The organism is Streptomyces sp. 6N223, assembly GCF_052246635.1.
GTDB lineage: Bacteria > Actinomycetota > Actinomycetes > Streptomycetales > Streptomycetaceae > Streptomyces.
The window spans coordinates 55,705-101,083 of sequence record NZ_JBQQCA010000023.1 but is presented as its reverse complement, the minus strand read 5'-3'; the positions used below and the strand labels follow the sequence as shown (position 1 = coordinate 101,083).

Genomic DNA, 45,379 nt, shown 5'->3' with positions numbered 1-45,379 from the left:
GGGCGGGTGGGCGGGAGAAAAGCGCACGCGGACCGGGGGCCAGTGCGTGGGCCCCCGGGCCGCGTGGCTGGTCCGCCGTCAGCCGCAGTGCGGTGCCGCCGCCCCCGCCCGGAGGGCCGTCTGCAGCGCGAACGGCGCCGCCGCCGCCCACGCCTGCGGCGAGCATGCGTGGGGGTAGGGCACGGGCTCGGCGTGCTCCTCGCGCCCGTACCCGGCGATCACCTCCGGCAGGTGGAACTCCCCGCTCGCCGCCAGGTCCAGCAGCCCGCGGCAGACGGCGCGCGCCTGCTCGTGCAGCCCGTACCGCGCCAGCCCCAACGCCGCGATCGCGCTGTCGTGCGGCCAGACGCACCCCTGGTGGTAGGACAGCGGGTGGTACGCCTCCTGGCCCGCCGCCAGGGTGCGGATGCCCCAGCCGGAGAAGAACTCCGGCGCCAGCAGCCGCCGCCCGACCGCCTCGCCGTGCTCCTGGTCGAGGATGCCGGTCCACAGCAGGTGCCCGGCGTCCGAGGCCAGCGCGTCCACCCGCCGCCCCTCGCCGTCCAGCGCCAGTGCCGGGAAGTCCTGCCCGGGTCCGTCCAGCCAGAAGTCGGCCAGGAAGCGGTCCCGCAGCCGCTGCGCCTCCTCCTCCATGCGGTCGGCGTACGCCGCGTCGTCCCAGCAGCCGCGGGCCAGCCGCGCGGCCTGCCGCAGCGCCTCGTAGGCGTACCCCTGGGCGGCCGCCGCCGTGATGAGGCCCTTGGCGGGCGTGCCGTCGGCGAAGCAGATCGCGCCGGGGGAGTCCTTCCAGCTCTGGTTGGCCAGGCCGCCCTGGTCGGCGCGGTACCGCAGGTACCCGGAGTCGGCGAGCCCGCCGTGGGCGAACATCCACTCCACGGCCGCGCGGGCGTGCCGCTCCAGCCGGTGCGCCAGCTTCACCTCGCCCGTGGCGGCGGCGTGCGCGCCGAGCAGCGCGACGAAGAGCGGGGTCGAGTCGACCGAGCCGAAGTACCGCCCGTAGGGCACCTGGTCGAAGTACGCCAGCTCGCCGTGGCGCAGCTCGTGAACGATCTTGCCGGGCTGGGCGATCCGCGCCGGGTCCTCGGCGGTGGCCTGCGAGGCGGCCAGGGCCAGCAGCGTGGCGGTGGCCAGCTCGGGGCGGCTGGGCAGCGTGAAGAGGGAGGTGATCACCGCGTGCCGGGCCAGCAGCGTGAGGAACCAGGGAACGCCGGCGGCCGGGACGCGCAGCGCCTCGCCGTCGGGCCCGGTGGCCGCCACCCGCAGCGACGCCAGCTCGGCCAGGCCCTGCGCGCAGGCGTGGGACAGCTCCGGCCAGTGCCCGTCGTGCCCGTCGGCGGGCGAGACCGGGGCCACCCGCAGGAAGGGGTCGGGCCCGGCGTCGGCGCCGGCCTCGGGCGCGCCGTGCGGGTGGGCCTCGACGCGCAGCGTCACCTCGGCCGCGCCGTGCGGCTCCAGCTCCAGCACCCACACCAGGCGCCGCGCCCCGCTGCCGGTCTCCTCCACCGCATCGGGCGCGGGCGCGGCCGTCACCACGGTCCGCGAGTGCCACTCCCGCCGCCGGTACCCGAACTCGACGCCGTTGGGCAGCGCCGCCCGGGTGCGTACGGCGTGCGGCTTCTCGTACCAGCGGTGGTCGGAGCGCAGCTCGAACTGGTCGGCGAAGTCGGCGTCCACGGTGAGCGCCAGCAGCGTGCTGGTGGCCTCGCCCCGGTTGCTGCTGAGCCGGACCCGTTCTACCAGCCTGCCCTCGGAGACCGTCTGCTCGCGGAAGACGGTGTGCGCGGGGGCCTCGGCGCGGCTGCCGGGCGGGGTCAGCACGGAGAACGCGGTGGCGGGCGCGGCGGGCCCGACCGCGCATGAGCCGGCCGAGGCGGGCACGAGCACGGTGGGCGTGCCGCCGTCCACCGTGAGCTGCCAGCGGCTGAGATGCCGGGCGTCCCGGGCGAAAAGCCCGTACGGCTGGGCGCCGCGCTCGCCGGTGATGTCGCCGGAGGGGGCCACGGCGGCGAAGGTGCCGTCGCGGACGAGCAGGCAGTGGTGCGTCAGGTTCACCGCGTCTCCGTCTCCTCCATGCGCCCCATGCGCCCCACAAGCCCCACGCGCTCCTCGGTCTCCTCGGGCTCGTGGCTCCCCACGCCCGCCTCGTGGAGCCAGTCGAGGGCGAGCGCGGCGGTCCAGCTGAAGTCGCGGGAGCCGCGCGCCCGCCCGCTGAACGGGTCGACGTACTCGGCGAAGCCGGACTCCGCCGCCGCCCGGACCGCGCTCGCACGCAGGTCGTCGGCCCGCCGCCCCTCGCCGTGCCGCCGAAGTCCGTGCGTCAGCAGCCAGTTGACGTTGAACCACGCGGGGCCGCGCCAGTACCGGGCCGGGTCGAAGGCGCGGCCGGTCAGGTCGTAGCTGGGCACCAGCCGGGCGGGCCCGCCGAGGCCGAAGTGCGGTCCGCGCGCGGCCCGCAGCAGCGCGGCGGCGATCTCCTCCGGCAGGCCGGGCACGATCAGCGGCAGCAGCCCGGCCGCGCTGCGCTCGGCGATCGCCTCGCCGGTCAGCACGTCGTGGCTGAGGAAGAGGCCCTCGTCCTGGTGCCACAGCCGCTTGACGAGCGTGATGGTGCGCTCCTCGGCGCGGACCTGGTGGTCGGTGGGGTCGTCGCCGAGCGCGGCGGCGATCTCGGCCAGCGCGTGCTCGGCGGCGATGAGGAGGGCGTTGAACCCCGGGTCCTCCACGGCGAACGGGCGCGGGGTGTCCTCCTCGTCCACGTACCCGTGGGCGCGGTAGTGCTCGGCGAGCCGGACGTACCGCCCGTAGTCGAGGTCGGTCGGGCGGTCGGCGGGGCAGCCGTGGTCGAGGTCGGCGCGGCGGAAGCTGCTGGAGCTGGCCGGCTCCACCCGGGACAGCGGCCCGTCCCAGCACGGGCTGTTGTCCATGCCGGACTCCCAGGGGTGCACGATCGAGGCCAGCCCGCGCCCGCCGATGTCGCGGCGCTCGGTGAGGTACCGCTGCCAGGCGACCAGGCGCGGGTAGACGCGGCCGAGGAAACCCCGCCGCGCGGAGGCGGCGGGGTCGGCCTGGTGCACCAGCCAGGCGGCCAGCGCGTGGACCGGCGGCTGCACGATGCCGGAGGTCTCGACGCCGGCCGGGGCCCCGGCCTTGTCCCCGGAGGCGGAGGAACGCCAGAAGTCGGGGCTCGGGAAATACGCCGACTGGGGGACGGCGGGATTGAAGACGATGTGGGGGACGCGGCCGTCGCCCCACTGGGCGGCGAGGAGGGTCTCCAGCTCGCGCTGGGCGCGGTAGGGCGCGAGGTGACGCAGCCCGATGGCGATGAACCCGGAGTCCCAGCTCCACTGGTGCGGGTACAGCGCACGCGAGGGCACGGTGGAGGAGCCGGTCCAGTTGCGTCCGAGCACGCGGCGGGCGCTGTCGTATGCGCTGACGAAGAGGTGTGCGTTCGTTGAGTTGTATGCGATTGAGGAGAGAGGGGCGGGTTGGTCAGCGCGATCCACGTGCACTCCGAAGGAACCTTGGGGTCTCCGCAGCGTCACCGCTTCCTCACGGCGGCGCCGTCTTGTTTTGTCGAAGGTACCGCAGGGTTACGTCTACTTAACACGCAAAAGTAGCCCTGTAATATCAAGTTGACAAGCTAAAGGGGGTGTGAGGAACGCGACCCGACCGGTCGAGGGAGAGCGGGAAGGCAGGCGCCGATGACGCAGGCGATGACGCAGGCGAGCGCGGGCCACCTGCTGCGGCTGATCCGCAGCGGGCGGGCGACGACGCGGGGCGAGATCCAGCGGATCACCGGACTGTCCAGGTCCACGGTCGGGCACCGGCTCGACCAGCTCTTCCGGGCGGGGTGGGTGCGCGAGACGGCCGGCGGCCCGGTGGAGGCGCCCACCGGCGGGCGCCCGGCCGTGCGGCTGGAGTTCGACGCCGGCCACGCCGTGGTGCTGGCCGCCGACCTGGAGACCCGGCACGGCCGCGCCGCCGTGCTCGACCTCGCGGGATCGGTGCTGGCCGAGCACACCGGCTCGCTGCTCATCGACGAAGGCCCCGACCAGGCGCTGGACCGCATCGGCCAGTGGTTCGCCACGCTGCTGGAGAAGACGGGCGCCGACCCGGCCTCGGTCTGCGGCGTCGGCCTCGCGGTGCCCGGGCCGGTGGACTTCGCCTCCGGCCGGATCGTCGAGCCGCCGATGATGCCCGGCTGGGACGACTACCCGGTGCGCGAGCGGCTACGGCGCGCCCTCGCGCGGCACCTCGGCGCCTCGGAGGCGCTCGAAGCATCCGAGGGCGCACGGAAGCACGCAGGCGGCGCGAAACCGGCGCCCGGTCCCGCCCGCCTCACGGACCTCCCCGTCCTCGTCGAGAACGACGCCAACCTCATGGCGTTCGCCGAGCAGCGCGACGGCTACCCGGACTGTTCGGCGTTCCTGCTGGTCAAGGTCTCCACCGGCATCGGCGCCGGCGTCGTGGTCGACGGCGAGATGTACCGGGGCATAGACGGCGGCGCCGGTGACATAGGTCACATACGCCTGCTGGACCACCCCGACGCCCTCTGCCGCTGCGGCTCCTACGGCTGCCTGGCCGCCGTCGCCAGCGGCCGGGCCCTCGCCGAACGCCTCACCGCCTCCGGCATCCCCACCGCCTCCGGCTCCGGGGTGCGTGACCAGCTCTCGATCGGCCACCCCGAGGCCGTGCGCCTCGCGCGCGAGGCGGGCCGTCTCGTCGGCGAGGTGCTCGCCACCGTCGTCACCCTCCTGAACCCCGGCGTTCTGATGATCGCGGGCGACCTGGCCGGGCCGCCCTTCCTCACCGGCGTCCGCGAACTCCTCTACCAGCGGGCCATGCACCGCACCACCGCGTACCTGCAGGTGGTCACCTCCCGCCTCGGCGAGCGCGCGGGCCTGACCGGCGCCGCCGCCATGGTCGTCGAGCACCTCTACGCGCCGGAGCGCGCCGACGCCCGCCTCGCCGCCGCGGGGCTCTGACGGCCGAAGGCACGGGCCGGGCCGTCCCCCTGCCGCCCGGGCTGTGCCCGCACTCCGCCCTGCGGAGACTGCCCACACCCGAGGAGTCAAGCGGTGACTTTATGCCCGCCTATGCGGGCTTTGTTCGCGTGATGACCGCCACGTATGATGAAAGGGACGCTCAGATGAGCGGTTAGCGGGGTAGCCTCCCCGCGTCAGGGCAACCGTTCACGAGGAGTCGAGTCCCGTGCCGGAAACACAAATCCCAATCCACCCCGAACCCCCCACCCTCATCAGCCCGCCCACCCCCATCGCCAAGCTGGTCTACGCCTTCGACGAGGGCAACAAGGACATGAAGGACCTGCTCGGCGGCAAGGGCGCGAACCTCGCCGAGATGACACGCCTCGGCCTCCCCGTGCCACCGGGCTTCACCATCACCACGGAGGCCTGCCGCGCGTACCTGCGCTCCGGCACCGAACCCGGCGCCCTGCGCGGCGAGGTGAGTGCGCACCTCGCCGAGCTGGAGCGCCGGACCGGCAAGCGCCTGGGCATCGGCGCCGACCCGCTGCTGGTCTCCGTCCGCTCCGGCGCGAAGTTCTCCATGCCCGGGATGATGGACACCGTCCTCAACATCGGCCTCAACGACGCCTCCGTGCGCACCCTCGCCGCCCGCTCCGGCGACGATCGCTTCGCCTGGGACTCCTACCGGCGCCTCATCCAGATGTTCGGCAAGACCGTCCTCGGCATCGACGGTGAGCGGTTCGAGGAACGCCTCGAACTGGCCGTGCGCGCCACGGGCGTCGCCACCGACGCCGAGCTGAACGCCCGCCACGTGCGCGGCCTCGTCCGGCAGTTCAAGGACATCGTCCGCGACCACACCGGCCAGGACTTCCCCCAGGACCCGCGCCGGCAGCTGGACCTCGCCATCCGCGCCGTCTTCGACTCCTGGAACGGCGAACGCGCGCGCCGCTACCGCCGCCAGGAGCACATACCCGAGAACCTCGGCACCGCCGTCAACGTCGTCGCGATGGTCTTCGGCAACCTCGGCCCGGACTCCGGCACCGGCGTCGCGTTCACCCGCGACCCCGCCACCGGCCACCAGGGCGTCTACGGCGACTACCTCCCCGCCGCGCAGGGCGAGGACGTCGTCTCGGGCACGCGCAACACCGTCCCCCTCGCCGACCTGGCCCGCCTCGACCGCCGCTCCTACGACGAACTCCTGCGCATCATCGCCATCCTGGAGAACCACTACCGCGACCTGTGCGACATCGAGTTCACCATCGAGCGCGGCACGCTGTGGATGCTCCAGACCCGCGTCGGCAAGCGCACCCCCGCCGCGGCGTTCCGCATCGCCGTGCAGCTCCTCGACCAGGGGCTCATCGACGCCGACGAGGCGCTGCGCCGCGTCAGCGGCGCGCAGCTCACCCAGCTGATGTTCCCCCGCTTCGCCGTCGACGAGCGGGCGGAGCGCGTGGCCACCGGCATCCCCGCCTCCCCCGGGGCGGCCGTCGGCGTCGCCGTCTTCGACTCCGCCACCGCCGCCGCCCGCGCCCGGGCCGGCGAGCGGGTCATCCTCGTCCGCCGCGAGACCAACCCCGACGACCTCGACGGCATGATCGCCGCCGAGGGCATCCTCACCTCACGCGGCGGCAAGACCTCCCACGCGGCCGTCGTCGCGCGCGGCATGGGCAAGACCTGCGTCTGCGGCGCCGAGTCCCTGACCGTCGACCCGGCCAACGGCCACCTCACACTCCCCGACGGCACGGTCCTGGCGGAGGGCGAGGTGCTGTCCATCGACGGCACCACCGGCCACGTCCACCGGGGCGAACTCCCCGTCGTGCCCTCCGAGGTCATGGAGTACTTCGAGAGCGGGGAGGTGGGGGACGACGACCTGGTCCAGGCCGTCCACCGCCTCATCACCCACGCCGACGCCGTCCGCCGCCTCGGCGTACGCGCCAACGCCGACACCGCCGAGGACGCCGCCCGCGCCCGCCGCTTCGGCGCCGAGGGCATCGGGCTGACCCGCACCGAGCACATGTTCCTCGGCGAACGCCGCGAGCTCGTCGAACGCCTCATCCTCGCCGAGACCGACGCCGAACGCGACGCGGCGCTCGACGCCCTGCTGCCCCTGCAGACGGCGGACTTCCGCGAACTCTTCGCCGCCATGGACGGCCTCCCCCTGACGATCCGCCTCCTCGACCCGCCGCTGCACGAGTTCCTCCCCGACCTCACGGACCTCTCCGTCAAGGCCGCCCTCGGCGAGTCCGACGACGACCGCCTGCTGACCGCCGTCCGCCGCCTCCACGAGCAGAACCCCATGCTCGGCCTGCGCGGCGTACGCCTCGGCCTCGTCGTCCCCGGCCTGTTCACCATGCAGGTCCGCGCCATCGCCGAGGCCGCCGCCGCCCACCGCGCCGAGGGCGGCGACCCGCGCCCGGAGATCATGATCCCGCTGGTCGGCACCGTCCGCGAGCTGGAACTCGTCCGCGCCGACGCCGACCGCGTCGTCGCCGAGGCCGGCGCCCCGCCGATCCCCGTCGGCACCATGATCGAGCTCCCCCGCGCCGCCCTGACCGCGGGGGAGATCGCCCGGGCCGCCGACTTCTTCTCCTTCGGCACCAACGACCTCACCCAGACGGTGTGGGGCTTCTCCCGCGACGACGTCGAGGCCAGCTTCTTCGCCGCCTACCTGGAGAAGGGCATCTTCCCCGCCTCCCCCTTCGAAACGATCGACACCGAGGGCGTCGGAACCCTGATCAACACCGCCGTCACGGCGGGCCGTTCCACCCGCCCCGACCTCAAACTCGGCATCTGCGGCGAACACGGCGGCGACCCGACGTCCGTCCACTTCTTCCACAACGCCGGCCTGGACTACGTCTCCTGCTCCCCCTTCCGCATCCCCATCGCCCGCCTGGAGGCCGGCCGAGCGGCGGCGACGCCGTAACGCCACAGACCAGCCGGGGCCCGCGCCGCTTCCTCTCCCCACCCTCACCGGCGTAGGGGCCCCGGCTCCCCCCGGGGGCGGCGCCTGTGCGGAGGCGCCGCCCCCTACGCTTGCGCCCCATGGACTGGACGACGCCCGTAAGCACGCTGATCGGCGCACTGGTCGGGGTCGGATCAACGCTGCTGGGCGAGACCGTTCGCTCCAGACGCGATCGGGGGCACCAGCTGTACCAGCTCAGGCGTGAGCTGTACGCCCGCTACCTCGAAGCTCTCACCAGCACCGACAGCGAGCTGCAGCTGCTCGCCGTGCGTCAGCGGACCCCCGTGGACGAGGCCGACCTCCGGGCCGCCTGGCGCAGTCACTCCCTTCTCGCCCTGAAGTACGAGATCGAGCTCGTCGCTCCGCCGCCGGTCGCGGCCGCCTCCGACACGGCGTACCGCGCGCTGCGGGCGATGCGGAACGTCATGGGCACGACCGAGGTCACCGTGGCGGCCAGCCACCGCGGCTCCGCCGAGTGGGAAGAGGTCCACCGTCCCTACAGCGACGCGATGGCCGCCCTGCGCTCGGCCATGCGCGCCGACGTGGGGAGCGGCCAAGGCCGTTGACCGAAAATCCGTGGACGCGGCGCCCGGGCCCTGCCTAGCGTCTCGCGCATGACGTCGCTGCGACTGCGTGAGGCCGGGCCCGAGGACGCGGAGGGGGTGGCGGGGCTGCACGCCGCGAGCTGGCGCCGGCACTACCGGGGGGCGTACGCGGATTCGTTCCTCGACGGGGATCTCGTCGCCGAACGGCGGGCCGTGTGGTCGGCGCGGCTCGCCGCACCGGAGGGGACGGCGACGGTCGTCGCCGAGGAGGACGGCGGGAACGGGGAGATGCTGGGGTTCGCGCACGTCGCCTTCGACCGGGACGAGCGGTGGGGGAGCCTGGTCGACAACCTGCACGTGGCGTACGGGCGTCAGCGCGGCGGGATCGGGACCGCGCTCCTCGCGCGGGCCGGGGAGGCCGTCGTCGAGCGGGCGGCGGGGCAGGCCGTCTACCTGTGGGTACTGGAGCAGAACGCCGCGGCCCAGCGTTTCTACAAGGCGCTGGGCGGCGACCAGGTCGAGCGGGCGCCGGTGACCGGCGGCGGCGATCCGTCCAGGCTCAACGGGTCCCCGGCCAAGCTCCGCATCGCCTGGCCCGACGCCCGCCAACTCGCCAACTCGCCAGGCGGTAGGCCCAGGCGGTAGGCCCGGGGCGCGAAGCGCGGGGCCGGCACCGGGTCGGGGGCCGTGCCGGGGAGGTAGAGGGGTCCCGCGTCACAACCGTCCCCGGTTGGCGTTGGTCAACAGCGTGCGCCTGGACGCCCCACTGATCCCCCCGTCCCGACCGGTGCCGGACAGGTCCCAACAGTGCAGGACAACCGGGATGCGGGGCCAACCATTTCGGCGTACGCCAAAACACCGCCGTCAGGCGGGCAGCGGCGCGGGGAGCGTGAGCGGTCGTTGACGCCGATCGGCCGGTGAAACATTTCGGCGTAGGCTGAACCATTCCGCGTGTCGCGTTCGTCGGAGAGAGGGAGGCAAGGAGGAGCGAGTGCTGCGCATCCATATCTCGGGGGAGGATCTGGCCCGGATCCGCATCGCGGAGCGGCCCGATCCGATGTGGGAAACCGTGCTCAGCGCCCACCGGTTCCGGGACCGGCGAGGGCCGCACGTCTTCGGCGAGTGGCGCGAGAGGGCCAGGCGGCGGCTCGGAGCCTTGCCCACGACACTGCGTGCGCTGGTACCGACGCGGGGATACTTCCCCGACTTCCTCACGCCGATCGAGGGCTCCGACGGGCTGGAGGCGGGCGTCGACGCGCTGCGCTCCACGTCCCGCGGGCGGCTGACGGCCGAGCTCTCGCTCGTCGAGGCCGGGCAGCGGCGGGCGTTGCCGGGCTGGGCGCGGGCCCTGGCGGCCGGGGAGCGGGAGATGGTCGAGCGGCTCGCCGCCGACCTGCTGCGCTACCACCGGGAGGCGGTGGCCGACGCCGCCGTCTGGCCGAGGGTGCAGGCCGAGGTGGACGCCGACCGGGCGGTGCGGGTGCGGAATCTGCTGTCCGGCGGCGCCGAGGGGCTGCTGCGCGGGCTGCGCCCGGTGCTGCGGTGGAACCCTCCGGTGCTGGAGGCGGACTACCCGGTCGAGCGCGACGTGTGGCCGGGCGGGCGCGGACTGCTGCTGATTCCTTCCTTCTTCTGCTGGCGCAACCCCGTGGCGTACGCCGACCCCTCGCTGCCGCCCGTGCTCGTCTACCCGGTCGAGCACGCCCACCGGCCCGCCTGCGAGGACCACGCCGCGCTGGGGCGGCTGCTGGGCAGCACCCGCGCCCGGGTGCTGCGCTGCATCGAGCAGGGCACGACCACGGGCGAACTGGCCCGCCGCGCCCGGGTCTCGCCCGCCTCGGCGAGCCAGCACGCCAGCGTGCTGCGGGACGCGGGTCTTGTGATGTCGGTGCGGCGCGGGAACGAGGTGGTGCACACGCTCACGCCGCTGGGCTCCGGCCTGCTGCCACGCATGCCGCACGTCATCGCGCCCACGCCCGAGATCGCGAGGCCCCCGGAGATGACGGCGGGGTGCGTCACGCGTCAGGGGTAGCGCACGCCGGTGAGGTCCTCCGAGGCGCGCCAGAGGCGTTCGGAGATGCGGTCGTCGCGCGTCCACGGGGCGCGCCAGGAGCCGCCGGGGCCGCCGCGCAGGCGGCGGGCGCCGAGCACGCTGGGGCCGGTGAAGGAGTCGGGGCGAACGCCGGGTGCGGTGGCGGCGTAGAGGGAGGGCGTGGCGCCGGCCTCGGGCGGGGCGGCGGCCAGGCGGTTGGCCAGCCGGGCCAGGTGCTCACGGACGCGGCTGCCCGTGAGGCGGGGGCCCCTGGCCTGCAGCTCGGTGGCGGCGTAGCCGGGGTGGACGGCGGCGGCCAGCAGGTCGTGGTGGCGCTGGGCGGCGCGGCGGGCCAGCTCGTGGGTGAAGAGGAGGTTGGCGGTCTTGGAGCGGCCGTAGGCGAGCCAGGGCCGGTAGCGGCGTTCGCAGTTGAGGTCGTGGATGTCGATGTTGCCCAGGGTGTGCAGCAGGCTGGAGACGGTGACCACCCGGGCGCCGGGGGTGGCCAGCAGCCGGTCGTAGAGCAGGCCGGTGAGGGCGAAGTGGCCGAGGTGGTTGACGCCGAACTGCATCTCGAAGCCGTCGGCCGTGCGCGCCTTGGGCACGGCCATCAGCCCGGCGTTGTTGACCAGCACGTCGAGCCGCCGGCGGCCGTAGTCGGCGGCGAAGGCGCGCACGGAGGCCAGGTCCGCGAGGTCCAGCAGCCGCAGCTCGGCGCGGGCCTCCGGGACCTGGCCCAGCAGGCGGTCCATCGCCGCCTGCCCGCGCCGCTGGCTGCGGCAGCCCAGCACCACGTGGGCGCCGCAGCGGGCCAGCTCGCGGGCCGTGACATAGCCGAGGCCGCTGCTGGCGCCCGTCACCACGACGATACGACCCTTGAGGTCGGGAATGTCACGAACCGTCCAGCTCATGTCTCCCAGCGTAGAACCGGCCGCAGGGCGCCCGCACGGCCCTACGGGCGGACCACCTCCGTCCGGCAGCGCAGCGCGCGGTCGTGGCCGACGACGCGCTCCGCGCCGGTCAGGGTCAGCGGCAGCGCGTGGCGGATGTCGCCGCTGGAGGCGGCGAGCCGCAGCTCCAGGTCGCCGGGCTCCACGATCCGCCGCCCGGGGGCGAGGGTGTACGCCGCGAGCTCGGCGTGGAAGGCGAACCGCACCTGCGCGGAGGCCCCCGGTTCCAGTTCGACCCGTGCGTAGCCGATCAGCCGGTTGACGGGGCGGGCGGTCCGCGCGACCGGGTCGTGGAGGTAGAGCTGCACCACCTCGGTGCCCGCCCGCGCGCCGGTGTTGGTGACGGTCAGCCGCAGGGTGGTGGCGCCGTCGGTCGGCACGCTCTCGGCGTCGGCCGACGCGTCCTCCCAGGCGAAGCTGGTGTAGGACAGGCCGTGGCCGAAGGGGTACAGCGGGGAGGGGTCGATGTTGCTGGCGCCGTCGTCCAGTCCCAGCGGCGGCGCGAGGTAGGTGTACGGCTGCGCGCCCGTGTGACGCGGGACTCCGATCGGCAGCCGTCCCGAGGGGTTGACGCGCCCGGACAGCACGCCCGCGACGGCGCCGCCGCCCTCCTCGCCGGGGAAGAACGCCTGGACCGCGGCGGCCAGCCGGCCCTCCCAGCGGCCCAGGGCGTAGGGCCGCCCGGTCAGCAGCACGAGCACCACCGGCAGGCCGGTGGCCAGCGCCGCGTCGACCAGGTCGCCCTGTCCGTCGGGGAGTTCGAGGTCGAGGGCGTCGCAGCCCTCGCCGGAGGTGCCGCGCCCGAAGAGGCCGGAGCGGTCGGCGGCGACCACGACAACGACGTCGGCGCCGTCGGCGGCCTGCCGCGGCAGTTCGTCCTTGTCCTTGACGTGCGTGATGCCGGCGGCGGGCAGTTCGGCGCGCAGCGAGGACAGCAGGGTGGGTATCCCGACGCCGAGGGGCAGCTCGGGGTGGCTGATGCCGACGTGGCGGGGGAAGGTGTAGCAGCCGAGCATGGCGGCCGGGTCGTCGGCGAGCGGGCCGACGACGGCGATGCGGGCCGTGGGGGGCAGGGGGAGCGCGGGACCGGAGCCGGAGCCGGAGCCGGAGCCGTCGCCGTCCTCGGCCGTGCCGTTGGCGAGGAGCACCACGGACTCCTCGGCCAGCAGCCGGGCCACCTCCCGCATCGGCGCCGGGTCCAGCTCGACCGTCGCGCCGTCCGCCAGCGCCGAGGGGGCGGGCGACCAGTCGGCGTCCAGCAGCCCCAGCTCGGCCTTCTGCGTGAGCACCCGCAGCACGGCCCGGTCCACCCGCTCCTCGGGAACCTCGCCGGACTGCACGGCCTTCAGCAGCGGCGTTCCGAAGCAGCGCTGGGCGGGCAGCTCCACGTCCAGGCCGGCGGCCAGCGCCAGCCCGGCGGCCTCGCCCGGGGAGCCGGCGGCGTTGTGGTTGAGCTCCAGGAAGGAGACGGCGTAGTAGTCGGAGACGACGGTGCCGGTGAAGCCCCACTCGTCGCGCAGCAGCGTGGTCAGCAGCCACTCGTCGGCGCTCGCGGGCATGCCGTCGATGTCGTGGTAGGCGCTCATCACCGAGCGGGCGCCGCCGTCGCGCAGCGCCATCTCGAACGGCGTCAGCATCACGTCGGCCAGCTCGCGCGGCCCGATGGAGACCGGGCCGTGGTTGCGGGCGGCGCGCGAAGCGCTGTGCCCGGCGAAGTGCTTGAGGGTGGCGACGAGCCCGGCGGCCTCCAGGCCGCGCACGTAGCCGGTGCCGATGGTGGCGACCAGGTACGGGTCCTCGCCGATGGTCTCCTCGGTACGCCCCCAGCGCGGGTCGCGCGCCACGTCCAGCACGGGCGCCAGGCCCTGGTGGATGCCGACGGAGCGCATGGAGGCACCGATGAGGCGGGCGGCGTGCTCGACCAGCTCGGGGTCGAAGGCGGCGCCCCAGGCGAGGGGGGTGGGGAAGATCGTGGCCTGCCAGGCGGTGAAGCCGGTCAGGCACTCCTCGTGGACCAGCGCCGGGATGCCGAACCGGTTCGCCGACGCGATGCGGCGCTGGTCCTCGGCGAGGACGCGCGCCTTCTCGGTGGGATCGACCGGGGCGGTGCCGAAGGGGCGGGTGAGCTGACCCAGGCCGGCGCGCAGCAGCGCGTCCTCGTCCGGCGGCATGTCGTTCAGGAAGCTCTGCATGGGGGCTACGTCGTCGGCGGTGCCGGCGTCCTGGCTGTCGTCCTGCTGCAGGTGCTCGCCGGATGTGGATCCAGGCCAGATGCTGACGAGCTGGGCCAGCTTCTCTTCCAGGGTCATCTGGGACAGCAGTTCCGCGGCGCGGGTGGCGGCCGGAGTGGCGGGGTCCTGCCAGGGGTGGTGCATGAGGCTCCTTGTCTCAGCGGGTCAGCGGGTCAGCGGGTCGGCGGATCAGCGGGTCGGCGGGCGTTCACTTTCCGCCGACGCCCATCAGGCCGTTGATCAGCTGGCGGCGGGCGAGGAGATAGGCGGTGAAGATCGGCACGATCGAGAGCACCACGGCGGCGAGCAGGGCCGGGATGTCCGTGCGGTACTCGCTGACGTAGTCGTACAGGCCGAGGGTGAGCACCTTCGTCTCCTGGGACTGGGTGAGGATCAGCGGGAAGAGGAAGCCGTTCCAGCCGTGCAGGGCGGCGAACACCCCCACGGTCGAGATGCCGGCCCGGGACATGGGCACGACCAGCTGGAGCAGCATCCGGGTCGGGCTCGCGCCGTCGAGAGCCATGGACTCGTACAGCTCCTCGTCGATGTCACGCATGGTGCCGACGAGGACCAGCACGCTGACAGGGAGGGAGAACGCGGCGGTCGGGAGGATGACCGCCAGCAGGGTGTCGTACATCTGGATCTCGGTGATGATCCAGTAGACGGGGATGATCGTCGCCTGAGCGGGGATGGCCAGGCCCAGCAGGAAGAGCTGGAAGAACCGCTGGGAGAGCCGGGACCGGGTCCGGACGACGCTGTAGGCCACGGTGACCGACAGCACGATCGCGATGGCCGAGCAGGAGGCCGTGACGATCACCGTGTTGAGCAGGTAGCGGAGGAAGTTGCCCTCCAGAACGGTCTGGTAGCTGTCGAACGAGATCTCGCTGGGCAGCGCCAGCGGGCCGTTCTCCAGGTAGTCGGCTCGGTCCTGGAAGGTGGAGATCAGCAGCGAGTACAGCGGCACCAGCACGATGACCAGCCAGATCGTCGCGGCGATGCCTGCGGGCCAGTTGGCGCGCCGCAGCCGGCGCAGGCGGCGGGTGGCCGCGCCGGCCGGGGCTCCGCCGCCGGGCCGCGCGGGGGCGCCCGGGGCGGTGGCGGCGCCGGCGGGCCCGCCATCCTTGCGGACGGTCTGTCGAAGCTGGCTCACATTCCCTCCCGGGTGCTGCGCATCCTGGTGAAGCCGGTCAGCCGGACCAGCAGCAGGGAGACGGCGGTGGCGGCGATGACCAGGGCGCAGGCGACCGTGCTGGCGTAGCCGAAGTCGGCGGCGCCGAAGCCCTCGTCGTACATGAGGAAGGGCACGATCGTGGTGGCGTCGCCCGGGCCGCCGTCGGTGAGGACGAGGACCGTGTCGAAGTACGTCAGCGCGCCGACCACCATGATCACCGTGGAGGTGACGATGGTGTTGCGGAGCTGGGGGAGGGTGATGACGAAGAACTGCCGGACCGTGCTGGCGCCGTCGATGGAGGCGGCGTCGTAGAGCGACTGCGGGATCTGCCGGGCGCCGCCCTGGTAGATGAGGGTGTGGAACGGCATGAACTGCCAGCCGGTGACGAAGAGCACGGCCACGAGGGCGCCGCGCTCGTCGCCGAGGAGGTCGGTGCCCTCGACGCCGAACCAGCCGATGAAGGTCTCGTACCACCCGTAGCGGGCGAACCCGAAGTTGGGGTCGAACAGGGTGCTCCACAGCAGGGCCAGCGCGACGGAGGAGGCCAGTAGCGGGAGGAAGAAGATCGAGGACAGGACGGCCCGGTTGCGCTGGTGGCCGGCCGCCCACACGCCCAGCAGCAGGGCGACGGGGGTCTGGAACAGCCAGGTGAAGACGGTCAGCAGCATGCTGAGCCAGATGGCGTTGCGCATGCCGTCGTCCTCGATCAGCCGGGACCAGTTGTCCATGCCGACCCACGTGGGTGAGGCGATGCCGTCCCAGTCGGTGAACGACAGGTAGGCGACGACGACCATGGGCGCGGCGGCGAAGCACAGGAAGAACAGCACGCCGGGGATCGCCCAGGCGATGCCTGGGCGACCGGCGCGCGGGGGCGCGGAGGTGATGTCTGTCTTCACGGCTAGAGGGTCTGCATTTCGTCGACGAATTCCTGCGGGCTCAGCTGACCTCCGAACAACTCCTGGATGGCGTTGAGCATCGGGGTGGACTGCCGGGCGGGCAGGGCCTGGTCCCAGGAGAGCTGGAAGCTGGTGGCGTTCGTGATCAGGTCGTACTGCCAGTTCGCGAAGTCGGGGTTGGGGTGGCTGGCCAGCAGGTCCCCGGCGTTGACGGTGGCGGGGATGTCGCCGTTGTCGATCAGCGCCTGGGCGTAGTCCTCGCTCGCCATCAGCTTCAGGAACTCCACGGCGGCGTCCAGCCGGTCGTCCTTCACGGTGGAGTTGACGGACCAGTAGTTGGTCGGGTTGCCGACGACGCCGTTGGGGTCGCCCTCGCCGCCGTCGATCACGGGGAAGGAGGTGTAGGCGAGGTCGCTCTCGGCGAACTCGGGCTGGTTGGCGAGCTGGTTGGAGTACTCCCAGCTGCCCATCAGGTGCATCGCGGCGTCGCCCTGGGCGAAGAGGGTGGAGGCGGCGTCGTTGCCGTACTGGACGGAGCGGAAGCTGTCGCCGAACGCCCCGGCGTCCACCAGCTCCCTGACGTTCTCGGCCGTCTGGAGCATTCCGGGGTCGCCCCAGGCGCTCATGTCGCCGCCCTGGATGTTCTGGAAGACCTCCGGGCCGGCCTGCCGGTCCAGCAGGTATTCCAGCCACATCAGTTCGGTCCACGCGTCGGCCCCGGCCAGGGCGAAGGGGGTGATGCCCTCCTGCTGGAAGGCGTCCACCAGGTCGAGCAGGTCGTCCAGCGACTGCGGAGGCTCGGCGCCGATCTCGTCGAAGAGCGTCTGGTTGTAGTAGAGGATCACGGGCTGGACGCCCCGCATCGGGATGCCGTAGTAGCGGTCGTCGATCGCACCGGCGTCGAGGATCGTCTGCACGAAGCCGTCCCGCAGCTCGGGCTCCCGCTCGATGATGGGGGTGAGGTCCACCAGCATGTCCTGGTCGACGTACGGACTGATGCTGCCGCCGCCCCAGTTGAAGAACATGTCGGGCGCGTTGTCGCCGCCCATGGCGGTTCTCAGGCGGTCCGAGTAGTTGTCGTTGGCGACCTCGGTGATGTTGATGTCGATGTCGGATTCCTCGTTGAACCGCTCGACGAACTCCTGCTGCACGGCGGTGGCGGGGTCCTGGAGGGTCCAGACCTCGAGGGTGTCGCCTCCTCCGCCCGGGCCGGAACTGCCGCACGCCGCCAGTGCCGTGGCCGCGAGCGCCGTTACCCCGGCTGCGGCGAGGGTACGTATGTGCCAGGGCTTGCCCCGGCGAAGAGCAGTAGGCATCGTCCACACCTTCCGGAAACTCACCGAAAATTATCGGACCAGGTGCGGAAGAAAGTTACGGGGGTGTGCCCGGCGCGTCAACGGTGCGGGACATATCAAGATGGTCAAGAAACGCCCTGGGGCCGTCCGTCGGGACGGCCCCAGGGCGTGCGGGTGCGCTGCGGGGTGCGCTCGGGTGGCCTATTCGTTGCGCAGCATCTCGTCGATGAACTCGTCGGGGCCGAGCTGCCCGCCGAACAGCTTCTCGATCGCGTTGATCATGGTTTCGGACTCGGACGCCGGCACCGCCTGGTCCCAGGAGAGCTGGAAGCTGGGCGCCTGCGTCACCATGTCGTACTGGAAGTGGGCGTACTCCGGCTCCCTGTGGCTGTCCAGCAGCTGCTCGGCGTTGTTCGTCGCCGGCACGTCGCCGTTGTCGATCAGCGCCTGCGCGTAGTCCGGCGTGGCGCACAGCTTCAGGAACTCGACCGCCGCCGCCAGGCGGTCCTCCTCGCCCTCCTCGCCCAGACGGGCGTTGAGAGACCAGTAGTTGGAGGTGTTGCCGACCACCCCCCGCGGGTCGCCCTCGCCCTCCTCGATCACCGGGAAGGTGGTGTAGGCGAGGTCGTTCTCGGCGAACTTGGGCTGGTTGACGAGCTGGTTGGGATACTCCCAGCTGCCCATCAGGTGCATGGCCGCGCCGCCCTCGGCGAAGAACGTCGAGACGGCGTCGTCGGCGTAGGTGACCGAGCCGAAGTCGTCGCCGAAGGCGCCGGCGTCCACGAGATCGGCGGCGGCCTCCGCCGCCCACCGCATCGCCGGGTCGCCCCACGCCTCGGTCTCGCCGTCCTGGATGCGCCGGAAGACGTCCGGGCCGCCGTACCGGTCCAGGAGGTATTCCAGCCACATCAGCTCGGTCCAGGGGTCGCCGCCGCCCAGCGCCACCGGCGTGATGTCCTCCGCCAGGAAGGTGTCGATCAGCTCCAGGAGATCGTCGAAGGTCTCCGGCGGCTCGGCGCCCACCTCGTCGAAGAGGGTCCGGTTGTAGAAGAGGATCACCGGTTGCACCCCGCGCATCGGGATGCCGTAATAGTGCCCCTCGATCATCGCCCCGTCCAGGATGTTGGGGACGAAGGAGTTCTTGAACGCCAGGTCGCCCTCGAGCGTGTCCGTGAGATCGAGCAACGTGCCATCGGCGACGAAGTCGCCGATGCTGCCGGCGCCCCAGTTGTAGAGGAGGTCGGGCGAACTGGACCCGTTCATGACCTCGCGCATGCGGTCCGAATACGTCGCGGCCGGCACCTGGACCAGTTTGATGTCGATCTCGGAGGTCTCGTTGAACCGCTCGACGAACTCCGCCTGCACCGCCGCCGAGTTGTCCTCGGGGATCCACACCTTCAGCCGCTCGCCGCCGCCGCTGGACTCCGAGCTGCCGCAGGCCGCCAGGCTCGCCGCGGTGATCGCGCAGACCGCCGCCCCCGTCGCCGCGCGCATCCCCCGGGACGCTCGGCGTGACAATCGTTGCATCAAGGCACCTTCCGGAACTGCCGAAGAACTTTCGGCTTACTTTGAGTGCCGATGGAAGCTACGGGCGTCTCGCGGGGGCGTCAACCGGAGGGAACGTCTCAAGATGGTCACGTCCGATCCAGCCGAACTCCCTGGCGCAGCCGGCGCGGACGGTGTGAACGGTGAACGGCGTGAATGGCGTGACCGGCGTGAACGGCGCGCCGGCTCAGTCGCGCAGGCGGGGCGGCGGCGCCGTGGAGGCCCGCACCACCAGCTCGGTGGCCAGCTCCACCCGGGGTGAGTCGATCTCCTTCCCCCGCGCCTGCCGCAGCACCGTGCGCGCGGCCACCTTGCCCATCTCGGCCAGCGGCTGGCGCACCGTGGTCAGCGGCGGCGCCGACCAGCGCATCTCCGGCAGGTCGTCGAACCCCACCACGCTCACCTCCTGCGGCACCCGCAGCCCCCGGCGGCGCAGCGCCTCGATCGCGCCCAGCGCCATCTGGTCGCTGGCGGCGAACACCGCCGTCGGCGGGTCGGGCAGCCGCATCAGCTTGTCGCAGCCGGTGAAGCCGGACTCGTGGTAGAAGTCGCCGGGCACGGTCAGCGTCTCGTCGACCGGCAGGCCCGCCGACTCCAGCGCCGCCCGGTACCCGTCAAGCCGGGCCCGGCTGCACAGCAGCCGCGGCGGGCCCGCGATGAAGCCGATCCGGCGGTGCCCCAGCTCCAGCAGGTGCTCGGTGGCGGCCAGGCCGCCGGCCCAGTTCGTGGCGCCTATGGTCGGGGCGTTCAACGCCGGCGCTCCGGCCGGGTCCACCACCACGATCGGCACGCCCAGCCGGTGCAGCTCCTTGTGCAGCACCGGCTCCAGCACGGAGGTCACCAGGATCACGCCGTCGGAGGCGCGCGCCCGCAGGTTGGTCATCCACTGCCGCGCGGCGCCCGCCCGGTCGTGGATGGCCGAGACCACCGTGCCGACCCCGGCGGCGTGGGCCACGTCCTCCACGCCACGGATGATCTCCACGGCCCACGGGCTGTCCAGATCGTTGAAGACAAGGTCGAGCAGGGCGGCCCGCTCGCCGGGGGCGCTGGTGCGCCGCCGGTAGCCGTACTGCCGCAGCAGCTCCTCGACCCTCGCCCGCGTCTCGGGCGCGACATCCGACCGACCGTTGACCACCCGGGAGACGGTGGGCACCGAGACGCCCGCCTCTCTGGCGATGGCCGTGATGGTCACCTTGCGTTCCCCTGTCATGGCACCTCTTCTGTCGGTCCTCTCTCGGGAGTATCACCCCGGGCATCCGATCGCCGTTCCGCCGGTCCGGAAAACGTGGAACCATGCGGTGCTCGCAGTGCCGAGATCCAGTGAACCACCCTCCGGAAGTTTTTCAATATTATTCCGGAAGGGTTGACGACCCCAAGAGGGCCTCATACAACGGACGAGTCAAGCCAGCGGGGGCATGACAACGAAAGAAAGGGGAACCTCCGAATGTCTCCCCACGTGCGCAGATCCACCGTCGCCGCCGCGGTCGGCGCCCTGGTCGCCGGCCTCGCGCTCTACGGCAGCGCACAGGCACAGGAGGAACCGGTCCAGGCGCCGGGTGCGCAGCAGAGCACGCTGCGCGCCGCGGCCGAGGCCGCCGGAAAGTTCGTCGGCACGGCCGTCAGCGACGGCCGGCTGAACGACGCGTCCTACAGCGAGATCGTCTCGTCGGAGTTCAGCAGCGTCACAGCCGAGAACGTCATGAAGTGGGACACCACCGAGCCCAACCGGGGCAGCTTCAACTTCGGGCCCGGCGACCGGCTGGTGGAGTTCGCGAACGCCAACGACCAGCAGGTCTACGGCCACACGCTGGTCTGGCACAACCAGCTCCCGGGCTGGGTGTCGAACGGCGGCTTCGGCGCCGCGGAACTGACCCAGGTCATGAACGACCACATCACGGAGGTGGCCGGGCACTACGCTGGACAGGTCGCGTACTGGGACGTGGTCAACGAGGCGTTCAACGAGGACGGCACCATGCGCCCGTCGGTCTTCCAGACGACCATCGGCGACGGGTGGATCGCCGAGGCCTTCCGCGCGGCGGACGCGGCCGACCCCGACGCCAAGCTGTGCATCAACGACTACAACGTCGAGGGCATCAACGCCAAGAGCGACGGCCTCTACAACCTCGTCAGCGGCATGCTCGAGCAGGGCGTGCCGGTCGACTGCGTCGGCCTCCAGTCGCACCTCATCCTCGGCCAGGTGCCGGGCGACCTCCAGGAGAACATCCAGCGCTTCGCCGACCTCGGTCTCGAGGTGATCATCACCGAGCTCGACATCCGCATGACCACCCCGTCCGACCCCAACAGGCTGCAGCAGCAGGCGCAGGACTACGAAACGGTCGTCTCCGCCTGCACCGCCGTCCCCGGCTGCGCCGGCGTCACCGTCTGGGGCATCTCGGACGCCGACTCCTGGATCCCCGGCGTCTTCCCGGGCGAGGGCGCGGCGTGCGTGTGGGACGAGAACCTCCAGCGCAAGCCCGCCTACGACGGCATCCTCGCCGGCTTCGGCAGCTAGCGGTCCACCCCTCGTGCCAGGTCAGGGTCACGGCTGACCTGTGCGCTTTCCGGACCCGGCGGCGTTCCTCCCTCCCCCGCCGGGCCCGGAACTTTTCCAGAATCCTTCCGGAAGCATTGACGGCCTCCCCGGGTGCCCTTACAACTGTCCCGTCGATCTGCGGGGGCATGACAAGAAGGGACATCCGACGTGTTTCTCCTGGTACGAAGAGCCGCGGCCGTCATCGCGGCCGGAGTGATGGTCTCCGGCTTCGCGGTGAACGGCGGTGCATCCGCACAGACGTCAGCGCCCGGCGAGGCGGGCGCGCTCCAGGCCGCCACGCTGCGTGAGGCGGCCGAGGCGAAGGGCGTGTTCGTGGGCGCGGCCGTCAACAACGGCCGCCTCGGCGACGGCACCTACTCCTCCATCGCCTCGACGCAGTTCAGCAGCGTCACCGCCGAGAACGCGATGAAGTGGGACGCCACCGAGCCCAGCCGCGGCAGCTTCAACTACTCGGGCGGCGACCGGCTGGTGGAGTTCGCACGCGCCAACGACCAGCAGGTCTACGGACACACGCTGGTGTGGCACAGCCAGCTCCCGAGCTGGGTCAGCAACGGCGGCCTCAGCGCCGGCGACCTGCGCAACGCGATGAACAACCACATCACCAACCTCGCCAACCACTACGAGGGCAGCGTCGCCTACTGGGACGTGGTGAACGAGGCGTTCGACGAAGACGGCTCGCGGCGGGACAACTCGGTCTTCCAGCGGACGCTCGGCGACGGGTACATCGCCGAGGCCTTCCGCACGGCGGACGCGGCCGACCCGAACGCCAAGCTGTGCATCAACGACTACAACATCGAGGGCATCAACGCCAAGAGCGACGGCCTGTACAACCTCGTCAGGTCGCTGCTCAGCCAGGGCGTGCCGATCGACTGCGTCGGCTTCCAGTCCCACCTGATCCTCGACCAGATCCCCAGCAGCTTCCAGGCCAACCTCCAGCGCTTCGCCGACCTCGGCCTCGAGCTGATCATCACCGAGCTCGACATCCGCATGCGCCTGCCGGCCGACGCCGCCAAGCTGGAGCGCCAGGGCCAGCAGTTCGCCAGCGTCACCCGGACCTGCCTGGCCGTCTCCGCCTGCGCCGGAATCACCGTCTGGGGCGTCAGCGACCGCGACTCCTGGGTGCCCGGCACCTTCCCGGGCGAGGGCGCTGCCACCCTGTACGACGAAAACCTCCGGCCCAAGCCCGCCTTCAACGGCATGCTGACGGCCCTCGGCGGCACCACCGGCCCCGGGCCCGACCCCGACCCGGCTTCCTGCACCGCGAACTACACCGTCACCGACCGCTGGAACTCCGGCTCGGTCGTGCGGGTCACCGTCACCACCGGCGCGTCCCTCAGCGGCTGGACGGTCACCTTCGCGCTGCCCGCCGGGAGCGTGACCGGCTCCTGGAACGCCCAGGTCGGCCAGTCCGGCACCGCGGTGACCGCCACCAACGCCTCCCACAACTCCACCGTCGCGGTCGGCGGGTCGTTCAGCTTCGGCTTCCAGACCAACAGCGGCGCCACCTACACCCCGCCCACCGTCTCCCTCAACGGCACGGCCTGCGCCCCGGCCTAGCCCGAACGACACCCGGCGGCGGAGCATGCCTCCAGCTCCTGCCCCAGCTCCGCCGCCGGGATCACGCTCCAGTCCTCCCCGCCGCGCCCTCCAGCCCCACCCCTTCGGCGAGCCGCCCGGCGGCGTGCGCGAAGAACGCCTCCCGCTCCTCCTCGGCGACGACCCCGGTCAGCTGCCCGTAGACCTCGAAGGCGACCAGGCCCACCAGCTGGGCCCAGGCCGCGACCAGCGCCGCCATCGCCGCCGGCGGCAGCTCGGGGGCGTACTCCTCCGCCACCTCCGCCACCCCGGCGCGCGCCCCCTCCGGCAGCGGGCCGCCGCCCGGCTCGCCCAGCGCGCCGTCGCGGTGCGCGTCCCGCACCACGGCCAGCAGCGCCAGCGGAACGCGCGCCCCGGGGCCGACCGTGTCCTGCGGCGCGGCGTAGCCCGGCACGGGCGTGCCGTGGACCAGCGCGAACTCGTGCGGGTGGGTCAGGGCCCAGCCGCGCACGGCCAGGCAGACGCCCCGCCAGCGGCGCGCGGCGTCCGCGCGGCCCGGGCTGCCGGAGCCGCCGGCCAGCGCGCGCTCCGCCGCCTCGCCCATCGCGTCGTAGGCGTCGATGATCAGCGCGGTCAGCAGCTCGTCGCGGCTGGGGAAGTACCGGTAGAGCGCGGAGGAGGCCATGCCCAGCTCGCGCGCCACGGCCCGCAGCGACAGCTTCGCCGCGCCCTCGGCGGCCAGTCGCCGCCGTGCCTCCTCCTTGATCGCCGCGGTGACCTCGCGCCGGGCCCGCTCCCGTGCTCCTTGGATCGCAGTCATGGGTGCCAGTCTGCCCTCGTTTGGAGCAGCGCCCAAGAATGAGAGCGGTGCTCTTGCAATTCCTCCCCATGTCTGTCAGCATCGCTCTCAAGCGAGAGCACTGCTCACAAAAGGGAGCGTCCCACATGTCCGACAACGCCGCCTCCGCCGGCCGCCCGCACGTGAAGAAGCCCGGCTGGCTCACCGTCCACGTGCTCAACAGGTTCGTGGCCTTCCTCACCCGGCGCGGCCTCAGCGTCTGGGGCTCGCGCGTCCTGGCCGTGCGCGGCCGCAAGAGCGGGGAGTGGCGCCGCACCCCCGTCAACCTCCTCACCCTCGACGGCCGCCACTACCTCGTCGCCCCGCGCGGCCACGTCCAGTGGACCCACAACATGCGCGCCGCCGGCGGCGGCGAGCTGCACCTCGGCAGGAAGCGGGAGACCTTCACCGCCGAGGAGGTCGCCGACGACGACAAGCCCGAGGTGCTGCGCGCCTACCTCAAGCGCTGGAAGGCCGAGGTCGGCGTCTTCTTCGGCGGCGTCGGCCCCGACTCCCCCGAGGAGGAGCTGCGCCGCATCGCCCCCGACCACCCGGTCTTCCGGATCGCCATCGACTGACCCGTCCGTCCGCCCCATGGGTCGCGTGCGGCGCCACCGGCGGCGATGCTGGGAGGGAAGGAGACAGAGGGGAGGCGAGAGGGGGGAGGAGAGGAGGTGGAGGCCATGCCAGGAGCACCAGGAGCGGCGGCGGGGCCGAACCACCGCAGCGACGTGGGTCGGCGGGTCGCGCTGCGGCGCGAGCAACTCGGCCTCAGCCGCGAGGACGTGGCCGAGCGCGCCGGCGTCGCCCCGGAGTATCTGCGGTACCTGGAGGAGCAGCCCGCCTCCCCGAGCCTGCCGTCCCTGACCCGGGTGGCCCGGGCGTTGCAGTGCACCGTGGCCGAGCTGAGCGGCGTGGAGACCACGAGCGCCGTTTCCCAGCCCCCGGTGGAGCCGGGCGAGCCGGCCGAGCTGTCCGCCGAGGAGTGCCACGAGCTGCTCGCCGCCCACACCGTGGGCAGGGTCGCGGTCGACACGCCCGACGGCCCGGCGATCGTGCCCGTCAACTACACCTACGCGGAGGACGAGGACGCCGTCGTCTTCCGGACCGCGCCGGGCGCCGCCCCGTCGTTCGCCGAGGGCGCGGACGTCGCCTTCGAGGTCGACCGGCTGGACGAGGCGCAGCGCGTCGGCTGGAGCGTGATGGTCGCGGGCGCGGCGCAGCGGATCACCGACCCCGCCGCGATCGAGCGGCTGGCGGCCCGGGCCCACACCGAGCCGTGGGGCGGGGAGCGCCCGCTGTGGGTACGGGTGGCGGCCGAGCGCGTCTCGGGCCGCCGCGTCCCGCTGGGCTGAGGCCTCGGGGCCTCCACCCCCGGACCCCCGGCCGGGGGGACCCCCGCCGTTTGCCAGCGCAGCGTCTCCGCGTTCCCATAGAAGAATGCGCCAGCTGTCCGCGTGCCGGGCGGTGGTTTTCGACACCGACGGCGTGATCATCGACTCCGCCCGGGTGCACGCCGCCGCGTGGAAGGGGGCCTTCGACGCGATCTCCGGGCTGTGGCCGCCCTTCGACGAGGACGCCGACTACCGCCGCCACGTGGACGGGAGGTCCCGCCTCGACGGCGCCGCCGCGTTCCTCGACGCCCGGGGCATCGACCTGCCCTTCGGCGACCCCGACGACCCGCCGGGCACCGGCACCGTCTGCGCCATCGCCGCCCGCAAGGAGGAGCTCTTCAACGAGCTGCTGCGGGAGCGCGGCGTCGACGCCTGGAAGGGCACGATCCGGCTGCTGCTCGCCCTCCACGAGGCCGGCGTACGCTGCGCCGCCGTCTCCGCCTCCCGCCACGCCCGCGAGCTGCTGGCCCGCGCGGGCATCCGCTCGCTGCTGCCCGCCGTGGTCGACGGCAACGACGCGGCCCGGCTCCACCTCCCCGGCAAGCCCGACCCCGCGCTCTTCCTCGAGGCGGCGCACCGGCTGAGCACCGAGCCGGACGAGACCGCCGTCGTGGAGGACGCCCTGCCCGGGGTCGAGGCCGGGCGGCGCGGCGGCTTCGGGCTGGTCGTCGGCGTCGACCGGGCGACCGCCCCCGGCAGCGCCGACGAGCTGCGCCGGCACGGCGCGGACGTGGTGGTCGGCGACCCGGGGGAACTGCTGGGCGAGGTGAGATAGGTGACCGACGCGACCAAGGTGACCAACGTGACCGACGTGACCGACGTGAGCGAGCTCATCGACAGCGCCGAACCGACCGACTCCGCCGACACCCTGGGCCCGCTGGGCTGGACGTGGACCTACGAGGGCTACGACCCGCGCGAGGAGCGGCTGCGCGAGGCGCTGTGCACCCTCGGCAACGGCTACCTCGCCACGCGCGGCGCCGCGCCCGAGGTCAGGGCCGGGCGCGCCCACTACCCGGGCACGTACGTCGCCGGCGTCTACGACCGGCTGCCGACCCCGCTCGCCGGACGGCAACTGGTCCACGAGGACGTCGTCAACCTGCCGAACTGGCTGCCGCTGCGCTTCCGCATCCGCCCCGAGGAGGGCCCGGAGGGCGAGTGGTTCACCCCGGAGCGCTTCCTGCCGGGCCTGGTGCTCTACCGGCAGGAGCTCGACCTGCGCGGCGGCACCCTCACCCGCACGCTGCGCTACCGCGACGAGCACGGGCGGCACCTCGGCGTCGAGCAGATCCGCCTGGTCCACATGGACGACCCGCACCTGGCGGCGTTGCGGACCACCTTCACGGCCGAGGACTGGTCGGGCGCGGTCGAGGTGGAGTCCGCGCTGGACGGCACGGTCCGCAACGACGGGGTGCCGCGCTACCGCGACCTCGCGGGCGACCACCTCACCGAGCTGGGCACCGGCCGGGAGGAGGCGGACGAGGCGGGCGACGACGTCCTGTGGCTGCGGTGCCGCACCCGGGTCTCCGACATCCGCGTCGTGCTCGCCGCCCGCACCCGCGCCGGCCCGGGCCCGCCCACCACCACCCGCACCCGCACCCGGCTGACCGGCACCCGCGCCTCCCGGCGCCTCACCCTCCCAGTCGGGCCCGGCCGCACCGCCACCGTCGAGAAGACCGTCGCCCTCCACACCTCACGCGACGCGGCGATCACCGGCCCCCTTCCGGCCGCCGTCGAGCGGGTACGCCGCGCCCCCGACTTCGACGGGCTGCTCGCCACCCACCGCGCCGCGTGGGACCGGCTGTGGCGGCAGGCCGGGATGCGGGTGCCGGGCGAGGCCGGGCGGGTGCTGCGGCTGCACCTCTTCCACGTGCTGCAGACCCTCTCGCCGCACACCGCCGAGCTGGACGTGGGCGTCCCCGCGCGCGGCCTGCACGGCGAGGCGTACCGGGGGCACGTCTTCTGGGACGAGCTGTTCGTCCTCCCCTACCTGAACCTTCACTTCCCCGAGGTCTCGCGCGCCCTGCTCGGCTACCGCTACCGGCGCCTGCCGGCGGCCTGCCGCAACGCCCGCGCCGCCGGGCGCGCGGGCGCGATGTACCCGTGGCAGAGCGGCAGCGACGGCCGCGAGGAAACGCCCGAGGTGCACCTCAACCCGCGCTCGGGCCGGTGGCTGCCGGACCACTCCCGCCTCCAGCACCACGTCGGCTCGGCGGTCGCCTACAACGTGCTGCGCTACGGCGAGGCCACCGGCGACACGGAGTTCCTGCACACCAAGGGCGCCGAGATGCTGCTCCAGATCGCCCGCTTCTGGGCCTCCTCGGCCACCTACGAGGCGGGGGAGGGGCGTTACCGAATCCTGGGCGTGCTGGGCCCCGACGAGTACCACGAGGCGTACCCCGACGCCGAGCGGCCGGGCCTGGACGACAACGCCTACACCAACGTCACCGCCGCGTGGGTGCTGACGCGCGGCCTGGAGCTGGCGCGCACCCTGCCCGTCTCGCGCCGCCAGGAGCTGTTCGAACGCATCGCGCTGGACGCCGACGAGCTGGACGCGTGGGAGGAGGTCTCGCGGCGGCTGCGGGTGCCGTTCCTGCACGGGCACGAGGGGGTGGTCGCGCAGTTCGAGGGCTACGGCGACCTGGGGGAGCTGGACTGGGACGCCTACCGCGAGCGGTACGGCGACATCCGGCGGCTCGACCGGATCCTGGAGTCGGAGGGCGACAGCGTCAACCGCTACCAGGCGTCCAAGCAGGCGGACGTCCTGATGCTGGGGTACCTGTTCCCCCCCGACGAGCTGTCCGGGCTCTTCGCCCGGCTCGGCTACCGCCTGGACGACGACGCCTGGCGCCGCACCGTCGACTACTACCTGGCCCGCACCAGCCACGGCTCCACGCTGAGCGAGCTGGTCCACGGCTGGGTGCTGGCCCGCGCCCGGCACGGCCAGGCGTGGACGCGGGTGCGGGACGCCCTCGCCAGCGACGTGGCCGACATCCAGGGCGGCACCACGGAGGAGGGCATCCACCTGGGCGCCATGGCGGGCACGCTCGACCTGATGCAACGCGGGCTGACCGGCCTGGAGACCCGCGGCGGCACGCTGTGGCTGGACCCGGCGCCGCTGCCGGAGCTGTCGGAGTTCGGCTTCTCGGTGCGGCACAGGGGCGTGGGGGTGCGGCTGCGGATGAAGCCGGGCCAGCTGTGGATCGGCGTCCCGCCGTGGGAGGAGACGCCGGTCCGCGTGGCCCTGGCCGGGGGCCCGACGGTCGAGATCGCGCCGGGCGAGGACAGGCTGCTGCCGCTGCGGGACTAGCTGAGGGCTCCGCCCCCGGACCCCCGGTCGCCGCCCACACCCCGGCACCCCACCCGGGGCGAAGCGCCGTCGTCATCCGCCCCCGGGCCAGTCGTGGGTCAGTCGTACGGCACGACCGCCACCGGCGGCCTCGCGTGGTGGAGCGCGGCGTGCACGACGGGCCCGACGCGCAGGCCCAGGCGGGGGCGGCGCCGGCGGCGCCCGACCACCACCAGCGCCGCGCGGAACGCCGCCGCCGTCAGCAGCACCTCGGAGGCGTTGCCGAAGCGCAGGTGCTCGACCACCGGCACGCCGGGGAACCGCTGCCGCCACGGGTCCAGCGCCCCCGCGAGCGCCAGCCCCTCCCGCTCCTCGATGCCCTGGTGCGTGGGGCTCTCCAGATCCCCCGGGACGTCCGCGCCGAAGAGCGAGGGCTCCCCCCACGCCCGCACCGCGCGGACCGCCGCGCCCCGGGCCGCGGCCGAGGTGAAGGCGAAGTCCAGCACGCCGGACGCCGCCGGCCCCAGGTCCTTCAGCCCGACCACCACCTCGTCGCCCTCCTCGATCGACGACTCCAGCGCCACCGGGCGCACCAGCACCACCGGGTGCGTCGCGTGCGCGATCACGGGGAGCCCGACCGAGCCGAGCAGGAAGCCGACGATGGCGGTGTGGCCGCGCGAGCCCAGCACCAGCATCTCGCTGCGGTCGGCCTCCTCGGTCAGCCCCGCGGCCGCCGTCGCCGGCAGCAGCTCGGTGGTCACGGTCAGTCCCGGGAAGCGCTCGCTCACCTCGGCCTCGCAGCCGTCGAGGAGCCGTTCCGCCGCCTCGCGCTCCGGCGCGGGGGGCGCGTAGAGCGGCTCGTCGATCCACGCGTGCACCAGCCGCAGCGGCAGCGCGCGGTACGCCGCCTCGTGCGCGGCCCACTCGCAGGCGGCCTTGCTCTCCTTGGACCCGTCCACGCCCACGGCTATCGGTAGATCCGCGCCGTTCATGATCGTCACCTCACCGCCGCACCGCTGGATACCCCTTATGTCCACTGTCGCGCGATTCGCGCGCCGGGGCTACCACGGCGGTGATGTTGACGCGGCCGACGCCGCCGCGTGGAATAGCGGGAGCACCGTCAGGCCGCGCGGGGGCACGACCGAGAGGGAAAACGGATCCCCCATGCCTGCCCTGACACGCCCAGCCAAGCTGGCCGCCGCCGCGGCGGCCGGGCTGCTGATCAGCTCCGCCATCGCCTACGGCACCGCCTCGGGCCAGGAACAGACGCTGCGGGAGGCCGCCGCCCAGAGCGATCGCTTCGCGGGCCTCGGCGCCACCGCCACCGGACTGTCCGAGACCTACCCCGAGATCGCCGCCACCGAGTTCAGCAGCATCACGCCCGGTAACGAGATGAAGTGGGAGTCGGTCGAGCCGACCCAGGGCCAGTTCAACTGGGGACCGGCCGACGAGATGGTGGAGTTCGCCGAGGCCAACGACCAGCAGGTCCACGGCCACACCCTGGTCTGGCACAGCCAGCTCCCGGACTGGATCGAGAACGGCCAGTACGAGGGCGAGCTCGCCGACGTCATGACCGAGCACATCGCCACCGAGGCCGGCCGCTACGCCGGGCGCATCGACCGCTGGGACGTGGTGAACGAGCCGCTGAACGAGGACGGCACGCTGCGCGACTCGGTCTTCCTCCAGGAGATCGGCGAGTCCTACATCGCCGACGCCTTCCGCGCCGCCGACGCCGCCGACCCCGACGCCAAGCTGTACGTCAACGACTACAACACCGACGGCCTGGGCGCGAAGAGCGACGGCATGTACGAGCTGGTCTCCTCGCTGCTGGAGCAGGGCGTGCCCATCGACGGCGTCGGCTTCCAGTCCCACCTCATCGTCGGGCAGGTGCCCGACAGCATGCAGGAGAACCTCCAGCGCTTCGTGGACCTCGGCCTCGAGGTGGCCGTCACCGAGCTGGACGTCCGGATCGAGATGCCGGCGGACGAGGCCGAGCTGGCGCAGCAGACGGAGGACTACGCCTCCGTGGCGAACGTGTGCCTGGCGGTCGACGGCTGCACGGGTGTCACGGTGTGGGGCGTGAGCGACGGGGACTCCTGGATCCCGCCGACGTTCCCCGGGTGGGGGGCGCCGCTGCTGTGGGATGAGAACTATGAGAAGAAGGACGCCTACTTCTCATTCCGGGACGCGCTGGCGGGCACGGCGTAGCCGCGCGGCGAGGGCCGGGGGGCACGCCCCCGGCCCTCGTTGCCGTCCACACCCCGGGCACTCACCCGGGGGTCAGGCGCCGCCGTCAGCCGCCTGCCGCCTGCGGGTGGCGAAGACCGGGACCGTCTTCGACTCGTCCTCCTCGTCGAGGCAGCGGCCGTCGACCAGGTCGAAGCGCTGCTTCAGCAGCGGCGAGGCCACGAACGGCCGCCCCTCGTTGCCCGTCGAGCCGAGCAGCCCCCGCGCCAGCACGTACGCCCCCGTGAACGGGTCGCGGTTGCCGACGGCGTACGTCCGGCCCGACCGGTCGAGGAAGACCGCGATCTGCCGGCCGTCCGGCAGCACCGCCGCCACCCCCCGCCCCGGCGTCAGGTCGTCAACGTCGCACACCGCGACCCAGCGGCCCTCCTCGCACTCCACCTCGACCATCAGCGGGAACTCCCTTCCAGCGTGCGGACCGGAATCTCCGGGCCCGCCAGGATCGTCAGGTCCGGCTTCACCTGGTCCCGTTCGGGCACGAACTGCACCGTCGGGTCCGGCGCCTCGGGGGCGTTGACGAAGGACACGAAACGCCGCAGCTTCTCCGGGTCGTTGATGGTCTCCGCCCACTCGTCGCGGTAGTTCGCGACGTGCGCCGCCATCAGCGCCTCCAGTTCCTCGCAGATGCCCAGCGAGTCGTGCACCACCACGTCCTTCAGGTGGTCCAGGCCCCCCTCCAGCCGCTCCAGCCACACCGAGGTGCGCTCCAGCCGGTCCGCGGTGCGGATGTAGAACATCAGGAACCGGTCGATCAGCCGCACCAGCTCCGCGTCCGACAGGTCCTGCGCCAGCAGGTCCGCGTGGCGCGGCGTGGCGCCGCCGTTGCCGCAGACGTACAGGTTCCAGCCGTTGGCGGTGGCGATGACCCCGAAGTCCTTGCCCTGGGCCTCCGCGCACTCCCGCGCGCACCCGCTGACCGCCGACTTCAGCTTGTGCGGCGAGCGCAGCCCCCGGTAGCGCAGCTCCAGGTCGATCGCCATCCGCACGCTGTCCTGCACCCCGTACCGGCACCACGTCGACCCCACGCAGGACTTGACCGTCCGCAGCGCCTTGCCGTAGGCGTGCCCCGACTCGAAGCCCGCCGCCACCAGCCGCGCCCAGATCGCGGGCAGCTGGTCCACGCGGGCGCCGAACAAGTCGATCCGCTGCCCGCCGGTGATCTTCGTGTACAGCCCGAAGTCCCGCGCCACCTCGCCGATCACGATCAGCTTCTCCGGCGTGATCTCCCCGCCCGGCACGCGCGGCACGATCGAGTACGAGCCGTTCTTCTGCATGTTGGCGAGGAAGTGGTCGTTGGTGTCCTGCAACGCCGCCTGCTCGCCGTCGAGCACGTACCCGTCGGCGCCGATCGCCGGGGCGAGCGAGGCGATGATCGAGGCCACCGCCGGCTTGCAGATCTCGCAGCCCTCGCCGCCGCGCGCCTCCTCGCGGCCGTGGTGGTCCAGCAGCGCCTGGTAGGAGGTGATGCGCAGCGCCAGCACGATCTCGTACAGCTCCTGGCGGGTGTGCGCGAAGCACTTGCACAGGCCCTTGTCGACGGCGACGCCGGACGCCTCCAGCTCCTCGTTGACCAGCTGCGTCAGCACCTTCACGCAGGAGCCGCAGCCGGTGCCCGCCTTGGTGCACTTCTTCACCTCGGGCACGTTGCCGCAGGAGTGCTCGGTGACGGCCGCGCGGATCTCGCCCTTGGAGACGTTGTGGCAGTTGCAGATCACGGCCGAGTCCGGCAGGGCGCCCGGGCCGATCGCGGTGGGCGGGGCGAGCCCGGCGGGCAGCACCAGCTGCTCCGGCGACGCCGGCGGCACCGAGCCCGTCAGCGGGCGCAGCAGCCCGTACTGCTCGGCGTCGCCGACCAGCACACCGCCCAGCAGCGTGCCGTCCTTGGCGATCACCAGCTTCTTGTAGACGCCCGCACGCGAGTCGGAGTAGACCACGTCGAGACAGTCCTCGCTGCGGCCGTGCGCGTCACCGAAGGAGGCCACGTCCACGCCCAGCAGCTTCAGCTTGGTGGAGGTGTCCGCGCTGGTGAACCCCGTGCCTTCGCGCTCGGCGATCGTGTCGGCCGCCGTGGCCGCCATCTCGTAGCCGGGCGCCACCAGCCCGTACACCATGCCGTCCACCGCCCGCGCGCACTCGCCGATGGCGTACACCGCCGGGTCGCTCACGGTCCGGCACCGCTCGTCGATCACGACGCCGCCGCGCTCGCCGACCTCGAAGCAGGCCTCTCGCGCCAGCTGGTCCCTCGGCCGCACCCCGGCCGAGAAGATCACCAGGTCGGTGGCGATCTCCGACTCGTCCGACAGCCGCATGCCGCGCACCGCGCCGTCCTCGCCGACCGTGATCTCCTGGCCGGCCACGCCGGTGTGGACCAGCAGGCCCATCTCCTCCACGGTGCGCTGCAGCGCCGCGCCGCCGCCCTCGTCGACCTGGATCGCCATCAGCCGCGGGTTGAACTCCACGATGTGGGTCTCGATTCCCAGGCCCTTCAGCGCCCCGGCGGCCTCCAGGCCGAGGAGCCCGCCGCCCACCACGATGCCGGTGCCGGCGCCGGCCTTGGCGTACGCCTCGATGTCCTGGAGGTCCTCGATCGTGCGGTAGACGAAGCACCCGGTCGCGTCCTTGCCGGGGACGGGCGGCACGAAGGGGTAGGAGCCGGTGGCCAGCACCAGGGTGTCGTAGCCGACGGTCAGGCCCGAGCGGGCGGTGACGGTGCGCGCCTCGCGGTCGATGGCCACCGCCGGGTCCCCGAGGCGCAGCTCGATGCCGTGCCGCTCCATGAAGCCGTCCTCGACCATCGACAGCTCCTCGGGCGTGGTGCCCGAGAAGTACGAGGTGAGGTTGACCCGGTCGTACGCCGGGCGCGGCTCCTCGCACAGCACCACCACTCGGGCGCGTTCGGTCACGCCCCGGTCGGCCAGCTCCTCGAGGAAGCGCTGCCCCACCATGCCGTGCCCGACCAGCACGATCGTCTCGGCCGTCTCAACCGTGGACATGTATTACAACCCTCCGTGATGGGCATCGTGGGTGAGCAGATGCAGCAGTGGGGCGGTGGCGGGCAGCGGCTCGTCGCCCTCCCAGGTGCGCGCCAGCGTGCCGACGCTGCCGAGGTCGCCCAGCAGGATCCCGCCCCGCAGCCGGTCGCCCCGGACGACGATCTTGCGGTACGCCCCCCGGGTGGCGTCGGCCAGCTGCACGACGTCGTCGCCGGGCGCGGGCGTGATGTCGCCGAACGCGGCGATGTCGAGCGGCGCGCCGCCCCCCAGGGTCAGCCGGACCAGCGCCCGCGTGCCCGCGTAGCGGGGGCCGCCGTCGCCCGCCAGGAGGACGCGGGCCAGCACGTCCGCCTGTTCCTGAGCGGCCCCCGCCAGTCCGTAGAGCACGCCGTCGTGCTCGGCGCAGTCGCCCAGGGCGTACACGCTCGGGTCGGACGTGCGCAGCTGGTCGTCGACGAGGACGCCGCCACGGCTCGCGATCGCGAGCCCGGCGGCGCGGGCGAGGCCCGTGCGGGGCCGCACGCCGCAGGCCAGCACGACGAGACCGGCGTCCAGCCGGAAGCCGTCCGCGAGCTCGACGCCGCGGACCTGCCGGGGGGCTTCGCCCCCCGTGCCCCCCGCTGGGGAGGGTGCGGGCCGTTGCCTGCCGCCCGCTGGTGTGCCCACCCTCCGTCCCTGGCGGAGACTGCCCACACCCCCGGAGGGGGTGGGCGGGTCGGTCCGCAGGCCGCGGACGCGGCACTCCGTGTGGACCTCCACGCCGAGCTCCGTCAGGTGCGCCCGCAGCAGCGCGGACGCTCCGGCGTCCAGGTGGCGTTCCATCAGGTGCTCGCCCTGGTGCGCCAGCACCACGCGCGCCCCGCGCCCGGCCAGCGCGCGGGCCGCCGACACCCCCAGCAGCCCGCCGCCGATGACGACGGCCTGCCGGGCGCCGCCGCGCACCGCCTCGTCCAGCGCCACGCAGTCGTCCAGGTTCCGGAAGGCGTGCACGCCCTCGGGCAGGTCGCCGCCGTCCGGAGGGAACATCCCGTGCAGCGGCGGCAGCACCGGGTTGGACCCGGTCGCCAGCACCAGCACGTCGTACGCGACCACCCGGCCGTCGTCGCATACGACCTGCCCGCCACTCCCGCGCCCGCGCCCGCCCGGCCCGGCGCGGTCGATGCGCACCACCCGGACCCCGGACAGCCACGCCACGCCCTCGGCCGGGCGCGGCAGCGCGATCACCTCGGGCTCGTACTGCCCGGCCAGCACCTCCGCGAGCAGCACCCTGTTGTACGCCGCGTGCGGCTCCTCGCCGATGACCGTCACCGCCAGGCCCGGCGCGCCGCCGATCTGCTGCGCGAGCCGGGCGCCGGCCATGCCGCCGCCGACGATCACCACACGCGTTTTCGAGCTCATGCCTTGAGGGTGCGGGGAGGCTGTTACCCGGCCGCATCACATCCGTTTCCCAGAGGCAACGCTGCCCTCAGCGTGCGCACCCCGGCGATGTGAGAGTCCTGCGGAGTCCCCCGGGATACGCTGCGAGGATGCGTTCCCCGGCCTTCCCCCTCACCTTCGTCGTCGGCACCGGTCGCAGTGGATCGACGACACTCTCGCGCATCCTCAACCTGCACCCGGACGCGCTGAGCCTGAACGAGCTGCTGGCCTCGCTCGTCGAACCCTCCCGCGCGCTGCCGCCGGAAACCATGACCGGGGCGGAATTCTGGCGGATCTTAGCGGAGCCGAGCCCGTTCTTCGACCGCATGATCCGCAGCGGCGCCCCGCTCCCGGAGTTCCTCGACCCCCGCCCCGGCATCCCGGCGCTCGGCCTGATGGTGCTGCCGCACCTCACCGGCGAAACCGGCGAAACCGGCGCGCTCCACGAGGAGCTGGGCCGTGAGATCGCCACCTGGCCGCGCCGCCCGGCCCGCGAGCACCACCTGGCGTTCTTCGACTGGCTGCGCGCCCGCTTCGGCCGCACCGCCGTGATCGAGCGCTCCGGCTACTCCGTCCACTGGATCCCGGCGCTGCGCGAGGCGTTCCCCACCGCCCGCTTCGTCCACCTCCACCGCGAGGGCCCGGACTGCGCCGTGTCGATGAGCCGCCACCCCGGCTACCGGCTCATCGCCCAGCTCCACGAGATGTACGAACTGCTGGGCATCGCCACGCTCGCCGAGCTGACCGAGGATCACGTCCGCTCCCTGCCGCCCGACCTCGCCGCGCTGCTCGGCGACCGCTTCGACGCGTCCCTGATCTGGGACCGCGACATCCCGATCACCCGCTTCGGGGCGCTGTGGTCGCAGATCGTCACCGAGGGCGTCGAGCACCTGTCCGCCGTCCTGGACGAGCAGCGCACCACCCTCTCCTACGAGGACCTGCTCGACGCCACCGACGACGAACTCGCCCGCCTGGCGGCGTTCGCGGGCCTGGACCCGAGCCCCGCCTGGCTCGACGCCGCCCGCCCGCTGCTGGACGCCACCCGTCGCGAGCTGGCCGCCCGCAGCCTGCCGCCGAAGGAGCTGGCGGAGCTGCGGGCGGCCTGTGAGCCAGGGACGGCGGCCCTGGCGGCTTAGACGACTGCTACGGCGCGTTCCCGGAGTTCCCGGCGTTCCCGGCGTTCGGGTCCTTGCCGTCCGGGCCGTAGGCCGCGATGTCGTACTCCAGGGAGTAGTCCGGCGGGCTGAAGACGAGCCGCCCGTCACGGAACGCCACGAAGGCGTTGCCCGGCAGGAAGAGGCCGCCGTCGGTCCGGAACAGCGGCTCGACCTTCTGCCCGTCCGGGGAGATCCGCACCACCTGGCCGGGAAGGCTCTCGTCGAACCCGGCCTGATAGACGATCACGCCGTTCTCGTCCGCGCCGAGCACGAGCTGCCCGGAGAAGTCCTCCGCCTTGTACTGCCACGCGACCTCTCCGGTGGTGGCGTTCATCGCGGTCACGATGGGGTCGCTGAAGATCGTGCTCGGGGAGGCGTACAGCCGGTCGCCGTGGACGGCCATGCCGCCGCAGTCGTCCGGCGGGCTGTAGACCACGGTGGTCTCCCGGCACGTCCCCTGGAGCCAGGCGGAGGTGTCGTCCGCGGCGAGGCCGGTGGTCTCGATGGGCACCTGGCCGGTGATCTGCCCCTGGTCGATGAAGGCCAGCTCCAGCTCCCCGCCGAACTCCTCGTCGCGCAGGGTGACCACCAGCGGGGAGGTGCTGTTGATCTTCTCCAGCCACCGGCCCTCGGGGAGGTCGAGGCTCCACAGCGTCTCCCCGGTGGCCGGGTCGATCTCCTCCAGCCGCGAGAAGGGCGGGCTCAACGCCCCGCTCGCGGCGTCGTTCACCGTGGCGCAGGTGCGCTGCCTGATCAGCGCCTCGCCGCCGACGACGGCGGTCACGGCGCAGACCTCGTCGCCGTTCACGACGTCAATCTCGAACTCCTCGAACGCCCCCTGGTAGTTGAGCGCCTCACCCAGCGCGTCGTAGCCGGCGATGGCCGAGTCGATCTCCTCGCCGTCCGCCACGCTGTGCACGCTCCAGCCGCCGAGGGTCTGGACGGCGTAGGAGGAGCCCGCCATCGCGATGTGGAAGCTGAGGGGGTTCCCGTTGGGCTCCAGCGGCCGGCTCCAGCCCTGCTCGCCGGTGTTCAGGTCGATCTGGGTGATGTTCTGCCCGCAGTTGCTCTCCCCGTGGCCGACGACGAGCAGGCCCTCGGCGGTGGCGTTGCTCGGCGCGCAGAGGTGCTCGCCCTCCAGCTCCAGGGTCCACGCCTCGGAGCCGTCGGCCATGGCGTAGGCGGTGAGCGTGGTGCCGGTGGCCTTGACGACGGTGTCGCCCACCGGCCAGAAGCCCATGGGGCTCTTGCCGTCGTCCACGCCCTCCTCGTTGACCGACCACATCCGGCCGCCGGGGAGGTTGGGGTCGACCGCCGCGGGCCGGCCGCCGTCGCTGTCGTCCTCGCCGGAGCCGAGCACCATCCACGCGCCCACGCCCGCCAGCGCGAGCACGAGGATGACGGCGAGCACGGCGAACGCGGGCTTCTTGCTGCCGCGCCGGTGCCCGCCGGGCGGGGGCGGCGGCGGATACGCCCCGTTCGGCGGATGCGGCGGCGCCGGATAGGGCGCCTGGGGCGGCGGCCCGCCGTACGGGTTCTGCTGCGGCTGCGGCTGGTAGGGCTGCGGCGGGATGGGCTGCGGCTGGTTGGGCTGGGACCCGGGTGGTGAGTAGTAACCGCCTGACATGGGGCACTTCCTGAGTGGTTGATCGGTGAGTGGTCCGGGGGAGGCGTGCGCCGCCGCGCCGCGCTGCCGCAGCCCGTCGGCGATGTCCCGCACCAGCCGCCTGTCGAGGCCCCGTCGTGCGTTCTTGCCGGGCCGACGGCACGTGTGCCCCGTCGGCCCGGCATCCCCCGTGAGGCATCCGCCGGATGGCGGCCGGCGGAGGTGATGCCCTCAACAGCAAGGATCGCGGTGACGCTTTCATCTCACTTTCATGGCGGGCACAACGTTCGGCACCGGCCCGCGACCGGGTGCGCCAGACTGAGGGCCCCCTATGGCGGAGGGAGCTGGCTGAACGGCCATGGATTTCTTGGTGCTCGGGCCGGTGAAGATCCGGTGGGAGGGGCGTTCGGAGGCGCTGTCGGGGCGGCTGCGGCGCACCCTGCTGGGCCTGCTGCTGGCGCGGGCGAACCAGGCGGTGCCGGCGGACGTGCTGACCGACGCGCTGTGGGGGGAGCGGGCGGACGAGCGGGCCGGGCAGCGGCTGCACCTCCACGTGCACCGGCTGCGGGGCCTGCTGGGCGAGCCGGACCGGATCGCCTTCGGCCCGGACGGGTACCGGCTGCGGGTGGAGGCCGGGGAACTGGACGCGGAGCGTTTCGAGTCGCTGGTGGGGGAGGGGCTTGAGCAGGTCGGCCGGGATCCGGGGCGGGCGGTGGAGGTGCTGCGCCGGGCGGTGGGCCTGTGGCGGGGGACTCCGTTCCCGGATCTGGACGTCCCGCAGCTGGACGACTGGACGCACCGGCTGGCCGAGCGGCGGCTGGTGGCGTACGAGGCGCTGTACGAGGCCGAGCTGGCGCGCGGTCCCGGCGGGGCGGTGATCGGGCAGCTGGCCGGGCTGGTGCGGGATCATCCGCTGCGGGAGCGGCTGCACGGGCTGCTGATGGTGGCGCTGTACCGGTCGGGGCGGCAGGCCGAGGCGCTGGCGGCGTACCGGGCGGCCCGGGAACGGCTGGTGGAGGAGCTGGGCCTGGAGCCGGGGCCGGAGCTGCGGGAGCTGGAACGCCGCATGCTGGCCGGCGAGCCCGTGGATGTCGGTGGGGAGGAACAGTCACAGGTAGGCGTTCCACCCGCGCAGCTCCCGGGGGACGTGGCCGGGTTCGTGGGGCGGGAGGCCGAACTGACGGAGCTGGACGCACTCCTCACGGACCGGGGCACGGTGGTGGTCTCGGCGGTGGCGGGGACGGCGGGGGTGGGGAAGACGGCGCTGGCGGTGCGGTGGGCGCACCGGGTGCGCCACCTCTTCCCCGACGGGCAGCTGTACGTGGACCTCCGCGGCTACGGCCCGGACCAGCCGGTGACGCCGGAGGACGCGCTCGGCGGCTTCCTGCGGGCGCTGGGCCAGGAGGGCGTGTCGATCCCGCAGGACCTGGCCGAGCGGGCGGCCCGGTTCCGCACCCTGGCGGACGGCCGCCGGATGCTGGTCGTGCTGGACAACGCCCACAGCGTGGAGCACGTGCGGCCGCTGCTCCCGGGCAGCCAGACCTGCTTCGCCGTCATCACCAGCCGGGACGCGCTGGCCGGGCTGGTGGCCCGCGAGGGCGCGCACCGCGTCAGCCTGGACCGGCTGCCCCTGGCGGACGCCGGCGGCCTGCTGCGCGAGGCGCTCGGCGAGGACCGCGTGGCGGCCGAGCCCGAGGCGGCCGACGCGCTGATCGAGCGGTGCGCCCGGCTGCCCCTCGCCCTGCGCATCACCGCCGAACTGGCCAGATCCCAGCCCACCCGCTCCCTCGCCGACCTGGCCGCCGAACTCGCCGGCCAGCAGGACGCACTCGACCTCCTGGACATCGACGGCGACCCGCACACCGCCGTCCGCACGGTGTTCTCCTGGTCCTACCGGCGGCTGGACACGGCCGTCGCCCGCGTGTTCCGGCTGCTGGGCCTGCACCCCGGGCACGACGCGGACGCCTACGCCGTGGCGGCCATGGCCGGCGGCGGGTGGCGGGAGACGCGCCGGGCGCTGACGGTGCTGCTGCGGGCCCACCTGATCGACCAGACCTCCGGCGGCCGGCACCAGCCGCACGACCTGCTGCGCGCGTACGCCGCCGAGCTGTGCGAGGACGTCGACGACCAGGGCGAGCGCGAGAACGCCCTGGCCCGGCTGCGCGACTACTACCTGTCCACCGCCTCCACGGCCATGGACACCACCACCCCCCACGAGGCGTACCGGCGACCCAAGGTGCCCGCCTGGGGCGGCGAGGCGCCCCCGCTCGCCTCTCGCGACCACGCCCTGCGCTGGCTGGACGCCGAACGCGCCAACCTGCTGGAGGTCACTCGCCACGGCGACGCGGCGTTCACCATCGCCATGTCGGGAACCATCTGGCGCTACCTCGACATCGGCGGCTACTACGACGAGGCGATCAGCCTCTTCCCCCGGGTGATCCAGGCCGCCCAGGCCACCGGCGACCGCCTCGCGGAGGCCAACACGCGCGTGAGCCTGGGCCTGGCCATCCACCGGAGGGGCGCGGACCACGACGCCGCGGTCGGCCATCTCGAACGGGCGAAGATCCTCTACGAGGAGGCGGGAGATCGAGACGCGCAGGCCCAGGCGGTGAACGCTCTCGGCGTCATGTACGGGAGGAGGGGCGAGCTGGCCGAGTCCGTGCGCCAGTTCAAGCTGGTGCTGGAACTGATCGGCCCAGACGGACCATGGCCACGCCGCCGCGCGGCCATGAGCAACATCGGAAACAGCCTGAAGGACCTCGGCCGGTACGAGGAGGCCCTCCGCTACGTCGAGGACGCCCTCCACCTCAGCGAGCAGAACGGCGACGACACCAACGCGTCCAACGCGCTCATCGGCATCGCCGAACTGCACGTGGCGATGGGCCGGGACGACGAGGCGCGCGCGTGCGCCCGCCGTGGCCTGTCCCTCGCCCGCAAGACCGGTTATCGCGTCGTTGAAACGGACTGCCTGCGCTTTCTCGGCACCATGTGCCGGAAACAGGGTGACCTGGAACAGGCGCTGCGCCACCACGACGAGGCGCTGACGGTGGCCCGCGCCGTGGGCGACACCCACATGCTCATCGAGGCACTCAACGAGCTGGCGACCACCCACGCGGCCACGGGAAACCCGGCCGCGGCCCTGCGCCTGCACGACGAGGCACTGGCCGTGGCCGTCGAAGCGGGCTACGGCCGAGCGCAGGCCAGCACCCACGCGTGCATCGCCGCTCTCCGCGCCGGCCTCGGCGAGCCGGACGCGGCCCGCGAGCACTGGCGCGAGGCGCTGAGCCGCTACGAGGAACTCGGCCTGCCTCAGGCGGCCGAGATGCGGGCGCGACTGGCGGAGCCGGAGACGGGGATCCGCTCCCGCCCGGCGTAGGTGCCGGTCGTCTCCGCCAGGGACCGGCCGTCCCTGGTGAAGCGGCTCACCCGCAGCGTGTCGCCCCGCGAGAGCCGGACGCGGCACGTCGCGTCATAGCCGAAGAGCCGCAGCAGGGCGCCGCCCCGGCCGGAGACGGTGACCCCGTCGATGTCCTGCCAGGGGATGGCCGTGGTGACCCCGGCGCGGCGGTAGACCAGGCCGCGCTCGCGGACGGCGAACACCTCGCCGCCCAGACGGCGGTAGCGCAGTCCGTAGGTGACGCCCCGCCACAGGCCCAGGAGCCCGAGCGCGATCAGGGGCACGCCGATATACGCAGGGCCGGAGGCCAGGAGCGTCACCACGCCCGCGCACGTGCCGAGCACGCCGGCGAGCAGGCCGCGCAGCGCGATGCGCTGAGAATCGCGCGGGCCCGGTCCGGAAACCGGGCCCGCGCCGACTCGCGCCGTCTCGCGTCTGCTCGCCTCGTCAGAGGACGACCGTCGCCGTGGGCTCCTGGCCGGAGGCCGCCTGCTCCATGCGCTTGTCGAACATGGCGCTCATCGCGTCCGCCAGCTCCCAGTCGCCGAGCAGGGCCGCGTCGTCGGCGCCGCGCGCGACCGCGCCCAGGTAGGGGCCGCGCTGGACGACGGTCACCTGCGCGTCCCCGTCGGACGGCGGGGCGGTGAAGGCGATGCTGGCGTCGCCGAAGGCGTCCTCCGCCCGCATGATGTACCCGCCCTCGTCGGCCAGAGCGTCCGCGCCGGTCGCCAGGGCGTCGGCGGCGTCCGCCTCGCTGGCGTACGCCACGACCTGGAAGGAGGCGAACTCGTCCTCCGCGTCGCTGGTGAACGCGATCTGCGCCCGGTCCGTGGCGTCGGCGCACACCTCCGGGTAGTCGCCGCACAGGCTCGCGTCGCTCTCCTCCGGGCCTGCGACGGTGAAGACGGTGCCGCTCAGCGCCAGCAGGTCCGGCAGGACCGAGGAGAGCGAGACCGACGACGGGTCCGTCGGCGCCGGGTCGTCGGTGCCGGTGTCGTAGTCGTCGGTCGGCAGGTCGTCGATGTCGTAGTCGTCGTCGATGTCGTAGTCGTCGTCATCCTTGTCGACCGACGAGCCGCCGTCGCTGCCGCCGCTGTACCCGCCGCTGCTCCCTCCACCGCGCCTGCCGCTGCCGCTGCCGCTCCCGCAGGCCGTCAGCACCACGGCCAGCGCCACCACGAGCGCCGTCGCCGCGCTCAGCCTGAGCCTTAACCTCGACCGCTGCCTTGACTTCATCCCTCATCCCCCCGGGTCATCCCGTGGATCGTGTACGTCAGGGTTCGAGGACGCGGCCGCCACCGGCTCAGTTCCCGTTGTTCCGGGGCGGGTTGACGCCGTTGCCGCACTGTTGCACACCCCTGCGCCCGGCCGGGTGATTGGATGAGGGGCATGAACGGCTCCGAGTCCATCCACACTCCCTGGGGCGTCTCCGTGTTCGGCGCCGCCAGCCTGGACGCCGCGCCCGACATGGCGCGGCTGCGGCTGGCCGTCAAGGAGACGAGGAAGCGCCCGGCCGACGCCTTCGAGGTCACGCGCGGCGCGGTCACCCGCGTCCGCGCGGTGCTGCGCGGCCACGGCATCCCCGACGCGGCCGTCTCCACCTCCCGGCTGAACCTGCGCTCCACCTGGCACTTCGGCGGCAACGAGCGGAAGTTCGCCGGATACGAGTGCACCGCCTCGTTCATGATCGAGGTGCGGGACCTCGACGTGCTGGAGGCCGCGCTCGTCGACGCCGTCGAGGCCGGGGCCAACCAGGTGGAGGGCGTCGAGTTCGACGTCAGCACCAAGAAGGAACTGCGCGCGCGAGCGCGGACCGCGGCCGTGGCCGCCGCCCGCGAGAAGGCGGAGCTGTACGCCGGGGCCGCCGGCGTCCGGCTCGGCACCGTGGTCCACATCAAGGACGTGGAGCCGGAGCAGGGCGAGACCGTCTACCGGGGCTACGAGGCGGCCGCCGCGCCCGGCGGCGACAGCAATCTGACGCCCGGACAGCTCACCGTCACCGCGGCCGTGGTCCTCGGCTTCGCGATCCTCTAGCAGGCTCTGTCCATGCCCCGGCGTGTACACGGAAACCCGGCGGTGCCGCCCTGGCCGGGCAGCGAGGAGGAGCGGGCGGCGATCCGAGCCCGCGAGGCGGAGGAGCGGCGGCGGCGGGAGCGCGTGGCCGCCGCGCTGCGCGCCGCCGACCTCGCCGCCGCCGAGGCGGCGGGCTACGCCCCGGCGGCCGTCCGCGCACTCGCCCGCCGCAACGCCGAATCCCTCGACGACCTGGGGGACCTGGCCCGCCGGCTCAACGAGGCCGGGGCCCACCCCGGCCCCGGCCGCCTGTGGGACGCCATGAGTGTGGCCGACTGCATCCGCCTCATCTGGCCCCACGAGCGCCTGGCGTCCTGGCCGCGCGAGCAGGGCACCTTCCCCGGCTATCTCGGGCCGATGCGCGAGAACCTCCACATCTCCCTCCCCGCCCCGGACATCATCGGCCCGCGCCGCCACCAGTACCGCTGCACGCGGTGCGATGCCCAGTGGCCCACCGGCTGGCCCGGCACCGGGTCGGATGTCCCCGCCGCCGAGGTCCGCTGCCCCGACTGCCAGCACCCGGGCTACGGCGTCGGCGGCGCGACCGAGGAGCACAGCGTCATCGACCTGCACTGGCTGGCGTTCCGCTACGCCCCGCTGCCCGCCGACCCCTGCCCGGTCTGCGGCAGCGCCCGCGAGATGGCCGCGCGCGGCTACGCCGGCATCCCCGAGCGCGTCCTGTCCTGGTCCTGCCCCCAGGCCGACGAACTCGCCGGCCGCGGCCGCCCCGACAGCCACTTCGCCCGCTCCCTCACCCGCGCCGTCTGGGAGTCCACCGCCGCGCACTACGCCTACTGGCTCGCCGTCGACGCCCTGCGCCGCGCCGCCGCGGCGGGCGAGGTGACCGAGCTGCCCGACGGCGCGGAGTACACGGCGCTGGACGGCAGCGGCGAGCGCTGGATCTACCGCGCGAGCGCGGGCGGGGGCGGCTGGGAGCGGCAGCCGGGCCAGGCCGTGTCTCCCCCTCCCGAATGCCGGCCACGCCGGTCGGCCGGCCGGAAACCCGGTGCGGACTGGCGGCGCGGTGGTGTGTGATCGGGGGCATGACGATCGGGTTGGACACGCCGGGAGCCGACGGGCTGAGCGAGGCCGTGGGCGTGCTGCGGGAGTGGCAGGACGACGGGGCGCCGATGCAACTGCATCCGGGGGACCTGGGCTGGTTCTGGCGGTTCGGTGCGGAGGCGACGGCGGCGGCGGTCCGGATCTGGAGCCGGGACGGACGGATTCTCGCCGTCGGGCTGCTGGACGGTCCCGCGTTGTTGCGGCTCACGACCGCGCCGGACGCCCAGCGGGACGAGGAGCTGGCGCAGCGGCTGGTCCGGGACGTGACCGAGCCGGAGCGCGGCGTGCTGATGGAGGGGAAGGCGTTCGTCGAGGCGCCAACGGGCGCACTGGTCCACGATCTGCTGTCCGAGGCCGGCTGGAACGCCGACGAGCCGTGGACGCCGCTGCGCCGCGACCTCACGGAGCCGGTGAACGACCCAGGCGTGCGGATCGAGGTGATCGGCCCGGAGCAGGCGCACGTGTGGGCCGCCGTGCTGCGGGCATCGTTCGACGGGTCGACGTTCACGGAGGAGCGCTGGCATGCGATGGCGGCCGGAACGCCGTACGCCGACGCCCGGTGTCTGGCCGCGTACGACGACCGGGGCAACGCGGTGGCGGCGGTGACGGTGTGGTCGGCCGGTCCGGGGAAGCCCGGGCTGCTCGAGCCGATGGGCGTGCACCGGGACCATCGCGGTCACGGCTACGGCAAGGCGATCACCGTCGCCGCGGCGGCGGCACTCCAGGAGCTGGGCTCGTCGAGCGCGATCGTCTGCACCCCGAGCTCCAATGCCGGCGCCGTCGCCACCTACACGTCGGCCGGCTTCCGGCAACTCCCTGAGCGACGGGACCGACGCCGCGACGCGTGAGGTGCCGGGCAAGGCCGGTCAGGAAACCGGAGAGCTGCAATCCGCTCCACCACCGGCGAGCTCGCCGAGCATCGCGGACTTGCGTTCGTCCGAGGTGAACGCCGCCCGGATCGCGTTGCGGGTGAAATCGGCGAGCTGCTCCACGCTCATGCCGAGTCCGGCCGCCATGGCGTACTCCTGCTCGATCGTCGTGCTGAGCTGGACGGGATTGTCCGTGGCCAGGGTGACCGCGACGCCCGCCTCGACCAGCCGCGGCAGCGGATGCTGCTCGAGATCCGGCAGGACGCCGAAGTAGTCGTTGCACGTCAACGCGCATTCCAGCGTCACGCCCCTGTCAACGAGCAGGTGCAGCAACGCCGG

The 45,379-nt window shown here is 73.3% G+C and carries 35 protein-coding genes (1 of these 35 cut by a window edge); 17 read left to right on the top strand and 18 right to left on the bottom strand.

Features of this window, described 5'->3' with window-relative positions; translation table 11 throughout:
• Positions 1-78 precede the first annotated feature (78 nt).
• Together ACTWQH_RS16600 and ACTWQH_RS16595 are read right to left on the bottom strand one after the other, a co-directional pair.
• Positions 79-2,052 carry an amylo-alpha-1,6-glucosidase gene (locus ACTWQH_RS16600; protein WP_443287330.1) on the bottom strand — a complete coding sequence of 658 codons (1,974 nt, stop codon included), beginning with the start codon at positions 2,050-2,052 and terminating at the stop codon, positions 79-81.
• A complete protein-coding gene (locus ACTWQH_RS16595) occupies positions 2,049-3,467 on the bottom strand; it encodes an MGH1-like glycoside hydrolase domain-containing protein (RefSeq protein ID WP_443287338.1) in 1,419 nt (472 codons plus the stop codon). Before ACTWQH_RS16595 ends, ACTWQH_RS16600 begins: the two co-directional genes overlap by 4 nt.
• A 234-nt stretch (positions 3,468-3,701) precedes the next feature.
• Between ACTWQH_RS16595 and ACTWQH_RS16590 the strand changes: the two genes are divergently transcribed.
• The 5 genes from ACTWQH_RS16590 (at position 3,702) to ACTWQH_RS16570 (ending at position 10,524) form a co-directional block, all read left to right on the top strand.
• On the top strand, positions 3,702-4,985 hold the full coding sequence (locus ACTWQH_RS16590) for an ROK family transcriptional regulator (protein ID WP_443287329.1): 1,284 nt from the start codon (positions 3,702-3,704) through the stop codon (positions 4,983-4,985).
• 331 nt (positions 4,986-5,316) lie between these two features.
• Positions 5,317-7,908 (top strand): pyruvate, phosphate dikinase, encoded by a 2,592-nt coding sequence (ppdK, locus tag ACTWQH_RS16585; RefSeq protein ID WP_443287337.1) that lies wholly within the window; start codon positions 5,317-5,319, stop codon positions 7,906-7,908.
• 119 nt (positions 7,909-8,027) lie between these two features.
• Entirely contained in the window at positions 8,028-8,513 is a 486-nt protein-coding gene (locus tag ACTWQH_RS16580; RefSeq protein WP_443287328.1) for a hypothetical protein, read from the top strand.
• A 48-nt stretch (positions 8,514-8,561) separates the two neighbouring features.
• Positions 8,562-9,137 (top strand): GNAT family N-acetyltransferase, encoded by a 576-nt coding sequence (locus tag ACTWQH_RS16575; RefSeq protein ID WP_443287327.1) that lies wholly within the window; start codon positions 8,562-8,564, stop codon positions 9,135-9,137.
• Between the two features lie 346 nt (positions 9,138-9,483).
• A complete protein-coding gene (locus tag ACTWQH_RS16570; protein WP_443287326.1) occupies positions 9,484-10,524 on the top strand; it encodes a helix-turn-helix domain-containing protein in 1,041 nt (346 codons plus the stop codon).
• Here the strand turns inward: ACTWQH_RS16570 and ACTWQH_RS16565 are convergent.
• From ACTWQH_RS16565 to ACTWQH_RS16535, 7 genes are all read right to left on the bottom strand, one after another.
• Positions 10,515-11,435 (bottom strand): oxidoreductase, encoded by a 921-nt coding sequence (locus tag ACTWQH_RS16565; RefSeq protein ID WP_443287325.1) that lies wholly within the window; start codon positions 11,433-11,435, stop codon positions 10,515-10,517. The two genes, ACTWQH_RS16570 and ACTWQH_RS16565, sit on opposite strands and share 10 nt — an antisense overlap.
• A 41-nt stretch (positions 11,436-11,476) precedes the next feature.
• The gene (locus ACTWQH_RS16560) at positions 11,477-13,849 is read right to left on the bottom strand and encodes a beta-xylosidase/alpha-l-arabinosidase (protein WP_443287324.1); all 2,373 of its coding nucleotides are present in this window, start codon (positions 13,847-13,849) and stop codon (positions 11,477-11,479) included.
• A gap of 64 nt (positions 13,850-13,913) precedes the next feature.
• Entirely contained in the window at positions 13,914-14,855 is a 942-nt protein-coding gene (locus ACTWQH_RS16555; protein WP_443287323.1) for a carbohydrate ABC transporter permease, read from the bottom strand.
• Positions 14,852-15,772: a carbohydrate ABC transporter permease gene (locus ACTWQH_RS16550; protein ID WP_443287322.1), complete on the bottom strand. Its 921-nt coding sequence runs from the start codon at positions 15,770-15,772 to the stop codon at positions 14,852-14,854. The genes ACTWQH_RS16555 and ACTWQH_RS16550 overlap by 4 nt, the downstream gene beginning before the upstream one ends.
• A gap of 2 nt (positions 15,773-15,774) precedes the next feature.
• Entirely contained in the window at positions 15,775-17,088 is a 1,314-nt protein-coding gene (locus ACTWQH_RS16545) for an extracellular solute-binding protein (protein WP_443287321.1), read from the bottom strand.
• A 180-nt stretch (positions 17,089-17,268) separates the two neighbouring features.
• Positions 17,269-18,561, bottom strand: coding sequence for an extracellular solute-binding protein (locus tag ACTWQH_RS16540; RefSeq protein WP_443287320.1), 1,293 nt, complete (start codon positions 18,559-18,561; stop codon positions 17,269-17,271).
• A gap of 238 nt (positions 18,562-18,799) precedes the next feature.
• Positions 18,800-19,822: a LacI family DNA-binding transcriptional regulator gene (locus tag ACTWQH_RS16535; protein WP_443287319.1), complete on the bottom strand. Its 1,023-nt coding sequence runs from the start codon at positions 19,820-19,822 to the stop codon at positions 18,800-18,802.
• Positions 19,823-20,068: 246 nt separating this feature from the next.
• On the opposite strand from ACTWQH_RS16535, the gene ACTWQH_RS16530 reads away from it, so the two are divergent.
• A complete protein-coding gene (locus ACTWQH_RS16530; protein ID WP_443287317.1) occupies positions 20,069-21,124 on the top strand; it encodes an endo-1,4-beta-xylanase in 1,056 nt (351 codons plus the stop codon).
• 189 nt (positions 21,125-21,313) lie between these two features.
• Positions 21,314-22,723 (top strand): endo-1,4-beta-xylanase, encoded by a 1,410-nt coding sequence (locus ACTWQH_RS16525; RefSeq protein WP_443287316.1) that lies wholly within the window; start codon positions 21,314-21,316, stop codon positions 22,721-22,723.
• Between the two features lie 61 nt (positions 22,724-22,784).
• Here ACTWQH_RS16525 and ACTWQH_RS16520 read toward each other — a convergent pair whose 3' ends face one another.
• Positions 22,785-23,522 carry a TetR/AcrR family transcriptional regulator gene (locus ACTWQH_RS16520; protein ID WP_443287314.1) on the bottom strand — a complete coding sequence of 246 codons (738 nt, stop codon included), beginning with the start codon at positions 23,520-23,522 and terminating at the stop codon, positions 22,785-22,787.
• A 125-nt stretch (positions 23,523-23,647) separates the two neighbouring features.
• On the opposite strand from ACTWQH_RS16520, the gene ACTWQH_RS16515 reads away from it, so the two are divergent.
• The 4 genes from ACTWQH_RS16515 to ACTWQH_RS16500 all read left to right on the top strand — a co-directional run bounded on the left by ACTWQH_RS16515 (position 23,648) and on the right by ACTWQH_RS16500 (position 28,241).
• Positions 23,648-24,118: a nitroreductase family deazaflavin-dependent oxidoreductase gene (locus tag ACTWQH_RS16515; RefSeq protein ID WP_443287313.1), complete on the top strand. Its 471-nt coding sequence runs from the start codon at positions 23,648-23,650 to the stop codon at positions 24,116-24,118.
• A gap of 105 nt (positions 24,119-24,223) precedes the next feature.
• A complete protein-coding gene (locus tag ACTWQH_RS16510) occupies positions 24,224-24,895 on the top strand; it encodes a helix-turn-helix domain-containing protein (protein ID WP_443287312.1) in 672 nt (223 codons plus the stop codon).
• An 85-nt stretch (positions 24,896-24,980) separates the two neighbouring features.
• On the top strand, positions 24,981-25,709 hold the full coding sequence (locus ACTWQH_RS16505) for an HAD family hydrolase (RefSeq protein WP_443287311.1): 729 nt from the start codon (positions 24,981-24,983) through the stop codon (positions 25,707-25,709).
• 93 nt (positions 25,710-25,802) lie between these two features.
• Positions 25,803-28,241 (top strand): glycoside hydrolase family 65 protein, encoded by a 2,439-nt coding sequence (locus ACTWQH_RS16500; RefSeq protein ID WP_443287336.1) that lies wholly within the window; start codon positions 25,803-25,805, stop codon positions 28,239-28,241.
• 98 nt (positions 28,242-28,339) lie between these two features.
• Here ACTWQH_RS16500 and ACTWQH_RS16495 read toward each other — a convergent pair whose 3' ends face one another.
• Positions 28,340-29,212 carry a universal stress protein gene (locus tag ACTWQH_RS16495; protein WP_443287310.1) on the bottom strand — a complete coding sequence of 291 codons (873 nt, stop codon included), beginning with the start codon at positions 29,210-29,212 and terminating at the stop codon, positions 28,340-28,342.
• Between the two features lie 172 nt (positions 29,213-29,384).
• Here ACTWQH_RS16495 and ACTWQH_RS16490 point away from each other — a divergent pair, with 172 nt between their 5' ends.
• Positions 29,385-30,428, top strand: coding sequence for an endo-1,4-beta-xylanase (locus ACTWQH_RS16490; RefSeq protein ID WP_443287309.1), 1,044 nt, complete (start codon positions 29,385-29,387; stop codon positions 30,426-30,428).
• A 72-nt stretch (positions 30,429-30,500) separates the two neighbouring features.
• On the opposite strand, the gene nirD is transcribed toward ACTWQH_RS16490, so the two are convergent.
• From nirD to ACTWQH_RS16475, 3 genes are read right to left on the bottom strand one after another with little or no spacing between them, the layout of a single operon-like run.
• Positions 30,501-30,857: a nitrite reductase small subunit NirD gene (nirD, locus tag ACTWQH_RS16485; protein ID WP_443287308.1), complete on the bottom strand. Its 357-nt coding sequence runs from the start codon at positions 30,855-30,857 to the stop codon at positions 30,501-30,503.
• Positions 30,857-33,460 carry a nitrite reductase large subunit NirB gene (gene nirB, locus ACTWQH_RS16480; RefSeq protein WP_443287307.1) on the bottom strand — a complete coding sequence of 868 codons (2,604 nt, stop codon included), beginning with the start codon at positions 33,458-33,460 and terminating at the stop codon, positions 30,857-30,859. The genes nirD and nirB overlap by 1 nt, the downstream gene beginning before the upstream one ends.
• 3 nt (positions 33,461-33,463) lie before the next feature.
• Positions 33,464-34,858 carry an NAD(P)/FAD-dependent oxidoreductase gene (locus ACTWQH_RS16475; RefSeq protein ID WP_443287306.1) on the bottom strand — a complete coding sequence of 465 codons (1,395 nt, stop codon included), beginning with the start codon at positions 34,856-34,858 and terminating at the stop codon, positions 33,464-33,466.
• A 128-nt stretch (positions 34,859-34,986) separates the two neighbouring features.
• Between ACTWQH_RS16475 and ACTWQH_RS16470 the strand changes: the two genes are divergently transcribed.
• Positions 34,987-36,012 (top strand): sulfotransferase, encoded by a 1,026-nt coding sequence (locus tag ACTWQH_RS16470; RefSeq protein ID WP_443287305.1) that lies wholly within the window; start codon positions 34,987-34,989, stop codon positions 36,010-36,012.
• A gap of 7 nt (positions 36,013-36,019) precedes the next feature.
• On the opposite strand, the gene ACTWQH_RS16465 is transcribed toward ACTWQH_RS16470, so the two are convergent.
• Positions 36,020-37,660 carry an outer membrane protein assembly factor BamB family protein gene (locus ACTWQH_RS16465; RefSeq protein ID WP_443287304.1) on the bottom strand — a complete coding sequence of 547 codons (1,641 nt, stop codon included), beginning with the start codon at positions 37,658-37,660 and terminating at the stop codon, positions 36,020-36,022.
• Positions 37,661-37,997: 337 nt separating this feature from the next.
• Between ACTWQH_RS16465 and ACTWQH_RS16460 the strand changes: the two genes are divergently transcribed.
• The gene (locus ACTWQH_RS16460; protein WP_443287303.1) at positions 37,998-41,015 is read left to right on the top strand and encodes a BTAD domain-containing putative transcriptional regulator; all 3,018 of its coding nucleotides are present in this window, start codon (positions 37,998-38,000) and stop codon (positions 41,013-41,015) included.
• On the opposite strand, the gene ACTWQH_RS16455 is transcribed toward ACTWQH_RS16460, so the two are convergent.
• Both ACTWQH_RS16455 and ACTWQH_RS16450 read right to left on the bottom strand, forming a co-directional pair.
• On the bottom strand, positions 40,949-41,380 hold the full coding sequence (locus ACTWQH_RS16455; RefSeq protein ID WP_443287302.1) for a hypothetical protein: 432 nt from the start codon (positions 41,378-41,380) through the stop codon (positions 40,949-40,951). The genes ACTWQH_RS16460 and ACTWQH_RS16455 overlap by 67 nt on opposite strands.
• 103 nt (positions 41,381-41,483) lie before the next feature.
• Positions 41,484-42,272, bottom strand: coding sequence for a hypothetical protein (locus ACTWQH_RS16450; RefSeq protein WP_443287301.1), 789 nt, complete (start codon positions 42,270-42,272; stop codon positions 41,484-41,486).
• Between the two features lie 153 nt (positions 42,273-42,425).
• Between ACTWQH_RS16450 and ACTWQH_RS16445 the strand changes: the two genes are divergently transcribed.
• From ACTWQH_RS16445 to ACTWQH_RS16435, 3 genes are read left to right on the top strand one after another with little or no spacing between them, the layout of a single operon-like run.
• On the top strand, positions 42,426-43,070 hold the full coding sequence (locus ACTWQH_RS16445; protein WP_443287299.1) for an SIMPL domain-containing protein: 645 nt from the start codon (positions 42,426-42,428) through the stop codon (positions 43,068-43,070).
• A 12-nt stretch (positions 43,071-43,082) separates the two neighbouring features.
• Positions 43,083-44,144: a hypothetical protein gene (locus ACTWQH_RS16440; RefSeq protein WP_443287298.1), complete on the top strand. Its 1,062-nt coding sequence runs from the start codon at positions 43,083-43,085 to the stop codon at positions 44,142-44,144.
• 8 nt (positions 44,145-44,152) lie between these two features.
• Positions 44,153-45,019: a GNAT family N-acetyltransferase gene (locus tag ACTWQH_RS16435; RefSeq protein ID WP_443287297.1), complete on the top strand. Its 867-nt coding sequence runs from the start codon at positions 44,153-44,155 to the stop codon at positions 45,017-45,019.
• Positions 45,020-45,037: 18 nt separating this feature from the next.
• On the opposite strand, the gene ACTWQH_RS16430 is transcribed toward ACTWQH_RS16435, so the two are convergent.
• Positions 45,038-45,379, bottom strand: the 3' portion of a protein-coding gene (locus ACTWQH_RS16430; protein WP_443287296.1) for an adenosine deaminase family protein. The gene runs 684 nt beyond the window's last position; only the last 342 of its 1,026 coding nucleotides appear in the window; its start codon lies beyond the right edge, outside the window — the gene reads right to left on this strand; it ends in the stop codon at positions 45,038-45,040.

Bases quoted from the DNA above. Each gene is read 5' to 3' on its own strand.
- ACTWQH_RS16490 (WP_443287309.1), top strand. From the start codon at position 29,385: ATGCCTGCCCTGACACGCCCAGCCAAGCTGGCCGCCGCCGCGGCGGCC.
- ACTWQH_RS16460 (WP_443287303.1), top strand. From the start codon at position 37,998: ATGGATTTCTTGGTGCTCGGGCCGGTGAAGATCCGGTGGGAGGGGCGT.
- ACTWQH_RS16445 (WP_443287299.1), top strand. From the start codon at position 42,426: ATGAACGGCTCCGAGTCCATCCACACTCCCTGGGGCGTCTCCGTGTTC.
- ACTWQH_RS16470 (WP_443287305.1), top strand. From the start codon at position 34,987: ATGCGTTCCCCGGCCTTCCCCCTCACCTTCGTCGTCGGCACCGGTCGC.
- ACTWQH_RS16575 (WP_443287327.1), top strand. From the start codon at position 8,562: ATGACGTCGCTGCGACTGCGTGAGGCCGGGCCCGAGGACGCGGAGGGG.
- ACTWQH_RS16510 (WP_443287312.1), top strand. From the start codon at position 24,224: ATGCCAGGAGCACCAGGAGCGGCGGCGGGGCCGAACCACCGCAGCGAC.
- ACTWQH_RS16505 (WP_443287311.1), top strand. From the start codon at position 24,981: ATGCGCCAGCTGTCCGCGTGCCGGGCGGTGGTTTTCGACACCGACGGC.
- ppdK (WP_443287337.1), top strand. From the start codon at position 5,317: ATGAAGGACCTGCTCGGCGGCAAGGGCGCGAACCTCGCCGAGATGACA.
- ACTWQH_RS16440 (WP_443287298.1), top strand. From the start codon at position 43,083: ATGCCCCGGCGTGTACACGGAAACCCGGCGGTGCCGCCCTGGCCGGGC.
- ACTWQH_RS16475 (WP_443287306.1), bottom strand. From the start codon at position 34,858: ATGAGCTCGAAAACGCGTGTGGTGATCGTCGGCGGCGGCATGGCCGGC.
- ACTWQH_RS16565 (WP_443287325.1), bottom strand. From the start codon at position 11,435: ATGAGCTGGACGGTTCGTGACATTCCCGACCTCAAGGGTCGTATCGTC.
- ACTWQH_RS16560 (WP_443287324.1), bottom strand. From the start codon at position 13,849: ATGCACCACCCCTGGCAGGACCCCGCCACTCCGGCCGCCACCCGCGCC.
- ACTWQH_RS16580 (WP_443287328.1), top strand. From the start codon at position 8,028: ATGGACTGGACGACGCCCGTAAGCACGCTGATCGGCGCACTGGTCGGG.
- ACTWQH_RS16515 (WP_443287313.1), top strand. From the start codon at position 23,648: ATGTCCGACAACGCCGCCTCCGCCGGCCGCCCGCACGTGAAGAAGCCC.
- nirD (WP_443287308.1), bottom strand. From the start codon at position 30,857: ATGGTCGAGGTGGAGTGCGAGGAGGGCCGCTGGGTCGCGGTGTGCGAC.
- ACTWQH_RS16450 (WP_443287301.1), bottom strand. From the start codon at position 42,272: ATGAAGTCAAGGCAGCGGTCGAGGTTAAGGCTCAGGCTGAGCGCGGCG.
- ACTWQH_RS16495 (WP_443287310.1), bottom strand. From the start codon at position 29,212: ATGAACGGCGCGGATCTACCGATAGCCGTGGGCGTGGACGGGTCCAAG.
- ACTWQH_RS16590 (WP_443287329.1), top strand. From the start codon at position 3,702: ATGACGCAGGCGATGACGCAGGCGAGCGCGGGCCACCTGCTGCGGCTG.
- ACTWQH_RS16540 (WP_443287320.1), bottom strand. From the start codon at position 18,561: ATGCGCGCGGCGACGGGGGCGGCGGTCTGCGCGATCACCGCGGCGAGC.
- ACTWQH_RS16520 (WP_443287314.1), bottom strand. From the start codon at position 23,522: ATGACTGCGATCCAAGGAGCACGGGAGCGGGCCCGGCGCGAGGTCACC.
- ACTWQH_RS16535 (WP_443287319.1), bottom strand. From the start codon at position 19,822: ATGACAGGGGAACGCAAGGTGACCATCACGGCCATCGCCAGAGAGGCG.
- ACTWQH_RS16435 (WP_443287297.1), top strand. From the start codon at position 44,153: ATGACGATCGGGTTGGACACGCCGGGAGCCGACGGGCTGAGCGAGGCC.
- nirB (WP_443287307.1), bottom strand. From the start codon at position 33,460: ATGTCCACGGTTGAGACGGCCGAGACGATCGTGCTGGTCGGGCACGGC.
- ACTWQH_RS16465 (WP_443287304.1), bottom strand. From the start codon at position 37,660: ATGTCAGGCGGTTACTACTCACCACCCGGGTCCCAGCCCAACCAGCCG.
- ACTWQH_RS16545 (WP_443287321.1), bottom strand. From the start codon at position 17,088: ATGCCTACTGCTCTTCGCCGGGGCAAGCCCTGGCACATACGTACCCTC.